Annotated in this window: 49 protein-coding genes, 1 other RNA gene and 1 pseudogene (1 of these 51 running past the window's edge); 31 read left to right on the top strand and 20 right to left on the bottom strand. The window is 57.1% G+C overall.

The annotated features are described in order from the left end of the window. Together ftsH and rlmE are read right to left on the bottom strand one after the other, a co-directional pair. Positions 1-576 carry the start of an ATP-dependent zinc metalloprotease FtsH gene (gene ftsH / locus FGE05_RS21895; protein ID WP_139648196.1) on the bottom strand. 1335 nt of this gene lie to the left of the window's left edge, so only the first 576 of its 1911 coding nucleotides appear in the window; it begins with the start codon at positions 574-576; its stop codon lies off the left edge, out of view. A gap of 191 nt (positions 577-767) precedes the next feature. Next, the gene (gene rlmE, locus FGE05_RS21890) at positions 768-1418 is read right to left on the bottom strand and encodes a 23S rRNA (uridine(2552)-2'-O)-methyltransferase RlmE (protein ID WP_041024996.1); all 651 of its coding nucleotides are present in this window, start codon (positions 1416-1418) and stop codon (positions 768-770) included. Between the two features lie 105 nt (positions 1419-1523). Here rlmE and FGE05_RS21885 point away from each other — a divergent pair, with 105 nt between their 5' ends. After that, complete coding sequence (locus FGE05_RS21885) at positions 1524-1832, top strand: YhbY family RNA-binding protein (protein WP_024779952.1); 309 nt, start codon at positions 1524-1526, stop codon at positions 1830-1832. Between the two features lie 10 nt (positions 1833-1842). On the opposite strand, the gene FGE05_RS21880 is transcribed toward FGE05_RS21885, so the two are convergent. The 8 genes from FGE05_RS21880 to grpE all read right to left on the bottom strand — a co-directional run bounded on the left by FGE05_RS21880 (position 1843) and on the right by grpE (position 12283). Further along, positions 1843-2247: a hypothetical protein gene (locus FGE05_RS21880; protein ID WP_041024998.1), complete on the bottom strand. Its 405-nt coding sequence runs from the start codon at positions 2245-2247 to the stop codon at positions 1843-1845. Positions 2248-2275: 28 nt separating this feature from the next. Next, the gene (greA, locus tag FGE05_RS21875; protein ID WP_030139783.1) at positions 2276-2752 is read right to left on the bottom strand and encodes a transcription elongation factor GreA; all 477 of its coding nucleotides are present in this window, start codon (positions 2750-2752) and stop codon (positions 2276-2278) included. Positions 2753-2754: 2 nt separating this feature from the next. Next, the gene (gene carB / locus FGE05_RS21870) at positions 2755-5976 is read right to left on the bottom strand and encodes a carbamoyl-phosphate synthase large subunit (protein ID WP_041024999.1); all 3222 of its coding nucleotides are present in this window, start codon (positions 5974-5976) and stop codon (positions 2755-2757) included. A gap of 105 nt (positions 5977-6081) precedes the next feature. Then, on the bottom strand, positions 6082-7218 hold the full coding sequence (gene carA, locus FGE05_RS21865; protein WP_053152119.1) for a glutamine-hydrolyzing carbamoyl-phosphate synthase small subunit: 1137 nt from the start codon (positions 7216-7218) through the stop codon (positions 6082-6084). A 256-nt stretch (positions 7219-7474) separates the two neighbouring features. After that, positions 7475-8281, bottom strand: a complete 807-nt coding sequence (dapB, locus tag FGE05_RS21860; RefSeq protein WP_139648195.1) for a 4-hydroxy-tetrahydrodipicolinate reductase — start codon at positions 8279-8281, stop codon at positions 7475-7477. Between the two features lie 9 nt (positions 8282-8290). Continuing rightward, a complete protein-coding gene (dnaJ, locus tag FGE05_RS21855) occupies positions 8291-9415 on the bottom strand; it encodes a molecular chaperone DnaJ (RefSeq protein ID WP_041025002.1) in 1125 nt (374 codons plus the stop codon). 282 nt (positions 9416-9697) lie between these two features. Next, positions 9698-11614 (bottom strand): molecular chaperone DnaK, encoded by a 1917-nt coding sequence (gene dnaK / locus FGE05_RS21850; protein ID WP_139648193.1) that lies wholly within the window; start codon positions 11612-11614, stop codon positions 9698-9700. 102 nt (positions 11615-11716) lie between these two features. Continuing rightward, entirely contained in the window at positions 11717-12283 is a 567-nt protein-coding gene (gene grpE / locus FGE05_RS21845; protein ID WP_024779959.1) for a nucleotide exchange factor GrpE, read from the bottom strand. Between the two features lie 241 nt (positions 12284-12524). Here grpE and recN point away from each other — a divergent pair, with 241 nt between their 5' ends. Then, on the top strand, positions 12525-14198 hold the full coding sequence (recN, locus tag FGE05_RS21840; RefSeq protein WP_139648191.1) for a DNA repair protein RecN: 1674 nt from the start codon (positions 12525-12527) through the stop codon (positions 14196-14198). Between the two features lie 67 nt (positions 14199-14265). On the opposite strand, the gene fur is transcribed toward recN, so the two are convergent. Continuing rightward, a complete protein-coding gene (gene fur / locus FGE05_RS21835) occupies positions 14266-14670 on the bottom strand; it encodes a ferric iron uptake transcriptional regulator (RefSeq protein ID WP_024779961.1) in 405 nt (134 codons plus the stop codon). A gap of 97 nt (positions 14671-14767) precedes the next feature. Between fur and FGE05_RS21830 the strand changes: the two genes are divergently transcribed. Further along, positions 14768-15292, top strand: a complete 525-nt coding sequence (locus tag FGE05_RS21830; protein WP_041025007.1) for an outer membrane protein assembly factor BamE — start codon at positions 14768-14770, stop codon at positions 15290-15292. Positions 15293-15351: 59 nt separating this feature from the next. Here the strand turns inward: FGE05_RS21830 and FGE05_RS21825 are convergent, their stop codons facing one another. From FGE05_RS21825 to FGE05_RS21815, 3 genes are read right to left on the bottom strand one after another with little or no spacing between them, the layout of a single operon-like run. Beyond that, positions 15352-15654, bottom strand: coding sequence for an RnfH family protein (locus FGE05_RS21825; protein WP_139648189.1), 303 nt, complete (start codon positions 15652-15654; stop codon positions 15352-15354). Beyond that, positions 15651-16094, bottom strand: coding sequence for a type II toxin-antitoxin system RatA family toxin (locus FGE05_RS21820; protein ID WP_139648187.1), 444 nt, complete (start codon positions 16092-16094; stop codon positions 15651-15653). Before FGE05_RS21820 ends, FGE05_RS21825 begins: the two co-directional genes overlap by 4 nt. A gap of 7 nt (positions 16095-16101) precedes the next feature. Further along, positions 16102-17505: a sodium-dependent transporter gene (locus FGE05_RS21815; RefSeq protein WP_139648184.1), complete on the bottom strand. Its 1404-nt coding sequence runs from the start codon at positions 17503-17505 to the stop codon at positions 16102-16104. Between the two features lie 118 nt (positions 17506-17623). Between FGE05_RS21815 and smpB the strand changes: the two genes are divergently transcribed. Beyond that, the gene (gene smpB, locus FGE05_RS21810) at positions 17624-18106 is read left to right on the top strand and encodes an SsrA-binding protein SmpB (RefSeq protein ID WP_024779966.1); all 483 of its coding nucleotides are present in this window, start codon (positions 17624-17626) and stop codon (positions 18104-18106) included. 127 nt (positions 18107-18233) lie between these two features. Here the strand turns inward: smpB and FGE05_RS21805 are convergent, their stop codons facing one another. Next, on the bottom strand, positions 18234-19001 hold the full coding sequence (locus FGE05_RS21805) for an FCD domain-containing protein (protein ID WP_139648183.1): 768 nt from the start codon (positions 18999-19001) through the stop codon (positions 18234-18236). A 263-nt stretch (positions 19002-19264) separates the two neighbouring features. Between FGE05_RS21805 and FGE05_RS21800 the strand changes: the two genes are divergently transcribed. The 17 genes from FGE05_RS21800 (at position 19265) to FGE05_RS21715 (ending at position 39891) form a co-directional block, all read left to right on the top strand. Further along, entirely contained in the window at positions 19265-20959 is a 1695-nt protein-coding gene (locus FGE05_RS21800) for a lactate permease LctP family transporter (RefSeq protein WP_139648181.1), read from the top strand. Between the two features lie 148 nt (positions 20960-21107). After that, the gene (locus tag FGE05_RS21795) at positions 21108-21932 is read left to right on the top strand and encodes a (Fe-S)-binding protein (RefSeq protein ID WP_139648179.1); all 825 of its coding nucleotides are present in this window, start codon (positions 21108-21110) and stop codon (positions 21930-21932) included. Next, entirely contained in the window at positions 21929-23386 is a 1458-nt protein-coding gene (locus FGE05_RS21790) for a LutB/LldF family L-lactate oxidation iron-sulfur protein (protein WP_139648177.1), read from the top strand. Before FGE05_RS21795 ends, FGE05_RS21790 begins: the two co-directional genes overlap by 4 nt. Next, entirely contained in the window at positions 23383-24054 is a 672-nt protein-coding gene (locus FGE05_RS21785; protein ID WP_139648175.1) for a lactate utilization protein C, read from the top strand. Before FGE05_RS21790 ends, FGE05_RS21785 begins: the two co-directional genes overlap by 4 nt. Beyond that, on the top strand, positions 24051-26918 hold the full coding sequence (locus FGE05_RS21780) for an FAD-binding and (Fe-S)-binding domain-containing protein (RefSeq protein ID WP_139648173.1): 2868 nt from the start codon (positions 24051-24053) through the stop codon (positions 26916-26918). The genes FGE05_RS21785 and FGE05_RS21780 overlap by 4 nt, the downstream gene beginning before the upstream one ends. A gap of 95 nt (positions 26919-27013) precedes the next feature. Further along, entirely contained in the window at positions 27014-27292 is a 279-nt protein-coding gene (locus FGE05_RS21775) for a hypothetical protein (RefSeq protein ID WP_139648171.1), read from the top strand. 95 nt (positions 27293-27387) lie between these two features. Next, positions 27388-27781: a transfer-messenger RNA gene (gene ssrA, locus FGE05_RS21770) on the top strand. A 187-nt stretch (positions 27782-27968) separates the two neighbouring features. Further along, positions 27969-29225, top strand: a complete 1257-nt coding sequence (locus tag FGE05_RS21765; protein WP_139648169.1) for an integrase domain-containing protein — start codon at positions 27969-27971, stop codon at positions 29223-29225. A 951-nt stretch (positions 29226-30176) separates the two neighbouring features. Next, entirely contained in the window at positions 30177-31157 is a 981-nt protein-coding gene (locus FGE05_RS21755) for an integrase domain-containing protein (protein ID WP_139648167.1), read from the top strand. Beyond that, on the top strand, positions 31154-31474 hold the full coding sequence (locus tag FGE05_RS30165; protein WP_139648166.1) for a hypothetical protein: 321 nt from the start codon (positions 31154-31156) through the stop codon (positions 31472-31474). Before FGE05_RS21755 ends, FGE05_RS30165 begins: the two co-directional genes overlap by 4 nt. A 299-nt stretch (positions 31475-31773) precedes the next feature. Continuing rightward, positions 31774-32904, top strand: coding sequence for a hypothetical protein (locus FGE05_RS21745; protein ID WP_139648164.1), 1131 nt, complete (start codon positions 31774-31776; stop codon positions 32902-32904). 30 nt (positions 32905-32934) lie between these two features. Continuing rightward, a complete protein-coding gene (locus FGE05_RS21740) occupies positions 32935-33894 on the top strand; it encodes a patatin-like phospholipase family protein (RefSeq protein WP_139648162.1) in 960 nt (319 codons plus the stop codon). Between the two features lie 88 nt (positions 33895-33982). Next, on the top strand, positions 33983-34360 hold the full coding sequence (locus FGE05_RS21735) for a mCpol domain-containing protein (protein WP_306669526.1): 378 nt from the start codon (positions 33983-33985) through the stop codon (positions 34358-34360). Between the two features lie 8 nt (positions 34361-34368). Further along, entirely contained in the window at positions 34369-34971 is a 603-nt protein-coding gene (locus tag FGE05_RS21730) for a hypothetical protein (RefSeq protein WP_139648158.1), read from the top strand. Between the two features lie 575 nt (positions 34972-35546). Further along, positions 35547-37412, top strand: coding sequence for a hypothetical protein (locus FGE05_RS21725; protein ID WP_139648157.1), 1866 nt, complete (start codon positions 35547-35549; stop codon positions 37410-37412). A 202-nt stretch (positions 37413-37614) separates the two neighbouring features. Beyond that, positions 37615-37998 (top strand): nucleotide pyrophosphohydrolase, encoded by a 384-nt coding sequence (locus tag FGE05_RS21720; protein ID WP_139648155.1) that lies wholly within the window; start codon positions 37615-37617, stop codon positions 37996-37998. Positions 37999-38022: 24 nt separating this feature from the next. Next, the gene (locus FGE05_RS21715; RefSeq protein ID WP_139648152.1) at positions 38023-39891 is read left to right on the top strand and encodes a DUF2075 domain-containing protein; all 1869 of its coding nucleotides are present in this window, start codon (positions 38023-38025) and stop codon (positions 39889-39891) included. Between the two features lie 206 nt (positions 39892-40097). On the opposite strand, the gene FGE05_RS21710 is transcribed toward FGE05_RS21715, so the two are convergent. The 4 genes from FGE05_RS21710 to FGE05_RS21695 are packed head-to-tail and all read right to left on the bottom strand — an operon-like array spanning position 40098 to position 45876. Further along, on the bottom strand, positions 40098-40682 hold the full coding sequence (locus FGE05_RS21710) for a hypothetical protein (RefSeq protein ID WP_139648151.1): 585 nt from the start codon (positions 40680-40682) through the stop codon (positions 40098-40100). Then, complete coding sequence (locus FGE05_RS21705) at positions 40675-42096, bottom strand: hypothetical protein (protein ID WP_139648148.1); 1422 nt, start codon at positions 42094-42096, stop codon at positions 40675-40677. The genes FGE05_RS21710 and FGE05_RS21705 overlap by 8 nt, the downstream gene beginning before the upstream one ends. An 8-nt stretch (positions 42097-42104) precedes the next feature. Then, positions 42105-45062: a hypothetical protein gene (locus tag FGE05_RS21700; protein WP_139648146.1), complete on the bottom strand. Its 2958-nt coding sequence runs from the start codon at positions 45060-45062 to the stop codon at positions 42105-42107. A 16-nt stretch (positions 45063-45078) separates the two neighbouring features. Then, positions 45079-45876 carry a hypothetical protein gene (locus FGE05_RS21695; protein WP_098467397.1) on the bottom strand — a complete coding sequence of 266 codons (798 nt, stop codon included), beginning with the start codon at positions 45874-45876 and terminating at the stop codon, positions 45079-45081. A 253-nt stretch (positions 45877-46129) separates the two neighbouring features. Between FGE05_RS21695 and FGE05_RS21690 the strand changes: the two genes are divergently transcribed. The 3 genes and pseudogenes from FGE05_RS21690 to FGE05_RS21675 form a co-directional block, all read left to right on the top strand. Next, complete coding sequence (locus FGE05_RS21690; protein WP_098467398.1) at positions 46130-47005, top strand: YafY family protein; 876 nt, start codon at positions 46130-46132, stop codon at positions 47003-47005. Positions 47006-47234: 229 nt separating this feature from the next. Beyond that, positions 47235-47708 carry a hypothetical protein gene (locus tag FGE05_RS21680; protein WP_098467399.1) on the top strand — a complete coding sequence of 158 codons (474 nt, stop codon included), beginning with the start codon at positions 47235-47237 and terminating at the stop codon, positions 47706-47708. 26 nt (positions 47709-47734) lie between these two features. Continuing rightward, positions 47735-47890 (top strand): annotated as a pseudogene (locus FGE05_RS21675) (IS5/IS1182 family transposase); the annotation flags it as partial. Between the two features lie 273 nt (positions 47891-48163). On the opposite strand, the gene FGE05_RS21670 reads toward FGE05_RS21675, so the two are convergent. Further along, positions 48164-49105: a LysR substrate-binding domain-containing protein gene (locus tag FGE05_RS21670; RefSeq protein ID WP_139648144.1), complete on the bottom strand. Its 942-nt coding sequence runs from the start codon at positions 49103-49105 to the stop codon at positions 48164-48166. A gap of 185 nt (positions 49106-49290) precedes the next feature. Here FGE05_RS21670 and FGE05_RS21665 point away from each other — a divergent pair, with 185 nt between their 5' ends. The 7 genes from FGE05_RS21665 (at position 49291) to FGE05_RS21635 (ending at position 57312) form a co-directional block, all read left to right on the top strand. Further along, entirely contained in the window at positions 49291-50811 is a 1521-nt protein-coding gene (locus FGE05_RS21665; protein ID WP_139648142.1) for an ABC transporter substrate-binding protein, read from the top strand. Between the two features lie 82 nt (positions 50812-50893). After that, the gene (locus FGE05_RS21660) at positions 50894-51811 is read left to right on the top strand and encodes an ABC transporter permease (protein ID WP_139648140.1); all 918 of its coding nucleotides are present in this window, start codon (positions 50894-50896) and stop codon (positions 51809-51811) included. Positions 51812-51820: 9 nt separating this feature from the next. Further along, positions 51821-52723 carry an ABC transporter permease gene (locus tag FGE05_RS21655; RefSeq protein WP_139648138.1) on the top strand — a complete coding sequence of 301 codons (903 nt, stop codon included), beginning with the start codon at positions 51821-51823 and terminating at the stop codon, positions 52721-52723. Between the two features lie 14 nt (positions 52724-52737). Then, positions 52738-53754 (top strand): ABC transporter ATP-binding protein, encoded by a 1017-nt coding sequence (locus FGE05_RS21650; RefSeq protein WP_139648136.1) that lies wholly within the window; start codon positions 52738-52740, stop codon positions 53752-53754. Next, positions 53751-54740 (top strand): ABC transporter ATP-binding protein, encoded by a 990-nt coding sequence (locus tag FGE05_RS21645; protein ID WP_139648134.1) that lies wholly within the window; start codon positions 53751-53753, stop codon positions 54738-54740. Before FGE05_RS21650 ends, FGE05_RS21645 begins: the two co-directional genes overlap by 4 nt. Continuing rightward, positions 54737-56161, top strand: a complete 1425-nt coding sequence (locus FGE05_RS21640; protein ID WP_139648133.1) for a M20 family metallopeptidase — start codon at positions 54737-54739, stop codon at positions 56159-56161. Before FGE05_RS21645 ends, FGE05_RS21640 begins: the two co-directional genes overlap by 4 nt. After that, entirely contained in the window at positions 56158-57312 is a 1155-nt protein-coding gene (locus FGE05_RS21635; protein WP_139648131.1) for a M20 family metallopeptidase, read from the top strand. Before FGE05_RS21640 ends, FGE05_RS21635 begins: the two co-directional genes overlap by 4 nt. Positions 57313-57671: the final 359 nt, after the last annotated feature.

Raw genomic sequence — 57671 nt, 5'->3', positions numbered from 1 at the left:
CATCAGCACGCCACGAGGGATACGACCGCCCAGGCGCTGGAACTTACCCGGATCGCGCAGGAATTCGACCAGCTCGCCCACTTCTTCCTTGGCTTCGTCACAACCTGCGACGTCGGCCAGGGTGGTTTTCACCTGATCTTCGGAAAGCAGCCTTGCCTTGCTCTTGCCGAAACTCATCGGGCCGCCTTTGCCGCCGGCACCGCCCTGCATCTGGCGCATGAAGAACATGAACACCGCGATGATCACCAGGATCGGGAAGCTGGCCACGAGCAGTTGGGTCCAGATGCTTTGTTGTTCAGGCTGCTTGCCTTCGACCACGACATGGTTGTCCACCAGGTCGCCGATCAGACCATTGTCCTGGATGGCCGGACGAATGGTCTTGAAGTTGTCGCCATCGGTACGCTTGCCGGTGATGACATAGCCATCGACGGCAACGCGCTCGACCTTGCCATCCTTGACCTGCTGAATGAAGTCGGAATAGTTGAGGGTCTGTGGCTCGTTAGGGCTGGAGAAGTTGTTCATCACGGTCACAAGGACAGCGGCGATGATCAACCACAGGATCAGATTCTTTGCCATATCGTTCAATTAACTACCCTCTGAAGCTGGCTCCGCTATCGGCGCGAGCTTCGCATGATATTCACCGGCCTAACTTACTACATTACCTACGACTCTGGCAGGCGCCGTCTGTAACCCTTTGTGAAACCTGGCCGCACCATTGTCATTACGCGGCGTTTGCAAGGCGAAACAAAAAAAACTATCGAGGTCTTTCAAAGACGCTCATCACTGCCCGATCCTTCCCCTCCGCGAAAGCCGCGCGCCAACAGATACTGCTCGCGGGAGCGGTCACGGGACGACAAAGGTTTGCGCATCTGCACCTTGTCGAACAGCTTGCGGATGCCCTTGTGGTATTCGTCGAAGCCTTCCCCCTGGAAGACCTTGATCAGGAAATCACCGCCTGGACGCAGAACCCGCCCAGCAAGATCCAGGGCCAGTTCGCTGAGAAACATTGCACGAGGCATGTCGACAGCCGCTAATCCACTCATATTGGGGGCCATATCGGAAATCACAAGGTCAACCTGTGTATTTCCGACGGCCTCCAGAATTTTTGCCAGGACGGCGTCTTCCGTGAAATCGCCCTGGATGAAGGTCACATCGGGGATGCTGTCCATTTCCAGGATGTCGGAAGCGATCAATCGCCCTTGACCACCGATCAGACGACTGGTCACCTGGGACCACCCGCCCGGCGCGGCACCGAGGTCGATCACGGTCATGCCCGGACGGATCAATCGATCCTTTTCCTGGATCTCCAGCAATTTATAGCTGGCACGAGAACGATAGCCGTCCTTCTGCGCCATCTTGACGTATGGATCGTTGAAATGCTCTTTGAGCCAGTTCAGGCTAGTCTTGGAACGGGCCACAGGCCACCTCTACATAAAACGGGTCGTGATTAAGTGGGCGGTCCCGGACTCGCTCGGGTAAACTGGCCGCCGCTTTTTTACAAGATCAGACGCAGGGGTCAGATTATGCCGCTCACTCAAGAGCAGAAGAAACAATACAAATCCATTGGCCACCACCTGAAACCGGTTCTGATTGTGGCGGACAACGGCTTGACTGAAGGTGTACTGGCCGAGCTGGAGCGCGCATTGAGCGATCACGAGCTGATCAAGATCAAGCTCAACATCCTCGACCGCGAAGCCCGTCTGGCTGCCATTGCAGAACTGTGCAAGACCGGCAAGGCGGACCTGGTACAGGTCATCGGTAAGATGGCATTGCTTTATCGCAAGAATTTCAGCGTCAACAAGCAACTGTCGAACGTACACCGCTTCAAGTAATGCCAAAGGGTCAAGGGTGCGCTTCGCGCACCCTGCCACTCCATCCAGGCACTGGCTGCAACACCAGCACCAACCCGGAAAGCCCCAGCACCACGTAGCTGAACACTCGCCATTGGCTCGCATCCGGCCAGCCGAGACTCACCGCCAGAAACATCCCACAGGCGTACAACGACATGAGCAGCAATTGCCCACGAATGTCGCGCCATAGGCTGGCACGGCCCTCGGCCTGAACCAGCACCAACGCCTGGAATATCACACAGACCGCTGAAAACGCCACCATCAGCGCCGTCAGCATGTCTACAATTTCATCGATCAGCAGCGGTGCCAGGCCGATTCGCCCCAGCACCGGCAGCAGGCCGATATGCAGCAGCCAAAGGCCACCGACCCAGAGCATCTGGGCAAGTTGCCAGAGCATGGCACCCGCACGCAGCGGGCGCCTTCGTTCAGATGTGGCGGACTTCGACAATCTCATACTCGATGACGCCACCGGGCGTTTTCACTGCCACCACATCGCCCTCTTCCTTGGCAATCAAGGCACGAGCAATCGGTGAACCGACGGAAATCTTGCCCAGCTTGATGTCTGCTTCATCCTCACCCACGATCTGGTAAGTGACGCTTTCATCCGTCTCGACGTTGGCGATTTCCACGGTGGTACCGAAGATCACCTTGCCGGTGTGGGGGATGGTGGTAACGTCAATGATCACTGCGTTCTGCATGCGACCTTCAATGTCACGCACCCGCGCCTCGACCATGCCCTGCTCTTCGCGAGCGGCATGGTATTCGGCGTTTTCCTTGAGATCGCCCAGTTCACGCGCTTCACCAATGGCCTGGCTCAAACGCGGGCGCTCGACCTTGGTCAGAAAAGCGTGCTCTTCTTCCAGGGCCTTCGCGCCCTGAACAGTCATCGGGTACTTGGTTATGCTCATGCCTTCAATCCTGCATGTAGATCCTGCAAGCGACGGACGGTCTTCTCGGGACCGAACTTGAGCGCTTCGCAGATCGCTTCGCCCGCAGCAATGGTGGTGGTGCAATAGATCTTGTGCTGCAGCGCATTGCGACGAATGGAGTAGGAGTCGGCGATCGACTGACGCCCTTCAGTGGTGTTGATGATCAGCGTGACTTCGTCATTCTTGATCATATCGACCACATGCGGACGCCCTTCGGTCACCTTGTTCACGCGGCGCACTTTCAGGCCCGCCGCCTCGATCAGCCTGGCGGTACCGGCAGTGGCGACCACTTCGAAGCCCAAGTTGATCAGATCACGGGCCACGCCTGCAACCAGTGGCTTGTCGTCATCACGCACGCTGATGAACGCCGTGCCGCCTGTCGGCAGGACTTCGCTGGCGCCCATCTGGGCCTTGGCGAATGCTTCGCCAAAGGTATCGCCAACACCCATCACTTCACCGGTGGATTTCATCTCCGGGCCGAGGATCGGGTCGACACCAGGGAACTTGGCGAACGGGAACACCGCCTCTTTCACGCTGTAGAAGTTCGGAATGATCTCCTTGGTGAAGTTCAGCTCCGCCAGGGTCTTACCGGCCATGACGCGGGCAGCGATCATTGCCAGGGAAACGCCGATGCACTTGGAGACGAACGGCACGGTCCGGGAAGCGCGCGGGTTCACTTCGATGACGTAGATGTCTTCGCCCTGAAGCGCCAGTTGCACGTTCATCAGGCCGACCACACCCAGTTCCAGGGCCATTTTCTTGACCTGCTCACGCATCTCGTCCTGGATGTGCGCCGGCAGCGAGTAAGGCGGCAGCGAGCACGCGGAGTCACCGGAGTGAACACCGGCCTGCTCGATGTGCTGCATGATCGCGCCGATCACCACGTCCTTGCCGTCGCAGACCGCATCCACGTCCATCTCGATGGCGCAGTTGAGGAAGTGATCCAGCAGCACCGGGCTGTCGTTGGACACCTGGACCGCTTCACGCAGGTAGCGCTTGAGTTCTTCTTCCTGGTAAACGATTTCCATCGCACGACCGCCCAGTACATAGGACGGGCGCACCACCAGCGGATAACCGATCTTGGCGGCGGCACGAATCGCTTCGTCTTCGCTGCGCACAGTGGCGTTTGGCGGCTGACGCAGGTTCAGGCGCTCGACCATCTGCTGGAAGCGCTCACGGTCTTCGGCGCGGTCGATGGCATCCGGGCTGGTACCGATGATCGGTACGCCAGCGGCTTCCAGGGCGCGAGCCAGTTTCAATGGGGTCTGGCCGCCGTACTGGACGATCACGCCTTTCGGCTTCTCGACACGGACGATTTCCAGCACGTCTTCCAGGGTCACTGGCTCGAAGTACAGACGGTCGGAGGTGTCGTAGTCGGTGGACACGGTTTCCGGGTTGCAGTTGACCATGATGGTCTCGTACCCGTCGTCGCGCAGGGCCAGTGCTGCGTGTACACAGCAATAGTCGAACTCGATGCCCTGGCCGATGCGGTTAGGACCGCCGCCCAGGATCATGATCTTGTCGCGCGTCGATGGCGCGGCTTCGCACTCTTCCTCGTACGTGGAGTACAGGTAGGCGGTGTCGGTGGCGAACTCGGCCGCGCAGGTGTCGACGCGCTTGTAGACCGGGAACACTTCCAGCTTGTGACGATGAGCGCGCAGGCTCTTCTCGGTCACACCCAGCAATTTGGCAAGGCGCTGGTCCGAGAAGCCCTTGCGCTTGAGGCGGAACATCATGTCGCGGTCGATGCTGGACATGCCCAGGGTCTTGACCTTCTCCTCTTCCTTGATCAGATCTTCGATCTGAACCAGGAACCAAGGATCGATCATGTTCATGCCGAAGATCTGCTCCACGGTCATGCCGGCACGGAAGGCATCAGCCACGTACCAGATACGCTCGGCGCCCGGCACGGTCAGCTCGCGCTTGAGCTCGCTCATGCTTTCCGGGTTGCTCAGGTCCAGCTTCGGATCGAGGCCGCAGACACCCACTTCCAGGCCGCGAAGGGCTTTCTGCAGGGATTCCTGGAAGGTCCGGCCGATGGCCATGACTTCACCGACCGACTTCATCTGGGTGGTCAGGCGGGCGTCGGCCTTGGCGAATTTTTCGAAGGCAAAGCGTGGCAGCTTGGTGACGACGTAGTCGATGGACGGTTCGAAGGACGCCGGAGTCTTGCCGCCGGTGATGTCGTTCGACAGCTCGTCCAGGGTATAACCCACGGCCAGCTTGGCGGCGACCTTGGCAATCGGGAAACCGGTGGCTTTCGAAGCCAGGGCCGACGAACGGGAAACCCGCGGGTTCATCTCGATGACCACCATGCGGCCAGTATCCGGGCAGATGCCGAACTGGACGTTGGAGCCGCCGGTTTCCACGCCGATCTCACGCAATACCGCCAGGGAGGCGTTACGCAGGATCTGGTATTCCTTGTCGGTCAGGGTCTGGGCCGGCGCGACGGTGATCGAGTCACCAGTGTGCACGCCCATCGGGTCGAAGTTTTCGATGGAGCAGACGATGATGCAGTTGTCCTTTTTGTCACGGACAACTTCCATTTCGTATTCTTTCCAGCCGATCAGGGATTCGTCGATCAGCAGTTCCTTGGTCGGCGACAGATCCAGACCACGGGCGCAGATTTCTTCGAACTCTTCGCGGTTGTAGGCGATGCCACCACCGGTACCGCCCATGGTGAAGGACGGACGAATGATGCACGGGAAGCCCAGCTTTTCGAGGACCGCATTGGCCTCTTCCATGCTGTGGGCGATACCCGAGCGCGGGCATTCCAGGCCGATGGCTTTCATCGCCTTGTCAAAGCGCGAACGATCTTCGGCCTTGTCGATGGTGTCGGCGTTGGCGCCGATCATTTCCACACCGAATTTTTCCAGGACGCCTTCGCGCTCCAGGTCCAGGGCGCAGTTCAGCGCCGTCTGGCCGCCCATGGTCGGCAACAGCGCATCAGGACGTTCTTTCTCGATGATCTTGGCAACGGTCTGCCACTTGATCGGCTCGATGTAGGTGGCGTCGGCCATGGCCGGGTCGGTCATGATGGTGGCAGGGTTGGAGTTCACCAGGATGACGCGATAACCCTCTTCGCGCAGGGCCTTGCAGGCCTGGGCGCCGGAGTAGTCGAACTCGCAGGCCTGGCCGATCACGATCGGGCCGGCGCCGAGAATCAGGATGCTTTTTATGTCTGTACGTTTTGGCATGGGTTTGTCACTCAAATCCGCAGGTCTGTCGGCTAGGCCGTCGAACAATCTTTGAAGCGCCCGCGGGGGCCGCCGTACTCGGGGCCGCCCTCGGGCTTCACGCGGTCAGCGTCGCTTGGCCATCTCATTGATGAAGCGATCGAACAGCGGCGCCACATCGTTCGGGCCCGGGCTCGCTTCAGGGTGGCCCTGGAAGCTGAACGCGCTCTTGTCGGTGCGCTCGATGCCTTGCAGCGTACCGTCGAACAGCGACTTATGGATCGCACGCACGTTAGCCGGCAGGGTCGCTTCATCCACAGCAAAGCCGTGGTTCTGGCTGGTAATCATCACCACACCGGTGTCCAGGTCCTGGACCGGGTGGTTGGCACCGTGGTGACCATGACCCATTTTCAGGGTCTTGGCCCCCGACGCCAGGGCCAGCAGTTGGTGACCGAGGCAGATGCCGAATACCGGGATCTCGGTTTCCAGCACATCCTTGATCGCCTGGATCGCGTAGTCGCAAGGCTCAGGATCACCCGGGCCGTTGGACAGGAACACGCCATCGGGATTGAGGGCCAGTACATCAGCCGCCGGGGTTTGCGCCGGCACCACGGTCACGCGGCAACCGCGCTCGACCAGCATGCGCAGGATGTTCAACTTGACGCCGTAGTCGTAGGCAACCACATGATACGGCAGCTCGGACGCTTCGATCGTCGGGTGGCTGTCGGTCTTCAGGTTCCAGACCGAGGAACGCCACTCGTACTGCTTCTTGGTGCTGACGACTTTCGCCAGGTCCATGCCCTTGAGACCCGGGAACCCCTGGGCGGCGGCGATGGCAGCTTCTTCGGAGATATTGTCGCCGGCCATGATGCAGCCGTTTTGCGCGCCCTTCTCCCGCAGGATACGGGTCAGGCGACGGGTGTCGATCCCAGCGATCGCCACGACGTTGTTGGCTTTCAGGTAATCGGACAGGGACATCGTATTACGCCAGTTGCTCGCAACCAGTGGCAGGTCACGGATGACCAGGCCGGCAGACCAGACGCGGTCGGACTCGGCATCCTCCGGCGTAGTGCCGGTATTGCCGATGTGCGGGTAAGTCAGGGTAACGATTTGCTGGGCGTAGGAAGGATCGGTAAGAATTTCCTGATAGCCGGTCATTGCGGTGTTAAACACCACCTCACCAACGGTCTGACCGTCGGCTCCAATGGCTTCGCCGCGAAAAATGCTGCCATCAGCAAGGGCGAGTATGGCTGGCTTAGTCAAGAAGACCTCCCGTAAATAAAGCCTGAAAGGGCGATCGCAGGTTGTAAAAAAGCGGAGTGACGTATGGACACGTCACCCCGCTTTTTTCACTGAATTATTCTGCGCGCTTTTAGTGGACACACTAAAGCTGTAGCTTACAGAAAAAGGCTTTTTTGGTCCACCGCTAATGAGCCTTAAAGGCAGGGGAATGCGACAGGGCGTCGCGACGCGGTGTAAAACGGGGCGCAGTATAACCTGAACCCCGCCTTCATGGGCATCAACGCAGGTCGAGTACGTCCTGCATATCGTACAAACCAGGCTCGCGGCCATCCAGCCACAGCGCGGCTCGGACGGCACCCTTGGCGAACGTCATCCGGCTGGAAGCCTTGTGGGTGATCTCCAGGCGCTCGCCCTCGGTGGCGAACAGCACCGTGTGATCCCCCACCACATCACCACCGCGTACCGTGGCAAAACCAATGGTTTCCCGCTCACGGGCGCCGGTATGCCCCTCGCGCCCGTACACGGCCACGGCCTGCAGGTCGCGCCCCAACGCATCGGCAATCACTTCACCCATGCGCAAGGCGGTTCCCGAAGGCGCGTCGATCTTGTGCCGGTGATGCGCCTCGATGATCTCGATATCAGCGTCATCCCCCAGGACCCGGGCAGTCAGGTCGAGCAACTTCAGCGACAGGTTTACACCGACGCTGAAGTTCGCCGCGAACACGATCGGAATATCCTTGCCTGCATCGGCCAGCAACTGCTTCTGGGCAGCGTCCAACCCAGTGGTACCGATGACCATGGCTTTGCCGTGCTTGCGGCAGATGGCAAGGTTTTTCAGCATCACTTCCGGCAATGTGAAATCGATCAGGACATCGAACTCGTCGAGCACTTTTTCCAGGCCACCGGACATCGGCACACCGATGCGCCCCAGCGACGCCAGCTCACCCGCGTCGGCACCGACCAACGTGCTGTCAGGCCGAACGATGGCAGCCGTCAGGCCGGAGAGCGGCGAGCGCTGCTGCACCGCCTCCACCAACGCCTTGCCCATGCGCCCAGCGGCGCCCATCACAGCTATACGTCGCATGCGACCTCCTTACAGATCGCCGAAGAAGCGCTTCACGCCTTCGAACCAACCGGTGGTTTTCGGAGAGTGGCTGTTGTCGTCCGCCAGCGAACTGCGGAACTCTTCCAGCAATTCGCGCTGGCGTCGGCTCAGGTTGACCGGCGTCTCGACCGCAACGCGGCACATCAGGTCGCCCGCACCGCCACCGCGCACAGGCGCAACGCCCTTGCCACGGATCCGGAACTGCTTGCCGGTCTGCGTGCCCTCGGGGATCTTCAGCTTCACACGACCGTCGAGCGTTGGAATCTCGAGTTCGCCACCCAGCGCGGCATCGACGAAACCGATCGGCACTTCGCAGAACAAGTGCTTGCCGTCACGCTGGAAGATCGAGTGTTCGCGTACATTGATGACTACGTACAGGTCGCCGGTCGGGCCGCCCTGGGCACCCGCCTCGCCTTCGCCGGACAGGCGAATGCGGTCACCGGTATCGACGCCAGCCGGCACTTTCACCGACAGGGTCTTGTATTCCTCGACGCGCCCTTCGCCATGACAGGAATCGCACGGATCGGAAATGATCTTGCCCTGGCCATGGCAACGCGGGCAGGTCTGCTGCACCGAGAAGAAGCCCTGCTGCATGCGAACCTGACCGATACCGCCGCAGGTCGGGCAAGTGACAGGCGAGGAGCCCTTCTTGGCACCCGAACCATCGCACGGCTTGCAATTGACCAGCGTCGGCACGCGGATATTGACGGTCGTACCACGCACCGCCTCTTCCAGGTTCAACTCCAGCGTGTAGCGCAAGTCGCTGCCACGCTGGGCGCCACCACGGGCACCGCCGCGACCGCCACCGAAGAAATCGCTGAACACGTCGCCGAAGATGTCGGAGAAGTTCTGGCCGCCAAAACCGGCACCGCCGCCGCCCATGCTCGGGTCGACACCGGCATGCCCGTATTGGTCGTAAGCCGCGCGCTTGCTGGAATCGGACAGTACTTCGTAAGCCTCGTTGGCTTCCTTGAACATTTCTTCCGACGCTTTATCGCCGGGATTACGGTCCGGGTGGTGCTTCATCGCCAGGCGACGATAGGCCTTTTTCAGATCCGCCTCGCTCGCCCCCCGCTCGACACCCAATACTTCGTAGAAATCACGCTTTGCCATTAGTCTTTGCACTCTTATAGGACGTCCGGCAAAGCTCTCCTGAGCCTCGCCCAACTCGTTGAGCCCCTACAGGCCCGGACCCAACCACGTCGATTCAGCGATCCTGGTCTCAGGCTTTACGAAAAGCAGGAGCTTTCCCGATCACGCCATCAGCACCCGAACGTTGTCGCATGCTGTAAAAATTCATGGGTTCCAGACACGCCAACGCGGGAGCAAGCTCCCGCGCGGCGACATCCTACCAGCCACCGCACAAACGCAGTCAACCGGCCGACCAACAAGCGATTACTTGTGGTCTTTCACTTCTTCGAACTCAGCGTCGACGACGTCGTCGGCTTTTTCGGCCGATTCGCCTTGCTGCGCGGCGCCTTCAGCTGGCTGAGCCTGTTCGGCATACATTTTCTGGGCCACTGGCGCGGAGACCTTGGACAGCTCTTCGATCTTCGCTTCGATGGCAGCCTTGTCGTCGCCTTTGACGGCGGCTTCCAGGGCAACCACGGCCGCTTCGATGGCAGTCTTCTCTTCAGCAGTCACTTTTTCGCCAGCATCAGCGATCATCTTGCGAGTCGAGTGCACCAGGGCATCGCCCTGGTTGCGGGCACTGGCCAGCTCTTCGAACTTGCGGTCTTCCTCGGCATTGACTTCAGCATCGCGAACCATCTGCTGAATTTCTTCCTCGGACAGGCCGGAGTTGGCCTTGATCACGATCGACTGGGTCTTGCCGGTGGCCTTGTCTTTCGCGCCGACGTGCAGGATGCCGTTGGCGTCGATGTCGAAGGTCACTTCGATTTGCGGAACGCCACGTGGCGCTGGCGGAATCTCGGCCAGGTCGAACTTGCCCAGGGACTTGTTCTGGGCAGCCTGCTTGCGCTCGCCTTGCAGGACGTGGATGGTCACGGCGCCCTGGTTGTCGTCGGCGGTCGAGAACACCTGGGATTTCTTGGTAGGAATCGTGGTGTTCTTCTCGATCAGCGCGGTCATCACGCCACCCATGGTTTCGATACCCAGGGTCAGCGGGCTGACGTCGAGCAGCAGAACGTCCTTCACATCACCGGCCAGAACGGCGCCCTGGATGGCAGCACCCATGGCAACGGCTTCGTCCGGGTTCACGTCTTTACGTGCTTCTTTGCCGAAGAAGTCGGTCACCAGCTTCTGCACCAGCGGCATACGGGTCTGACCGCCCACCAGGATCACGTCGTTGATCGAGCCAACGTCGATACCGGCGTCTTTCATCGCGATGCGGCAAGGTTCGATGGTGCGCTGAACCAGGTCTTCCACCAGCGCTTCGAGCTTGGCGCGGGAAATTTTTACGTTCAGGTGCTTAGGACCGGTGGCGTCTGCAGTGATGTACGGCAGGTTCACATCGGTCGACTGGCTCGAGGACAGTTCGATCTTGGCTTTTTCAGCGGCTTCTTTCAGGCGCTGCATGGCCAGCGGGTCACCCTTGAGGTTCATGCCGCTTTCTTTCTTGAACTCGTCGACGAGGTAGTCGATCAGGCGAATGTCGAAGTCTTCACCACCGAGGAACGTGTCACCGTTGGTAGCCAATACTTCGAACTGGTGCTCGCCATCGACTTCAGCGATTTCGATCACGGACACGTCGAAGGTACCGCCACCCAGGTCATAAACGATCACGGTGTGATCGCCCTTGGCCTTGTCCATGCCATAGGCCAGAGCTGCCGCGGTAGGTTCGTTGATGATGCGTTTTACGTCCAGGCCCGCGATGCGGCCGGCGTCTTTGGTCGCCTGGCGCTGGCTGTCGTTGAAATAGGCAGGAACGGTAATAACGGCTTCAGTCACCGCTTCGCCGAGGTAATCTTCGGCGGTTTTCTTCATTTTCTTCAGGATTTCAGCCGAGATCTGTGGCGGCGCCATTTTCTGGCCGTTCACTTCAACCCAGGCGTCGCCATTGTCAGCCTTGGCGATTTTGTAAGGCACCATCTTGATGTCTTTCTGAACGACTTCTTCGTCGAACTTACGACCGATCAGACGCTTCACCGCATACAGGGTGTTATGCGGATTGGTCACTGCCTGACGCTTGGCCGATTGGCCAACCAGAATTTCGCCATCGTTGGCGTACGCGATGATCGACGGCGTGGTACGCGCGCCTTCGGCGTTTTCAATGACTTTGGCCTTGCCGTTTTCCAGCACGGAGACGCACGAGTTGGTGGTCCCCAGGTCGATACCGATAATCTTGCCCATGTTAACTCTCCCGGAACTTGGATTTTGTTGCCGCGGCAGTGGTGGTTAACCGCGGTAGCACTTAAACGCTTGACTTCTTAGATGGGGCCGCTGCGCCCGATTTCAAGCCTGCTCGTCAATAGAAGGTGAAACCGGTGCTGGCGCCTTGCTGACCACGACCATGGCCGGGCGCAACAGACGGCCATTGAGCAGGTAACCTTTCTGGAAAACCTTCAAAACGCTGTTTGGCTCGACGTCGGCACTTTCCTGCATCGCCATGGCCTGGTGGTGCTCGGCGTTGAAGGGTTCACCGTGAGGATCGAGGGCTTCGAGCTGATAGCGCTTGAGGGTGTCCTGGAACATTTTCAGGGTCAGCTCGATGCCTTCGCGCATCGGACGAATGTTCTCGTCGTCCGGATTGGACAGCTCCAGGCCGCGCTCCAGGCTGTCGATGATCGGCAGCAGGTCGCCGGCGAAACGCTCCAGGGCGAATTTGTGAGCCTTTTCCACATCCTGCTCGGCGCGACGGCGGACGTTCTGCAGGTCGGCTGCTACGCGCAACGCCTGATCCTGCGCACCGGCCAGTTGCTCCTCGAGCACTTGTACACGGGCCGCCAGATCGCCACCCGAATCCTGGGAGGTCTGATTGGCCTCTTGGTTTTGCGTATCCTGCGTCTGTTCGTCAGCCATAGTTTTCTCCTCTCAACTTCGTCCGCGAGCTCTACTCGCGCTTCTGCCCCCGTATATGGGGCCGGGTTTTCCAGCTTCAAGGGGTGTTCGACGAATTGACCTTACAAAAAGCAATTGCATATCTATTACCTGCCGCACTAAGAAATTCGCCTCCCCAAGCAAATCGAGCTAAGCGAAGGCATTGTCAGCCTGAAACAAAACACTGTATAAATAACCAGACCTAACGCCTGGGAGCGGCCTTATGCTGGTGCACCTGTCCGTACACAACTACGCCATCGTCGAACACCTCGACCTCGAACTTGACCGAGGCATGAGCGTGATTACCGGTGAGACCGGTGCCGGCAAGTCGATCATGCTCGACGCCCTGGGTCTGACACTGGGTGATCGCGCCGACAGCGGCGTGGTACGCCCCGGAGCAGACAAGGCCGACATCCTGGCGACCTTCGACCTGGTCGATATCCCCGAAGCCAGCGCCTGGCTGGCCGAGCGCGACCTGGATACCGATGGCCTGTGCATCCTGCGCCGGGTCATCACCGCCGAAGGCCGCTCCCGAGGCTACATCAACGGCACTCCCTGCCCCCTGGGTGACCTCAAGGCTCTCGGGGAATTGCTGATCGACATCCACAGCCAGCACGAACACCAATCCCTGCTCAAGACCGACACCCATCGTCGCCTGCTCGATGAATATGCCGGGGCCACCGACCTGGCCCGCCAGGTTCAACTGGCAGCCCAACGCTGGCGCCAGACCCGGCAGGAGCTGGACCGACTCTCCAACTCCGGCGACGAACAGCGTGCCCGCCACCAACTGCTGAGCTACCAACTCGAAGAGCTGGAGAACCTGGCACTGGGAGAAAACGAGCTGGAAGAACTGGAGCAGGAGCACAAGAACCTGACCAATGCCGAAACCCTGCTGGGCATCTGCCGGCAAGTCGTCGAGCAATGCAGCGAAAGCGACTCGGGCAATGTGCTCAATGCGCTGACGGCGAGCCTGAACAGACTCTCCAGCGTGAACAACTCCGTCGGCGCCCTGAGCGAAGCAACCAACCTGCTGACCAGCGCACAGATCCAGGTCGAAGAAGCCGTGGGGGAACTCAACCGGTTCCTCGATCATTTCGACGCCGACCCGGCGCGCCTGCAATACCTGGAAGAGCGCCTGGACACTATCTATACGCTGGCCCGCAAACACCGCGTCCAGCCCACCGATGTCATCGAGCTGCAGCAACGCCTGCTGGAAGAGCTGGAAACCCTGAATGCCAATGACGAGTCCATCGAACGCCTGGGAGATGAACTGGCCTCCTATGCCCGTCATTACCAGGAGAAGGCCAAGGAGCTCAGCGAGCTGCGCCGTATAGCCGCCACCGGACTGGCCAGCGCCGTGGAGCAGGAAATCCAGCGCCTGGGCATGCCAGGGGGGCGCTTCACTATAGAACTGCGCCCCAACGCAGGGGACGAACTTCAGCCTAACGGGCTGGAGCAGGTGGAGCTGTTGGTCAGTGCCAACCCTGGGCAACCCCTCAAGGCGTTGGCGAAAGTTGCATCCGGCGGCGAGTTGTCGCGAATCAGCCTGGCCATCCAGGTCATCACTGCACAAACCTCACGCGTGCCGACGCTGGTATTCGACGAAGTGGACGTGGGTATTGGCGGGCCGACCGCAGAAATTGTCGGTCAGTTGCTGCGCAGACTGGGGGAACGTGGCCAGGTGCTGACGGTCACTCACTTGCCTCAGGTCGCCGCACAAGGGCATCAACATCTATTTGTCCACAAGGTGCGTGGCGAGGATGCCACCCGTACCGCAGTGTCCAAGCTCAGCAAGAGCGAGCGCGTTGAAGAAGTTGCAAGGATGCTCGGAGGGATCGATCTCACCAAGGAATCCCTGGCCCATGCGAAAAAAATGGTCGTTGCGGCGAAATCCTGAAGAAGCCGGGACGATCACCCAAATGAAAGAAGGCGACCCTGAGGTCGCCTTCTTTCATTTGGTACGCTTACTTCCTCTTGCGTACATGCAAGACGAGATGGTGATCGATCAGCTCGAAGCCATACTCTTCAGCAATTGCTTTCTGCAGCTTTTCGATTTCAGGACTGATGAACTCGATAACCTCACGGGTTTCCACATCCACCATGTGGTCGTGGTGTTCCCCATCCGCCAATTCGAAGACCGCATGACCGCCATCGAAATTATGGCGAGCCACGAGGCCGGCAGCCTCGAATTGGGTCAAAACACGGTAAACCGTGGCCAGACCGACGTCCTCGCCTGCTTCCATGAGGGCCTTGTAGACGTCTTCGGCACTCATGTGCCGCTGCTCGGCGGAGTCGAGCATTTGCAGAATCTTGACCCGTGGCAGTGTCACCTTGAGGCCGGCTTTGCGTAGTTCGCTATTTTCAACCATGGTCAGCTTTCTCGCGATGCTGCTTCGCAGCTACTCTTAATGCGGGTATGATCGGCGTTTACGTTGTCCCAGCCAAGATAGTGGAAGTCGCCCACCGATGCAAAACACCAAGCTCTTGCTAACCAGTTTCACCTTCGTGGGACTGCTCGCACTCGCCGGTTGTTCATTCCCCGGGGTTTACAAAATCGACATCCAGCAGGGCAATGTCGTGACGCAGGACATGATAGACCAGTTACGCCCGGGAATGACCCGCCGGCAAGTACGGTTTATCATGGGTAATCCCCTGCTGACCGACACGTTCCACGCCGATCGCTGGGATTATCTCTACAGCTTGCAGCCTGGCGGCGGTGAACGCCAGCAGGAACGCATCAGCGTTATCTTCAATGCCAACGATCAACTCGTCAGCCTGTCAGGCGATTTCATGCCTGGCGTGAGTCGCGACGAGGCCATCATGGGCAAGGACAGTGGCACGACGGTCACACCGGCCGAGAACGGCGAGAAGGCGAAACCGGAAAAACCGGTCAAGCCAGGTTCGTTGCTGGACCAGATCCAGAAGGATGTGGACAGCGTCGAGACAGTTCCCGTCCCGACGCCAGAACCACTGGACACCACGCCGCAATAAATTGCGACATGAAAAAAACCCGGCATGCCGGGTTTTTTATTGCCTGCAATCCAGGCCTGTTATGGATTCGGCTTACGTGCCTGGGCAGCCTTGGCCGCGCGCAGACGACGAATTTCCTTCGGGTCCGCCAGCAACGGCCGGTAAATTTCAAGCCGATCATCCGCCTGGACCACCTGGTGCTCCGGATCGGCAATCACCTTGCTGAAAATCCCCACCGGACAAGTGGCCAGGTCGAGCTCCGGGAACTCATCGGCAATGCCCGAGGCCGCCAGTGCAGCGCGAACCGTGGTGCCTTGCGGCACCGTAAATTTTCGCAAGACCTGCCGCTGGACAGCGGCATAGACCACTTCTATCTCAATCAACGCTTGAGCTCTGCATGTTGCTTGGCGCGCTGACAGAACGCGTCGACCAGGGTATTGGCCGCCTGATTGAACAACGGCCCCAGCGTGGCCCGAACCAGCGGGCCTGCGTAGTCGAACGACAGATCCAGACTGATCTTGCAGGCCTTCTCACCCAGCGGCTTGAACACCCAAACACCGTGGAGCTGATTGAAAGGCCCCTCTTCCAGGTTCATTTCGATGGATTGACCCGGCACCAGGGTATTGCGCGTCACGAAATGCTGGCTCAACCCGCCCTTGGCGACGCTCAGGCTGGCACGCATATGGGTCTCGGAGCTCTCGAGCACCTCGGCGGACGAGCACCAGGGCAGGAACTGCGGATAACTCGCCACATCGTTGACCAGGTCGTACAGCACCTGCGCCGGATAGGGCAGCAAGGCCGAGCGTTGAATATGTGTCGTCATGTAAGCGTCACTTCCACAGCTGGGCGGCAAACACCACGAGGATGCCGATCGGCGCCACGTAGCGCATCAGGAACAGACTCAAGGCGAACAATACAGGGCTGCGCAGCGACAACTCATCGCGTACGGCTTCACGCCCCATGATCCACCCTGCAAATACCACGAAACACAAACCACCCAGTGGCAGCATGATCCGTGATGTAAAGAAATCAATCACGCCGAAGAAATCCAGTCCTCCGGTTGCTCCCCATTGGTAGAGGCGGAACAGACCGTCTTCGTTCACGAAAAACTTCGCCTGCTTCCATATATTGAAGGAAAACACCGTCCCCAGCCCCACGAACCAGCAGGTGAAGGCCAGCCAGAACGTCACCCAGGCGCGACGGATCCGGGTCCGCTCAACCAGGTAAGCCACCATGGGCTCCAACAGGGAAATCGCCGAGCTCCAGGCCGCGATGGCGACCAGGACGAAAAATATCACGCCCATCACCTGACCGAACGCCATGTTGCCAAAGGCAAAGGGCAAGCTGACAAACATCAAGCCTGGGCCCTCACTGGGGTTCAGGCCGGCGGCGAACACAATTGGAAACAACGCCATACCTGCCATCAGAGACACGAAGGTATCCAGCAGCGCGACACCGACGACAGTCCTGGTGAGAGAGGCGTTCTTCGGCATGTAGGCGCCATAGATCATGATCGAGCCGACCCCGACGCTCAGGGAGAAGAACGCATGCCCCATGGCTGGCAGCAGGCCGTCCAGGACTTTCTCCGGCTTGAAGTCGAACATGAAGTGCAGGCCTTCCATGAAATGCCCGGTGGTCATGCTGTAGCCCAGCAGCACCAGGATCATCACGAACAGCAGCGGCATCATGATTCGCAGGCTGCGCTCGAGCCCCGCGACCACGCCCTTGGCGATCACCACGGCGGAAAGCAACATGAAGACGGTGTGCCAGAGCGTCAATCTCCAGGGATCCGAGATGACACCGCCGAAGTAGGCGCCCACCTGATCGGGTGCCACGCCTTGAAAGTCGCCGCGCCCCATGTCGATGATGTAATCCAGCGACCAACCGCCGACCACGCTGTAGAACGACAGGATCAGCAGCGCCGTGATCATCCCGGCGAAGGCTCCCCACGACCACTTGGGCGAGTGCCCCGCTTCCACGGCCAGCACCTTCAAGGCATTGGCCGGGCTTTGCCGGGCGCGGCGACCGATCAAGGTCTCGGCCAGCATCACCGGCGCGCCGATGAGTGCTATGCATGCCAGGAACATCAATACGAAGGCACCGCCACCGTAGACGCCGACCATGTAGGGGAATTTCCATATACTACCCAGTCCCACGGCCGAGCCGGTCGCAGCGAGTATGAAGACCCAGCGGCTAGCCCAACTGCCGTGGACAGAAACCTTGTCTGTCGACATCGTGATCACGCCCAAGCGTTCAAAAAAGAGGCCGCATTGTCCGGGATTCATTCAACGTGCTCAAGCATGCTGCTTCACCGTAGCCGACACGCACGCAACTGCCTATAATGCCGCCCCTATGGCTAAACAGAAGAAACACCCCACAGGGACCATCGCGCAAAATAAAAAGGCGCGACACGATTACTTCATCGAACAGCGTTTCGAGGCTGGCATGGTCCTGGCCGGCTGGGAAGTAAAGAGCCTGCGTGCAGGCAAGGCGCAACTGGTCGACAGCTACGTGCTGCTCAAGGATGGCGAAGCCTGGCTGCTGGGCAGCCATATCACGCCACTGACCACCGCCAGTACCCACGTGATTGCCGACCCGGTGCGCTCGCGCAAGCTGCTGCTCAACAAGCGCGAGCTGGAAAAACTCTTCGCTGCCGTACAGCAGAAGGGCTACGCCTGTGTCTGCACCTCGCTGTACTGGAGCAAGCACTTGATCAAGTGCGAAATTGCGCTGGGCAAGGGCAAGAAGGAATACGACAAGCGCGATACCGAGCGTGAGCGCGATGCCGGTCGCGAACTGCAGCGTGCTGTGCGCAACAAGGGCAAGGAAGAGTAAGCCCGCGCACAATCCAATGTGGGAGCGAGCCTGCTCGCGATAGCGGTGGATCAGTCGACATCGAAGTCGACCGACCCACCGCTATCGCGAGCAGGCTCGCTCCCACAGGTTGCCGAAACCTGGCTGGCTACATCCCCTTGCGCCGCTCCGCCCGCGCCACCCGCTGCACTTCCTGACGCACCTCTTCCAACACTTCCTGCACATACAAGATATGTCGGCTGGACACTTCCCGCGCCTGCTCGGCGTGTCCGTCCATGATTGCCTGGTACAGCTCCCGATGCTGGCTGATCAGCATGTCGCGGGTTTCGCTGCGCTGCTTGTACATGCCACCGATGTTGGTCACCACATTGCGCTTGAGCAGGTCGAACAGCCCACGGATGGTATGCAGCAGGACCGCGTTATGACTGGCCTCGGCAATCGCCAGGTGGAACCGGGCATCCGCCGCGCCCTCTTCCGCCCGGCTCACTTCATCGTGGCGGGCATAGCAATCCTGCAACTCATCGAACGCCGCCGTCAGCCGCTCGCGATCCACTTCCGTGGCCCGCAGCGCCGCGTAATAGGCACAGGATGCTTCCAGCGTGTGGCGGAACTCCAACAAGTCACGCTGCGCTTCGGGATTGCTTTCCAATAGCTGCAACAGCGGATCGCTGAACGTCGAGCCCAACGATTCCACTACATAGTTACCACCGCCCTGACGACTGACCAACAAGCCTTTGGCCGTCAGCTTCTGGATCGCCTCGCGCAGCGAGGGACGTGAAACGCCGAACTGTTCGGCCAGGGTCCGTTCGGCCGGCAGCCGCTCACCAGACTTCAGCGTGCCCTCAAGGATCATTCCTTCAAGCCGCTCGACAATATCGTCAGACAAACGGCGCTGACGAATCTGATCAAACCCCATAACTCGACTCTCCACGATCCCGACCGCTCGCCGGGCTCTCTATTCTGGCCCATCCGGGCCCTGCCTACATCCACCAGAAGCCATTTAGGCAAACAGATCAGATGGGATCTGCCGCACTTATTCGACGAAAGTTTCAGGGCGGCAAATTGACACATGACAACCAAGGCTTTTACCCTAGCCGACAGCGCTTGTAAATTGGTATTACCAATTAACCAAAACCGCTGACCAGTGCCTGACCAACAACAATTAGGGGCTCACCCACCATGCAAACCTGGCAACAGCTTTACAGCCCGCTCGGCAGTCTCGGCTTGTCCGCACTTGCGGCCGTTATCCCCATCGTATTTTTCTTCCTGGCCCTGGCGGTGTTTCGCCTCAAGGGGCATGTGGCGGGAAGCATCACCCTGGCCCTGGCGATTGCCGTGGCGATCTTTGCCTTCAACATGCCGGCCGACATGGCCTTCGCCGCCGCCGGCTACGGTTTTGCCTATGGCCTGTGGCCCATCGCCTGGATCATCGTCGCCGCCGTCTTCCTCTACAAATTGACGGTCAAGAGCGGCCAGTTCGAGGTCATCCGCAGCTCGGTGCTGTCGATCACCGATGACCAGCGCCTGCAAGTGCTGTTGATTGGGTTTTGTTTCGGCGCCTTTCTGGAAGGCGCCGCCGGCTTCGGTGCACCGGTGGCGATTACTGCCGCGCTGCTGGTGGGCCTGGGCTTCAACCCGCTGTATGCCGCCGGCCTGTGCCTGATCGCCAACACCGCGCCCGTGGCGTTCGGCGCGCTGGGCATTCCGATTATCGTGGCCGGCCAAGTCACCGGGATCGACGCCGTCAAGATCGGCGCCATGACCGGACGCCAGCTGCCATTACTGTCGCTGTTCGTGCCGTTCTGGCTGGTGTTCATGATGGATGGCCTGCGCGGCGTGCGGGAGACCTGGCCGGCGGCATTGGTGGCGGGCCTGAGCTTCGCCGTCACTCAGTACTTCACCTCCAACTTCATCGGTCCGGAACTGCCGGACATCACCTCGGCCCTCGCCAGCCTGATCTCGCTGACGCTGTTCCTGAAAGTCTGGCAGCCCAAACGCAGCGCAGGCGCGCAGATTGCCGGCGCCACTTCCGGCACAACGGTGACCGCCAGCGTCGGCGGTTTCGGCCAACCGCGCAGCACCGTGGCTTCGCCCTACAGCCCGGGAGAAATCATCAAGGCCTGGTCGCCGTTCCTGATCCTTACCGTACTGGTCACGATCTGGACCTTGAAACCCTTCAAGGCGATGTTCGCCGCCGGCGGCTCGATGTACGCCTGGGTATTCAACTTCGCCATTCCGCACTTGGATCAGATGGTGATCAAGGTCGCCCCCATCGTGGTCAACCCCACCGCCATTCCGGCCGTGTTCAAGCTTGATCCGATTTCTGCCACCGGCACGGCGATTTTCTTCTCAGCGCTGATCTCGATGTTGGTGCTGAAGATCAACCCTAAAACTGGTCTTACCACTTTCAAGGAAACCCTTTTCGAACTGCGCTGGCCCATCCTGTCGATCGGCATGGTGCTGGCCTTCGCCTTCGTCACCAACTACTCGGGCATGTCGTCGACCATGGCCCTGGTGCTGGCCGGCACGGGCGCGGCATTTCCGTTCTTCTCGCCCTTCCTGGGTTGGCTGGGGGTGTTCCTGACCGGCTCCGATACCTCCTCCAACGCCCTGTTCAGCTCGCTGCAAGCCACCACCGCACACCAGATCGGTGTCAACGACACGCTGCTGGTGGCGGCCAATACCAGTGGCGGCGTGACCGGCAAGATGATTTCGCCGCAATCGATCGCGGTGGCCTGCGCAGCCACCGGGCTGGTGGGCAAAGAGTCGGACCTGTTCCGTTTTACCCTGAAACACAGCCTATTCTTTGCAACGATCGTCGGCTTGATCACGTTGGCCCAGGCCTACTGGTTCACCGGCATGCTGGTGCACTGAGTCCTACAAGCTGCATGGAAAAAACCGACGCCGGAACCCTTCGGCGTCCGCTATCGATAACCGGGTCTGCAAGGCTACTGAAAGATTTGATCTCTATATTCAGCAGCCTCAGCGGACGGATAACCGGGACCACCCGGAGACACGCCTGATGAGCGAGCTTTTTTACAACGCCGTGCCGAACGCGACCCGTGTCGCCCCGCCACTGCCCGAGCCTCGGCAATACCCCAGCGAAAAACCGCAACGGGTCTACCTGTTCGGCACCTGCGTGGTGGACCTGTTCTATCCCGAAGCCGGAATGGACGCGATTCATCTTCTGGAGCGCGAAGGGATCCGGGTGGAGTATCCGCAAGGGCAAACCTGTTGCGGGCAACCGGCGTACACCTCGGGCTATACCGAGCAGGCCCGGACGGTGGCGCAGGCGCAACTGGCGTTGTTCGCCGAAGACTATCCGGTGGTGGTGCCCTCGGGTTCCTGCGCCGGCATGATGCGCGAGCATTACGCCGACCTGTTCAAGGACGAGCCCGAAACGCTCAAGCAGATCCAGGCCCTGGCTGCCCGGACCTACGAACTGGCCGAGTTCCTGCTGTTCGTCTGCAAGGTGCAGCTCGAGGACAGCGGCACACCGGTGAAGATTGCGCTGCACACGTCCTGCTCGGCACGGCGTGAAATGAATACCCACCTGCACGGCCGCGCGCTGTTGGCGCAGCTACGCAATGTGGAGCGGGTCGAACACAGCCACGAAAGCGAATGCTGCGGCTTTGGTGGGACATTCAGCGTTCGCATGCCGGATATTTCCGGCGCGATGGTGGCCGACAAGACCCGGGCGTTGAAGGAATCCGGCGCGCACAAGGTCATCAGTGCCGACTGCGGCTGCCTGATGAATATCAACGGCGCACTGGAAAAACAGCAGGCGGCGTTGCGCGGCCAGCACCTGGCGAGCTTCCTCTGGCAGCGTACCGGAGGTGTCGCATGAGCACGCCGACGCTGATTCCGACCGTTGAACTGCAGGACGATTTTCGTGCCCGGGCCCACAAGGCCCTGGGCGACACGCAATTGCGAAACAACTTTCGCACTGCGATGGATTCACTGATGACCAAGCGGGCAACGTCCTTCAGCGATGCCCACGAAAGAGAACACCTGCGGGTGCTGGGCAATGCCGTCCGCGCCCGTGCGTTATCGAAGCTGCCCGACCTTCTCGAGCGGCTTGAAAGCAACCTGACCCGCAACGGTGTGACTGTGCACTGGGCGGAAACGGTGGACGAGGCCAACGGCATCGTCCTCTCGATCATCCGCGCTCACGAGGCGCGGCAAGTGATCAAGGGCAAATCGATGGTCAGCGAAGAGATGGAGATGAACCATTTCCTCGAGGCTCGGGACATTGAATGTCTCGAATCCGACATGGGGGAATACATCGTCCAGCTCGACCACGAGAAGCCTTCACACATCATTATGCCGGCGATCCACAAGAATGCCGGTCAGGTCGCGTCCTTGTTCCACGACAAACTCGGCGTGGAGTACACCAAGGACGTCGACCAACTCATTCAGATCGGTCGTAAGGTCTTGCGGCAGAAATTCTTCGAGGCCGACATCGGCGTGTCGGGCGTCAATTTCGCCGTCGCCGAAACCGGCACCCTGCTGCTGGTGGAAAACGAAGGTAACGGGCGGATGTCCACCACCGTGCCACCGGTGCATATCGCCGTGACCGGCATCGAAAAAGTGGTGGAGAACCTGCGCGATGTGGTGCCGCTGCTCTCGCTGCTGACCCGCTCGGCCCTCGGCCAGCCGATCACCACCTACGTCAACATGATCTCCGGCCCGCGCAAGGCCGACGAACTGGACGGCCCCCAGGAAGTGCACCTGGTGCTGCTGGACAACGGTCGCAGCCAGGCCTTTGCCGACAGCGAATTGCGCCAGACCCTGAACTGCATCCGCTGCGGCGCCTGTATGAATCATTGCCCGGTCTACACCCGAATTGGCGGTCACGCCTACGGCGAGGTTTACCCGGGACCTATCGGAAAAATCATCACACCGCACATGGTCGGCCTCGCCAAGGTCCCGGACCACCCGAGCGCTTCCTCGCTGTGTGGTGCCTGCGGTGAAGTGTGCCCGGTGAAGATCCCGATCCCCGCCCTGCTGCGGCGCCTGCGGGAAGAAAACGTCAAGGCACCGGACAGTCCGAATCAAGTGATGCGTGGCCAGGGCAGCAAGTATTCGCCCAAGGAACGCTTCATCTGGAATGCCTGGGCCTGGCTCAACAGTTCGCCACGGCTGTATCGGCTGTTCGGCTTTCTGGCCACGCGCCTGCGTGCCCTGACGCCGAGCAACGTCGGCCCCTGGACCCAGAACCACAGCGCCCCGAAACCCGCCGCCCGCTCGTTGCATGACCTGGCCCGCGACCACCTGAAAGCCCAGGGAGACCGCCGATGAGCGCTCGGGACAATATCCTCGCCAAGCTGCGTAAAAGCCTGACCGGCACCACCCCGGTTGCCGACCAATTCGACGTCGATCTGGTCACGCAAACCTACCGCTACGCGCCCGAAGAACGCATCCCGCAGTTGCGCAAGCTGATGGAAGCGGTGCACACCGAAATCCACCTGACGTCGGGCGAAGGCTGGACGACGCTGCTGGCGCAGTTGCTGCGCGACCGGCAGCTGCCGAGCCTGCTGATCGCCCCAACCACCACTCATGGGAAAAAAATCACACAGTTCTGGGCGAATAATCCGGACCTACCGCCTCTCAAGGCCTACGACCGGCCGGTCGAGGAATGGAAAGCCGAACTGTTCAACGACACCCCCGCCAGCCTGACCGGAACCTTGGGTGCAATCGCCGCGACCGGCAGCCTGATCCTGTGGCCGACGCGAGAAGAACCGCGGCTGATGAGCCTCGTACCGCCAGTACATTTCGCCCTGCTCAAGGCCAGCGAGATCCGCGATAACTTCTATGAAGTGCAGCAGGAATTCGAATGGGCCCAAGGCATGCCCACCAACGCCCTGCTGGTGTCAGGTCCCTCGAAAACCGCCGACATCGAACAAGTCCTCGCCTATGGCGCCCACGGTCCCAAGGATCTGGTGGTATTGATTCTGGAGGACCAATGAGCCTTCCCGCCCCTTTCCTGAATGACGTACAGCAACTGATCCCACATAAGCGCCGTTTCGACGATCCCCTGTCGACTCTGGCCTTCGGCACCGACGCCAGTTTCTATCGGCTGATTCCGAAACTGGTGGTACGGGTCGAAAGCGAAGACGAAGTGGTCGCCCTGCTGAAACTGGCCCAGCGCGACCACGTTCCCGTCACCTTCCGCGCGGCCGGCACCAGCCTGTCGGGGCAAGCCATCAGCGACTCGGTGCTGATTGTGCTGGGAGATAACTGGAACGGCCGCGAGATTCGCCAACAGGGCACACAGATCCGTTTGCAACCGGGCGTGATCGGTGCCCAGGCCAATGCCTGGCTGGCACCGTTCGGACGCAAGATCGGCCCTGATCCGGCGTCGATCAACGCCTGCAAGATCGGCGGCATCGTCGCCAACAACGCCAGCGGCATGTGCTGCGGCACGGCGCAGAACACCTATCACACCCTGGCCGGCATCCGCCTGGTACTGGCCGATGGCACCCGCCTCGACACCGAAGACGATGCCAGCGTGGCCGCGTTCCGAGCCAGTCACGGCGAACTGCTTGAGCGGCTGGCGTCTCTCGGACGCGAGACCCGCGCCAATACCGAACTGGCCGCCAGAATTCGCCACAAATACCGTCTGAAAAATACCACCGGCCTGTCACTCAACGCCCTGGTGGATTTCGACGAGCCTGTGGATATCTTGAGCCACTTGCTGGTGGGGTCCGAAGGCACCCTCGGTTTCATCAGCGCGGTGACCTACAACACAGTAATCGACCATCCGAACAAGGCCTCGGCGCTGATCGTGTTCCCGGACGTGGAAACCTGCTGCAACGCCGTCACCGTGCTGAAAAGCCAGCCGGTATCGGCCGTAGAGCTGCTGGACCGGCGCAGCCTGCGCTCGGTTCAGGACAAGCCAGGCATGCCGGATTTCGTTCAACACCTGTCGATAAATGCCTGCGCCCTGCTGATCGAATCCCGCGCCGCGTCTTCGTCTTTGCTGCAAGAACAACTGGCGCAGATCATGGCCTCCCTGGCCGGCTTCCCGGTGGAAAAGCAGATCGACTTCACCGAGGACCCGAAGGAAAACGCCCGACTCTGGGCCATCCGCAAGGACACCTTTCCGGCGGTGGGCGCAGTGCGCAAAACCGGGACCACGGTCATCATCGAAGACGTGACCTTCCCGGTAGAACAGCTGGCGACGGGTGTGAACCGCCTGATCGAGCTGTTCGACAAACATCACTACGACGAAGCAATCCTTTTCGGACACGCACTGGAAGGCAATCTGCACTTTGTCTTCACCCAAGGCTTCAACAACCCTGAAGAAATCGCACGCTACCAGGCGTTCATGGATGACGTGGCGCAGTTGGTCGCGGTGGAATTCGGCGGCTCGCTGAAGGCCGAGCACGGCACCGGACGCAACATGGCGCCCTTCGTCGAACTGGAATGGGGCAGTGACGCCTACCAATTGATGTGGCAACTCAAACGCCTGCTCGATCCCAATGGCATCCTCAATCCGGATGTGGTGCTCAGCGAAGACCCACAGATCCACCTCAAGCACCTCAAACCCCTGCCCGCCGCCGACGAGATCGTCGACAAATGCATCGAATGCGGTTTCTGCGAACCGGTGTGCCCGTCCAAGGACCTGACCTTGAGCCCGCGCCAGCGCATCGTGATCTGGCGCGACATCCAGGCGAAAAAGCGCGCGGGCGTCGACACGTCCGAGCTGGAAACGGCCTATCAATATCAAGGCATCGACACCTGCGCCGCCACCGGGCTGTGCGCCCAACGCTGCCCGGTAGGCATCAATACCGGCGACCTGGTGAAAAAGCTCCGCGGCCGTACCGCAACGCGTACGAAAACCGCCGACTGGCTCGCGAGCAACTTCGCCCTGGCCCTGCAAGGAGCGCGCTTTACCCTGCACGTTGCCAACGGCGCGCGCATGCTGCTGGGGGCACCGCGACTGGCACGCTGGTCAACCGGGCTGCACCGTTTGTCCAAGGGCCAGGTGCCGCAATGGACCCCCGCCATGCCACAGCCGGAAAACCCCATCCGCTTCAGCCCGACCGTGTCGGATCAACGCCCGAGAGTGGTGTACCTGGCGGCCTGCGTGTCGCGGGTCATGGGCCCTGCGGCGGGAGATAAAGAGCAGGTTTCGCTGTACGAAAAAACCCGACAGCTGCTGGAAAAAGCCGGTTACCAGGTCGTCTTTCCCGACAACGTCGACAGCCTTTGCTGCGGCCAACCTTTCGCCTCAAAAGGTTATGCCGAACAAGCCGAGCACAAACGCCAGGAACTGATCGGTGCCCTACTGCATGCCAGTCGCGGCGGCCTCGACCCCATCTACTGCGACACCAGCCCGTGTACGTTGCGGCTAGTTCAGGATCTCGGCGAAGCGCGCCTGGACCTGTACGACCCCGTGCGTTTCATTCGCACGCATCTGATGGAGCGCCTGGCATTCAGCCCTCAGGATGAGCCGATTGCAGTGCATGTCACGTGCAGCACCCAGCACCTCGGCGAAAGTCAGGCGCTGATCGATCTGGTGCGCAAGTGCAGCAAGCACGTGGTCATTCCCGAAGGCATTCATTGCTGCGGTTTCGCCGGCGACAAGGGCTTTACCATGCCTGAACTCAACGCCCACTCGCTGCGCACCCTCAAGGACGCGGTTCAATACTGCACCGAGGGTATCTCCACCAGCCGCACCTGTGAGATTGGTCTGACACAACATGGCGCAATCGACTACCACGGTCTGGTGTACCTGGTAGACCGCGTCACCCAGGCCAAACCCGCCAGCGGTGGAGGGCTTTCTACAGGGCCCGACGAAAAATCGAATTCCTGCGCTTCGCTGTAGTCACTTGAATAGGCCCGGCTCTGTCGGGCCCTACGACAACGACTCGGCCTGTCCGTGACCGGCAGCACCGAGACCACACGTTCAAGGAGATACACATGAAGCACACCGCATTTGCTGGCTTGTTCATTTCCGCTGCACTGTTGGCCTCTCCGGTGTTTGCAGCGGATAACGACCTGTGCACCACCAAGCTTCAGGAGCTGCAGGATAAAGTCACCACGTTGCCGGCAACCTCTGAAAGCACCGCCGTAGACATCAAGCAGCAGCTAGCGAACGCCAAAACGGCCCAGACTGCCGGTGATGAAAAGAAATGCGTCACCGAAGCCACCCAAGCGCTGTCTGACGTGGATAAACTTCGTAACGAACCGAAGCAGTAATCACAGCCAGGCCAACCTCCGGGTTGGCCTCAGCCACGTATTGGCGTACACTGCACATGCCTGTCGCTCCAACAGCTTCACCGAGTGACAGGTTCGGGGCCGTTTAGGATTCGACGCCGGTTGCGAAACTTTAGGTGCATGCCGAGTTGGTAACAGAACTCGTAAATCCACTGTTGCAACTTCCTATAGTTGCCAATGACGAAACCTACGGGGAATACGCTCTCGCTGCGTAAGCAGCCTTAGCCCTTCCCTTCTGGTACCTTCGGGTCCAGCAATCATCAGGGGATGTCTGTAAACCCAAAGTGATTGTCATATAGAACAGAATCGCCGTGCAGTACGTTGTGGACGAAGCGGCTAAAACTTACACAACTCGCCCAAAGCACCCTGCCCGTCGGGTCGCTGAGGGTTAACTTAATAGACACGGCTACGCATGTAGTACCGACAGCGGAGTACTGGCGGACGGGGGTTCAAATCCCCCCGGCTCCACCAAATGATCAAAAAAAGACGTCCACGGACGTCTTTTTTTGTGCCTGCGATCCAGTAAATACGCGGCTTCCAGCGCTTTTGCGGTCTTTTGAGAGTTTTTGAGTTCCAGCCATTCGGGTATTCCAGACGGTATTCCAGCTCACCTGGTGCTAATCTTTGGAATACCGAATCAGTGCCTGAGGACAATCTCATGCCTGCTCAAAACCTCCGCCTCTCCGATCGACAGCTCAAGGGAGTCAAACCCGCGTCCAAGGATTACGTCCTCACTGACGGTGACGGTTTGCAGCTCCGAGTACGCAGCAACGGCTCGTTGCTGTGGAATTTCAACTACCGCGAACCGGTGACCAAGAAGCGCATCAACATCGGCTTCGGGACCTACCCCGAACTGTCACTGGCGAACGCACGAAAGAAGGCAGTCGAAGCGCGCGAGCTGCTCGCCCAAGGCATCGATCCGAAGGTGCAGCGCAATACGTTGAATGAAGCCAAGCGCGCAGAAACGGAATACACCTTCGAGAACGTGGCCACCGCCTGGTTCGAGCTCAAGAAAGACTCGGTCACCCCGGCCTACGCCGAGGACATCTGGCGGTCGCTCACACTGCACGTGTTCCCCGACTTGAGGACGACACCACTCGTAAAAATCACCGCGCCGATGGTGATCGCATTGCTTCGTCCAATTGAAGCGAAAGGCAGCCTGGAGACGGTGAAGCGGCTTAGCCAACGGCTTAACGAGATCATGACCTACGGCGTGAACTCCGGCCTGATCTTCGCCAACCCGCTCAGCGGCATCAGGGCAGTATTCAAGAAGCCCAAGAAAGAGAACATGGCTGCGCTGCCACCCGAAGAACTCCCCGAGCTCATGCTGGAGATCGCGAACGCCAGTATCAAACGCACGACCCGCTGCCTGATCGAATGGCAGTTGCACACGATGACTCGCCCCGCCGAGGCGGCAACTACTCGCTGGGCAGACATCGACTTTGAAAGGCGTGTTTGGACCATCCCAGCAGAGCGAATGAAGAAGCGCCGCCCGCACAGCATCCCGTTGAGTGATCACGCTGTCGCACTGTTGGAGTCATTGAAGACCCACAGCGGCCATCGCGAATACGTGTTCCCGGCAGACAGAAATCCGCGCACCCACGCCAATAGCCAAACGGCCAACATGGCGTTGAAGCGCATGGGCTTCCAAGATCGCTTGGTCAGCCACGGCATGCGCTCGATGGCTAGTACCATCTTGAATGAACATGGGTGGGACCCGGAGCTCATCGAAGTGGCACTGGCGCACGTCGACAAGGATGAGGTGCGAAGCGCCTACAACCGAGCCGACTACATCGAACGCAGGCGACCGATGATGGCCTGGTGGAGTGATTACATCCAGAAAGCCGCCACCGGCAGCCTGCTTGCCTCAGCATACGGCCAAGTCAGAGACAAGAACGTGGTGCCGATTCGCTAGCGCTGTGCAGCTGCAAGAATTGCAGCAACAACTGAACGTTCAAGATTCGGGGCAAGCAGCCTCGCTTATCCGCTTCTCAGCGCGGGTCCATCCAAACAGGGCTGCAAAGCCGCCCTGTTTGGATGGACCTTACTTTGAAGAGCTAAAAGCGACCACGTTGTCCAGGATTTACCACGGAACTCCACCGGTGGATAACCGTTCTTCAAGCCCACATTGGCGCTGAATTTCAAACCTTGACCGGGTTTATCCACAGGCGTAGAACTGGCCGTGCAAACGCTGTCGATGACAGCAACCCAGGTGGCCCGAACCTTGAAGGTCACGCCGCTCTCGCGGTGGTTCTCCCCCCAAATGGCGACTCGCATCCGGCAGCTCGCCCGGTCACCTCCCCGGTGATGGATGCCTACTTCAGATCATGGCCCTCGTGCGCCAGATAACACCTCCTACTTCGCTGCCCTGCAGCAACCTATCCGCTTGGCCGAATCTTGCGCCAACCTGCGCCCGTCTCTTTCTCCTGGAAAGAGACGGGCGCTTCTACCACTGCTGCAGCCCTCATCGCTCTTGGCTTTGCGGCAACTCCTATCGTGACAATCGGCGTGACAAACGCCGGTGTCACCAGCAACAGCGCTGTAGATGATGGTGCCGCAGACCAGGGAACGGACTGCACCTGACTGACAGTCAGGTATGCCCCGGTCATCGCATCGCTGCGTTCACCCAGCTCAGGATCTTCAGGCGCTGGTCTCGTCAGCCAGTGCAGCCCCCACCCGCCCACCGGTATCGGTGCTCAGGAGGCCAGATCATGAGATGCCCTTGCTCCCGGTCGTAAGGAGCCGACAGTCCCGCGTTAGAGGACATCCCCACAGGCCGCAGGGGCCTTGATCCCTGATAACACTCAGCATTCTAGGCGGGATGACGTGGGGCGAGGATCGGAGAGCGAACGATGAGGTGAGCGGCATGGCATTGGTGGGTAAACGCGATGGCCGCAATTTCGGCTACGGCAGGCAACTGAGCTACGCGGGACCGCAGGCGCTGAAAGACATGTTCGGCGATGGCCATTACGGCACGGTCAAAGCGCACTGTGACCGGTGGCTGGCATTCGTGAAGTGGTGCCGCTCCGAACAGGGACCCGGTATCAATGATGCGCGGCAGATTGATCGGAAGGTGTTGGCCGACTATGCGGGGTATCTGCGCGACATGGTTGGACGCGGCGAGCTCGCCGTCAGCACCGCACAAAACCGGCTATCCAGTGTTAACAGGACCATGGCGGCGCTTCGCGGTGATCAGTACGTGAAATTGCCTAGTCCGAGCAAGGCGTTGGGCATGCAGCGCACCGGAGTTCGACAATCGGTACCGCAGGGCCAAGACCGCGAACAGGTTAAACAGACCGTCGATGCGCTTTGCAGCCGTCATCAGTTACGAGCCGCTGCGATCGTTCTGTTGGCGCGAGCCACCGGCATGCGCTTGCGTGAGGCCATCTTGGCTGACCTGCCACGGCTAAGCCGTGAGGCTAACGACCAAGGCAGGATTAACATTCAGGATGGCACCAAAGGCGGCCGTGCTGGCGCATCGGCTCCCCGTTGGATTACGGTGGATGACCAGGTTCGTGGTGCACTTGGGTTTGCACGGCAGGTGTCGCCTGCGGGTAGCCGCAACCTGATTGCGCGCCACGAAAGTTACCTGATTTTTCTGCAAAAAATTATACGTCCTGCGCGGGACATCCTGCATGCACACAACCTCAAAGGCTTCCATGAGCTACGAGCGGCGTATGCGTGTGAGCGCTATGAGCAAATCACCCAACACCGCGCGCCTATCAACCGCGGCCAATGTTGCCAAGTAAATAGGCACCTTGATCGTGACGCCCGGAGGCAAATCAGCTATGAGCTGGGGCACGGTAGAACTGATGTGATCGCTGCCTACGTTGGAGGGCGGAAATGAGTAGGCCCTTTGATATGGAGCTGTTCTTGGCTGCGGTGCTAACGGGATCGCACGCAACGCGGCAACGCCATTTGCGCCAGGCAAAGCTCATCCAAGCTGAAATTGCACAACGCTGGCAGCGAGAGACGCCCTGGACTTGGCAGCGGAAGCATTTGGCTTGGTTTCTAGAGCATCGTCTAGCTAGACGTAGTGAGGCGGCGCGGTACTACTATTTGCTGACTATTCGCCTGCTTTCTCGTCGATTAGAAAAACCATGGGTATTCACCGTCACGTTGAAATCTGGATCGACAATCATCATTGGAAGCAACCGACTCTAGCTGCCGTTGGCAGATGCTAGGAAGCCGGCCTGGAGCACTGGACTCGCCCAATGACGTTCATCGGCATGATGGCGTATTGCCCAGATGCATGCATCGTGCGATTCTGAGACATGGATTGATCGGAAGCGCTTAGACGGCGCCGGCTTGCAAGGAATGAATTACGAACTGCCAAAATCTCATGGAAGGCGAGTGAATCTTAGCCTACTTCGGCATCTACATTCTTTTCTTGTGAAACTAGGACGTCTGAAACGGTCGCTCAAGTAGTTCATATAAAAAGCTGCTAATCGCTGGGGGAATAAATGGATTTTAATCGTAGGCTCAATTCACTAAGGCAGCGCCGTGCTTTCACTGACATAGCGAGTACTGGAGTTGCTCTTGACTCAGTAAATTGGTCGCTTTCAAAGTCGCTCAATGAATCCTTTGAAAGTTATGATGCTCTGAAGGAGTCGAGTGGCATCAAATACGTGGTAGGCGCTATGGCCCCTGTCTCTAAGCGGGGGACCGAAATTTCAAAGTCTGAGGGGCAAAGAGTTGCAAATAGTCTAATCAAGTCTCTGGAGGCACAGAATGAGAACGTTACTAGTGTATTGCAAGGGTCGGTTGCGTTAAATATACATATTAAAGGAGCTTCTGACGTAGATATGCTTATCATTGAGCGCGATACTCTATTTGTAGAACGCCCTCATGTAAGCTCCAGTGCTTACGTTGCAGCTAGTGACTCTCGACCTCTTTTGCAGATAGTAAAAGATATTCGTAACAAGTCTGAGTCAATTCTTTCTGAGAACTTCCCGGCTGTAAATGTCATTGGTAATGACAAGTCCATAGCCATGGACGGGGGAAGCCTTCGCGTTCCAGTAGATATTGTTCCTGCTGTCTGGTTTGACAGTATTGATTATCAGCGTACTAGAGATCAAAGTGACCGAGGAATAAAAATTTACAGCAAGTCTGATGATGCGTTTATTACAAACTTTCCATTTAAGCACATTGAAGAGGTCAATCTTAAGGATTCTCGATATTCAGGGAACGTCAAGTGCGTAATCAGACTGCTGAAAACTCTCGTTTCGGACATGGATGAAACCGATAAAAAAGTCGCAAAAGGTTTGTCTAGCTATGACCTGACGGCATTAGCATACCATATGGGGGACAACCTTGATGTCCCGGTTTATCAGCGTGTTGCATTGGTTCTTAGAATTGAAGCGTTCTTCACATTTCTGATCGGTGCTCCTGAGTATCGCAACTCGCTTAGCGTGCCGAATGGCACCCGGAAGATCTTCGATGCTCCAGAACGATTACCAGCTTTGATCTTGATAAGAGACGAAGTTAGAGAGCTTTCATTTTCTATCGCCAAGGAGATTGAGCCTTGGAATAGCAATATTGATACTGGAATCCTTGAGCGCCGTATCGTCGCCGATACAGTGTTTGATCAGTGAACTAAGCACTACTGGGCCGGGATTTTCTCTATGGTTAAAGATGAGTCGCAGAATAATTCAGTGCCCCCCTTCAGGATTCTCTCGCTAGACGGAGGAGGTGCAAAAGGTTTTTATACGCTTGGGGTACTTAAGGAAATCGAATCCCTAACGGGAGAGAAGCTTCATCAGACATTTGATTTGGTGTTTGGTACAAGCACAGGATCGATTATTGCGTCATTGATTGCCATAGGGTATGAGGTTGACGACATTTTGAAGTTGTATCGCGAGCATGTTCCTAAGGTAATGAAGCATAACTCGCGGTCTGGACGAACTGCGTCACTTTCAAAATTGGCTGAAGAGGTATTTGGGCAGACCACATTTGATGACGTCAAAACCGGACTTGGGGTTGTTGCTTCTCGCTGGGTTCAGGAGCGGCCTATGATTTTTAAAAGCGATCCAAAGCAGGCTCACGGGAGGCAGGGAAGTTTTGTTCCTGGTTTTGGTGTTCCGATGAAAGATGCAATTAGGGCATCTTGTTCGGCCTTTCCATTTTTTGAACCTACGACCGTCTGCACAAGCCTCGGTGAAAAAGTTGAATTGATCGATGGTGGGTTTTGCGCTAACAATCCCACATTGTATGCTATCGCAGATGCGGTTAAAAGTCTGAATAAACCAAAAGCTGATATTCGAGTTGTAAGTATTGGCGTCGGCTTTTATCCGAAGCCTAGGGGATCTATTATTGAAAGGCTAATAAGTCGCCTGATTAGTGTCCGCTTGCTTCAGAAAACGCTGGAGATTAATACGCAGTCTATGGATCAGCTAAGGAGCATACTTTTTGATGATATTGAGACAATAAGAATTAGCGATTCATTCACTGAACCGCATATGGCCACTGACTTATTGGAGCATAATTTAGATAAGCTGGATATACTCTTTCAGCGTGGTCGAGACTCTTTTGGGCAGCGTGAGAAAACGCTTAGATCTTATTTGCTGAACTCTCAAGGGTGCTGATCAGGCTTGGCGGCTTCCGGAGAATTATAATTTCCATAGCTTCACTAATAAACGTGAGAGCTAAGGCATGATCGATAACTGAACCTCATTGCGAGCTATAATCTTGAAATACATATCTATTGATGGTGATGATATTGGGGTCAGAATAACATCCTGCTACCTGAGTAATGATGAGGGTAGGTTAAGGTTGATTAGCAAGCAGCTTGAGGAGTCCACCTTGAAAATTGCAAGCCTATTAGAGTCGGAAGGATTTCATGTGATTTTCAGGGCTGCAGATGGCGTAGTTGCAAAAACAAACGCTCATTGCAATTTTGAAGAGATGTTTCTTCGTTTAAATTCATGTTCTACAAGCGATATCACCTTTTCAGCAGGTGTTGGATCTAGTTTGATGGAGGCCTACATTGCTTTGATGAAATCAAAAAGCAATGGAAAGAATCAGCTATCAAAGCTTGATGGATTTAAATAGGGCGTTATATGTTCAGGGTTGTCAGATTTGATTTGCTTTTGAGGTCGGTTGTTTTGATTTCAATTTTAATTTCAGTCGTGGCGTATGTTTTTGCGCAAAGGCTTACCGGTACTAATATAAGTATATTTAAACTTGCATCAATTGCCACTGCGGCATCTACAGTTGTGATGTTTGTTTTGTTGTCGCCCTTTATCTCTCGAAAAATTTGGTTTATAGCAAGATTTTTTAAGAAAGGACTTTATCCTGATTTGAATGGGGTATGGGTGGGGCAAATTACTACAGAGGACCAGAAGACCTTTGAGGTTAGGGCAGTTATAAGGCAAGCTCTTTTGGTTACTGAAATAGATATGCATGGCGAGACAGTGAAGTCAGTGACGCTTGAAACAACACCTACGATAGAGCTTAACAAAAAGAAACTTTACTACGTCTATCGCTCTACACCCAGGAATCCATCTTGGGGGGATTATGTTGGCTCGACAATTTTTGATGTTATTGAAGGCGGCTCAGCGCTTATTCTTTCGGGCAGATATTATACTGATCGGAAGTCAGTCGGTAGGATATCCATTAAGCGTGTGTCCACAAGTATTGATGCTGATGTTTCTTATTATTGATTCTGAAGATTTGTTTGTTTTTATGGTTGGGGCGGTTGAGTCAGAATGAATAGTGCTATTTCGTCAAGAAAGTATTTGGAAGTTGCGTGATGACTGCCTTTTCGATGCTTGCTTTGCTCTGGTAGTGATAACTTGGTGTGAGGTTATCGCATAGGCTGGAGATGTCTACAGGGGCGGGGTAGTCCAACCAAAGGCAGAACCTTGATCCCACTCCTGTTGACCTGGGCAACATCACGAGACAAAACCAATAGAACAAGGGATTCACGGATGCAGTCCGCGCTCATCGAGAGTGGTGTTGTAAGAACGATTGAGGCTATTAGTAGATCGTCGCCCTCGGACATCGATGGCGAGTTGTGGCCGATAGCTGTCTTCCACGAATGGCAGCAATGGGTTGGCGGACGTTCGTGGATGACTGGTTCTAGTCAGAAGCCTCCGACAGCCATCTGAACCCCTTCCGTCCTGGCACTAACGACTGCCACTCCCTATAGATCCCTACAGGGGCCGCTCAATGGCTAGTGGCCACCACCGCGATTTCGGATAAGCTGACTCCACCTTGAATCGTGGAGGATTTAAACGTGGGTGAACAGGATCATAAGGAAAACCAACCCGTGATGGACGTGGCGACCGTAGATGACTTTGAGCACGTCAGTCATTCGTCAATCCTTACCATGACGAACACCCTCCACTTCCATACATTGCAGGAAGTATTCCAAAGGGCGGCTCAAGCTGCCAAAGAGTTGGGAGATGCCGCTGCCGGACGTGCATACAGCGTGCTTGCTGTGATTTGTAGTTACCACTTCAATCCCAACAGGACTGACGCGTTTAGCCCTCAAATGATCATGGATGGTCGGAGGTCACTAATACCGAGTGATTACATAGGTGAGCAGCAAGACGCCTTAACGCAAGTCACTGACCATATAGACCATCCATTGCTTCGTGCGCGAATCGCAGACAGTTGCTGGTACACGAATAGAAAGCTTCACAGAATGGCGGAGATTGCGTCTACCTCGTACCTCGATGCCGTGAATCTATTCTTTACTGGAGGCCTACTGTATCAATACGAGTCAGATTTCGAAGTCCCTTCAAAGGTTGTTGATCTTATTGAGCGAGCATTTGCGATATACGCTTCAACCGGGAAGAGAAAGGCTATTCCGGATTATGCAAAAGGGACGTTCGCAAAAGCCTATGAGATTACAAAAGACAAACTAAATTTGATTTCTTTCCATAGACTTTCCTCCCTAGGTCAGAACTTCGGTTTGCTTGAATGGGGAGACATAGCCAAGGACGCAGAGTCAATGGCTACTGCTACCAAGGACAAACAATACGCAGAAGCAGTGAAAAAAGTCTGGCTCCATGCCGCTTATGCATACTCCAAAGTAGGCGACAAAGAAGCCTCGGCCCGGTGCAAGTTAGACGCTGTTGACCAGACACTAAGAATGAGGGATGCAATCGGTTCAAATATGGCTAAAGCGTCATGGACAAGAGACGCGATTGGTGAGCTCAGATCTATTGGTGGAATGAATGAGCGAATCAATGAGCTAAAGCTAGAGTTACAGCAATTTGAAGAAGACTCGCTATCTGAATTGGGTGAGTTCAGCATCCCCGTAGACCTAACTGACGCACGACAGGCAACGATTGATGATTTCGAGAGTCTGGAAGTTCACGAAATGCTGTACCGACTTGCATTCGCCTCGAGGCCACCAGAGAAAATTGCGCTACATAAAAACTGCCTCCAAAAGAAAAGTAAATACTTCCTATCTTCAAGCATGGGGAAAAGTTATTCCGACCAGCAAGGAAAGATGATTGCTCAATCACCATCAGCTGGTTTCGGAGACAAGCCTTCTGAAGAGTGGTTCGATCATGAAGCCCTCACAGAAGTTGGGTTCCACTATCATGTTGAAACCGAAGCCTTCATTAAGCCTGCATGCATCACCATGACTCAGTACGAGTGCATCGACGAGAGACATTTGGAGCCACTCGTTTACCACAGTGCTTTCGTACCACCAGGGCACGAGGCAATTTTTGCACTGGGTTTCGCTCGAATGATTCAAGGAGACATGGTTTCTGCTGTTCACGCACTCATTCCTCAATTGGAAAACTCTCTCCGATACGTGCTTACTAACCGGGGCGCCAGAACAGCAAAGCTCAATGTCGACCTTACGCAGGAAGACCAGTCTCTCAGTCAAATGTACTCGAACCGCAAAGATGAGTTAGAGCAGGCATTTGGCAAGGACATAACTTACATGTTCCATCTACTTTTCAACCTAAAGGGCGGGCCTATGCTGAGGCACGAAATGGCTCACGGCAAACTCACTGCTAGCAACTGCTACGGCGCCCCTTGCATCTACGCATGCTGGCTAATGTTTCACATCACTTGTAGCCCTCTCGTGAAATTTTGGGCAACTCACATTCAGCCGGCAATCCAAGAAGTAGTTCACTAAAAAAACGACAGACCCCAGCTGTGAATTCGCAGTCACCCTCTGCGGATTCACACTCATCGATAGCGAACACTGGCAAGCAATCCGGCCGGCAATCAACAGGTGAGAAAAAATACAAAAAAATCTGCGAACACAGCAAAAACTCTTACAATCCAAGGCCAGATTTCCTACACATTTTCCCCACCGATGCCCAAGAGATAACCCCGTGAGTGACTCAGACAGCTCATCCGCGCCACTGGTTGACGTAGTGAAGCTTGCCGCATCCCTCCAGCGGTTCGCAGATGATCGCGACTGGCAGCAGTTCCACTCTCCCAAAAATCTCATCCTGGCTCTCACTGGCGAGGTAGGAGAGCTGTGCGAGATTTTCCAATGGATGAGCGATGCCGATTCGATCTCCGCCGCAACAGATCCCGAAATCGGCCAAGCCGTAAAGGATGAACTGGCGGACGTACTGATGTACCTGGTTCGCCTGAGCAGCGTGCTCGGCATCGACCTCAACGAGGCTGTGACACGGAAACTCGCCTCGAACGGCCAGAAGTACCCCGTAGATAAAGCCAAAAGCAACAGCAAAAAGTACGACCGACTCTGACCAACACGCATCTAAGGACAACCCGTGATCGTTTACGCTGCGACCAAACAGCAATTTCTTAAAGACAACGATAACGATGACATCGAGGAGGTGATCCTCAGGCATTACAAGGAAGCTACCGGCAAGAACGTTGGCACCTCGGAAATCAGGTCGTGGCAAGGGTCCCTAACATATATGGCCAAGGTCCTTAGAGATGAGGGCCTGCCGAGCGATGCAGGCCTGGCCATTGAATTGCACATTCCGCAGTCGTCGAAGCGAATCGACTTTCTACTCACCGGTCGCGACGAAAACCAGGCAAAAAAGGCCGTACTTATCGAGCTGAAGCAATGGAGTAAGGCCAACGCCACAACCAAGGATGCCATCGTCAAAACGGCATTGGGTGGCGGCCTCATTGAGACCATTCACCCGTCCTATCAGGTGTGGTCATATGCAGCGCTGTTGGAAGGCTTCAACGAGGCGGTGTATGACAAAAGCATCGAAATCCGTCCGTGTGCCTACCTCCATAACTACGTCAGCGACGGCATCATAGATTCGGCTCACTACGAGCCCCACATCAGCAAGGCTCCCCTGTTTCTGAAAGGCCCGGAAGAGCTCAGTAAACTCAGAAGCTTTCTGAAAAAGCATATAAGTCATGGCGACAACAAAGAGGTCCTTTACGAGCTGTCCGAAGGAAAAATTCGCCCGTCCAAGGCGCTAGCCGAAGCACTCGGGGGGTTGATGAAAGGCAAACCCGAGTTCGTGTTGATTGACGATCAGAAAGCAATTTTTGAGTCGGCGCTGGCGGCGGCAAGCGAGGCCTCGGACCAAGCACCCAAGGTGATGATCATCGAAGGTGGACCGGGCACCGGGAAAACTGTTCTCGCTATCAATCTGCTGGTGAAGCTCACCGAATTGAAGCTGATGAGCAAATACGTCTCCAAGAATGCTGCCCCACGCAAGGTCTACGAAAGCAAACTGGTTGGCACCATCAAGCGCAGCCATTTCTCGAATTTCTTTTCAGGCTCTGGGGCATTCATTGACACTGAGCCCAACACATTCGACGCGCTTATCGTGGACGAAGCTCACCGGCTGAATGAGAAAAGCGGGCTTTACGGAAACCTTGGGGAGAACCAAATCAAAGAGCTGATTGACTCAGCGAAATGCTCAATTTTCTTCATTGATGAAGACCAGCGTGTAACCTTGAGCGATATCGGCAGCAAGCAGGCGATACGCGCCTTTGCAAAAGCCAAGGGTGCTGTGGTTGAAGAACACGTGCTGTCTTCGCAGTTTCGCTGCAGTGGTTCTGACGGTTACCTGGCATGGCTGGATGACACACTAGGCATTCGCTCGACGGCAAATCCGACGCTTGAGACTCAAGAGTACGAGTTTAAGGTGTTCGACTCACCTCAGGCGATGCATGAAGCAATCAACGAGAAAAACCACGGAAACAAAGCTCGTGTGGTCGCGGGCTATTGCTGGCCTTGGCTGAGCAAGAAAGACTCCACCGCTGCTGATATCGTCATTGGTGACTACAAACGCCAATGGAACCTGGATCAGGATGGCAGCCTATGGATCATCGCTGAGAACTCCATTGAGCAGGTTGGCTGTATTCATACCTGCCAAGGTTTGGAAGTCGACTACATCGGGGTGATCATCGGGCCAGACCTAATCGTACGTGACGGTAAGGTAGTGACATCCCCGGCCGAGCGCGACAAGCACGATAAATCGATTCGCGGCTGGAAAAAAATGATGAAAGAGCAACCTACCCTGGCGAAAAAAGAAACAGACCTGATCATCAAAAATACATACCGAACTCTGATGACACGTGGGATGAAGGGTTGCTACCTGTACTGCACCGACAAAGAGACTGCGCAGTACTTCGAGAGTCGGCTTAGCCAACACAGCAATCATTGACGGTATCGTTTGCTAGAAGCCCCTGTTCATGTGAGTGGGGACATCGTACGCACAGGGGCGACAATCGTAAGCGTCCACCCAACTCGCCTTACGTAAGTCAGGTCGACACCCACTGATGCGGCAGCAATGTAGGCATGGCCATATACCCAAGGATTGAGTTGCGCCCAATTTCCCTGGCATACGTACCTCTCTGGGGTCAGCTCACCCTAAACGTCGAGATCGCCTTCACCAAGGAGATCATCAAAAAAAGCGGCGCCTGATTCAGATAAGACTAAATTCCCCCTTCCGTTACGGTAAGCAATGGCTCGTGTTTCGAGCTTCTTGATGTGCTCCATTAACATACCGCTTTTCATCCCACACGCTATCAAAACCTCAACCTTATCCTCCGCCTTGCCGATTTCTTCGATATGGATGTTTGACAGACCCGCCGAGTCTTTCAGCAGCACATCCATTGTGAATCCCAACTCCAATGCTCCCCGAAACAGCACCAGCAGCAGGCCTTGGATGTTGCGTGCTAGATCATCTCTGGCATCAATACCATCACTGGTGCGGATGTAGGCAAAGCCATCACGCATGACCAGCTCGTACCCAATCAGATCGTAGAGACTGCGGTAATGATCGAAATTATTCAGTACCTCCTCGAAGTACGGATTTGACTTCAAGCCACCATCAATAAAGACGGTGCGGTTGATCATCTTTCCGTACATGAGCTGACCATAGAGCTCTACAGACAGCTTTCGATTAATCACTTTGGCCTGTGCAATCGGCAGCGAAGGTTCGTGGTCAAACATGTTCAGTCTCCACTTGTAGCTTGTAGTACCTCAGGCTCTCGCAGTCAGTTGCGAGGTTACCGATATGGTAGTGCGGGATGAGGCGAATTCCTTCTCGCTTGCGCAGCCAGCCCACCGACATTAAAAGATCAGTCAACTCGTACCCTTTAAGTCGGCCTTTCAGGTGTTCATGCATGGCGACATGGGCGTCATCGGTAAGCCGTGGCTCCCACTCCTCGACCAGATTACCGATGGCCAACAAGCGAGCATCGCGCCGACGCTTGAGCTCGCCCGACTCGTTGGCCTGCCCGCTGAGCTGGTGAATCTTCCCGGTGCTGATCTTGATGTTGGGCAGCGTTGCGCGCAGATGCTCTGCCAGCGCCAAGCGCTGATTAGCGTCTGGCCACTCAACTTTTGCTTCGAACACTCGCATTTTCAGCCCGGAGTAGGTGTTCAGATGGGCGAAGACAGGGTGCGTGCTGGGCAAAATATTGTCCTTCAAACTCCCATCATGCAGCTCACGCACGCTGCCATAGAGACGATTCCAAGCCTGTTCGATCTTGTCATAGGCACGACGGTGCGCCTCACTCTGCTGGACATAGCGCATCAACGAACCGCTGATGATCGAAATGTCATGCCGGTATGAGCGAATCGACTCGACGGAGTAATAAACCGAGCTGGCCAGCTTGTCGTGACCATAGTGAGCCAGTTGATCGCCGATGCAGGTCAGTGCTGTAAGAGCAGGCTTAGTCCCCTTCAGGTCAGTGTGCTCCCCCAGAAACTGCAAAGCAGGCAGGATATTGCGTAGATAGATGTTGTTGATCTCCCCCAAGGCTTCCTGAGCCTTAGCCACCTCATCAATTACGTCATAGCGCATCCGATCGACGATCTCACCGAGTCGCTGGAGCCGGCCCTGTAGCGCATCCACACACTCCTTCATCTTGGCGGTTGCAGCGCGTATCTCCTTGCGCAGCACGCTCACCTGCTCCTGAAAACCGATATCTTCATTGCTCAGGGAGGGCAGAGTGACAAACACTTCGTATAGTCGATTGAACGAGGCCCGGATCAACTCATAATCAGCACTGTTCAAATGACGCAGACGCGCTCCGTCGAAGTGACGGAACATCTCGATCACGAAGGGGGCAAAAACCATCACGCCACGAGCGCTGTCTACCTGAATGACTAGCCCAACACGCTCAAGGTTTTCAACACAAAGAGCACTTTCTAGTTTGCGCCGCTCGGCCGTCACCTCACGTAAAACCCGCGTATTAGGTAACGGTACTACAGAGTCCAGCAGGGCGCGTAACTTCTGCTGGTACATAACAATGCGTACTTCCTCGCCTTCACCAACTTTATCCATGTGGTCAATCAGATCAAGGAAAACCGCCTTGTTCTGGATCATGTTGATCAGTGCAACGTCTGTTTTGACGACCATCAGATCCTCTACTCTTCCATTTCGGCAGCAAGATCCGGCTCGACAGCCTCAAGGCACTCCAGGGCGATCAATGACTCACTTACTCCGGTATAAAGAATCGTCCGGTTCGGGCTGTAGGACTGGTCAGTTGCGTTGAAGTAGTCGAGATTCATGTAGTTGCCCAGCACTTTGCTGATACCGGAGGTCAGGCCAGGCGTGGCCCCGAACACACAGAAGCCATCCGCGTCGGCGATGTCGCGGGCAGAGCGCAGATTCTTATCATCAAGATTGGATAGCTCATCGATGAACAGCGGCAAGCTGACCTTGGTGTCGGCTTGCAGCAACTCTTTGAGCAGGAAAGCCAGCAGGCGGCAGTTAATCATCACTGAAGTGCCGGTTGATTGCGCTTCTACAGTGAACTCGTCACTGCCGTGAAGCTTGACGCGGTAATCGACGCTGACAATCAGGCGAGCCATGTTTAGGGTGGCATCGCGACGTTGATCGGACTCGACGAACTGAGTGCAGAAACTCCCCAGACGGTCGTAGAGGACTTGTGGTGGTAGCTCACCACCGGTCAGATTCACCGAATCTACGGTCTTCAGCAACTCATCAAACTGGGGATGGAGCTTGCAGTCGATAGCCACAGCCGTGAGGTTGGATACTTTGATTGACGACAGGTGATTCTCGATCTCCTTGATAAAGGTGCTGATCAGGGTGCGCGCGTGCCTGATCGACTGAATCTGGATCATCGTGTCGTCGTTATGCTGAACCACTTGGTTGAAATGGTTGCTCTCCTCCATATCGAGACGACCGTAAAGAACCCGGTACTTCTCATGCAAATTGGTTAGCGTTTCTAGGCTGATGGCGCTGCGATGGGCATGCTCGGCATCATCGTCAAGAGCCACCACATCCAACAGATCGGATACCAGCAACTTGATCTGGTTAAAACTACGGGTGGTGGCTTGGCTGCGACTTTCGATGGTATCCATCAAATCCTGAGTGACCACGATCTCCTGCCGCTCTGCACGCTGGTAACCGGTATTCAAGTACTCCAGACGGGAATGCAGGATGTCGTTGACTGTCCTACCCCAGCGGAGCATGGATTGTTCACGCTCCTTGGCGGCCTCTAATGCCGTCCTGGCCTGATCAACCAGACGGTTGGCCTCGTCGAGCTGCTGGTTGAGCTCAAGACAACGAGCCTCAAGAATTGCGTACTGCTCGGTGGCCTCGCCGTGCTCCTGCCCAAGCCGCACGAACTCCTGTTCAATGAACTCATGGCGTTTCAGAAGAGCAATGTTGCGTTCATCCTTCTCGATTTGAGCCTGCTTAGCAGCAATAGTAGCTTCGATCTGCTCGACTGACATTTTCGTCTTATTGGCAAGATCATTGGCGCGGCGCTTTTGCTGGGTAAGGCGCTTTCCAACAGATGCCAATTCGTCCTTACGGCTCTGTAGCAGCTTTCCAGCATCGTAGTGTTTAACCGGGACTGGAGTCGGACTGCTCAGAAATGTGAGCGAGCCATCCAGCTCATTAAACAGCGCGGTGAAATCACTGATCGTCTCAATATTGCCCTCGAGCAATGGCGGGCACTCGCCGGTGAAGACCTCCTGGTTCAGCGAATAGAGGATGTCCGCTGTGCGGCTGGGGATCTGATCCAGATCCAGGAGTGATGGCCTCGCACCTTCAATAAGGATTTCAAGGTCTTTGACCTTCTGGCTGCCTTTGTTGATCTCGCGCGTTAACTGCTCGAACTCACGGCGAAACTCGCCATCGTCCTTCAGAGCCTTAATGTCGGCTCGATCCTCCTCGACCTGCGCCGCCAGTGCCGCAGCAATCTCTTCCGGGGTCATAGACGCGTAGCCATGCATTGCCGTTGAGAGGTCGATGGAATCCTTCTTGATCCGGTCGTAGTTCTTCCTAATCTCGCCGATTGCGCCTTTTAGCTCCTTGAGCTGGGTATTTTTGCTAATCGCCTGCTCACGCTGATGGTCAGCACCTTCTTTGACCGCACTGTAGTTCGCAGAGCACTGCATGCGAACGTCGAGGTAGGCAGAGCCCTGCTCGTTGATGCTCTGCTCAACGTCACACAATAAGTTCATCAGATCCGAACTTTGAGCATAAAAATCTGCGAAGCCTTGATTGAAACGGTCCCAGTACGGCTGTCCGTTACGAATCATCTGGAGCCGATTTTTTACCGAGCTCAGGGTTTCATAGCGCGACAGAATTTCGATGAGGTTGACGTTCAGCTCAGCCTCAGTACGATCCTTTCTGCCTTCAATAATCGTGGCGATGGTGTCCGGCAGAGTACGTTTGTCTTTGGCTGCAATGTCAAAGGCCAGGTGGATCAGGCGCTTCCAGGCATCAATCTCGCGAGCCTGCTGCCCCCCACTCTTGAGCGGCAGCAGACAAAAGCGTCCGGCATCAGGGCGTGTCGGCTGGTGCTTGTAAATTCGCTCCTTGATATTAGCTACATCCTTGATCACAACAGCGCCTAGCCTTTTCAGGGGCAGTTCAATCTGTGATCTCGACAACTCTTCAATTGGTGCGCCCATCCCTCCATTGAGGCTAGATTCATGATTCCAGAACAGGTGCTCGATTTCTGAATATTGCACTGGCACAGCGGTACGCTCATAGCTGTATTGCTTGGTTCCCACGTTAAGGATGATACAAAACGGACCATGCGGGTTTTCCGCTTCAAGAACCATGAAGGAGTTTCGCTCGGGAAAATAAAATCCAAAAGTCGCATCTCGACCGTAATAGCCTTTTGTGCTTTTGAATCCAAACTTCCTCTCACAATCGTGGAGGTTTTCTTCGGGCAAAAGAAAGAACTTCAATGCATTGAGCATTGAAGTCTTACCCTTATTATTATCGCCGAGCAAGGCTGTGTGTTGGTCGATACGAACCTTCGTATAGCAGTATGCCCCGCTATTTATCAAAACGATCTGCTTCATTTTAAAGGTTTCGTGAAACATAGATTCAATGCTCATGGCCGCTCCCCAAATACTACTGACCCAAGTAGGTTTCTTGCTCAAGTACTTTGCTAGTCTCACGCATAAACTGGATCAATTGATCTGTTTCAGGTGATAACCCCTGATATTTAATTACCTCTTGGCGTTGCTGATCAGTCAACGCGTACTTTGACTGAGCCAGGCGCTCTCTCACGTCAGGCGGCACAAGGAATACGGGGGGCTTGTCGTGCAGCAAGGTGGTCAAGGAAGCGAACATCCGTAGCCCCCCAATGTCCACATCAAACAAGCAATACAGCCTATCGAACTGACCTAACATTTTTGCATTCAGCCTGTTAGTCACCTGGTTGCCCGAACCGGAAATCAACTCAATATCACTAGCAGTAACAGCCAAAATTTCAGCAATGAATGGCAGCGTTTCATCGACTCGAAGGAAGTTCTCCAGATTCTCGACAATAACTCCCACCTTGCCCAACACGCGCGGCAGCACCCAAGACCCAGCCTCAGTCACCGCAACAGCCGGATGCCGGTGCTGAAAAGAGCGAAACATCAGTAGCGACTCGGAGACACCAATTCGATGACTGTTGCCGTCTATAGCAGCACCGACTCGCCCCCCAACATCAGAAGGCCTGAACCTCATCAAGAGCTCATCGAATGCAGCCGAAAGAAGCACTTCGACGTGATAACTATTTTTTTTAAGCTTCTTGGAAAAAAATATTCGACTGATATCTGCACGTGCCACGCCAGCAGCCAAAAGCTTGGCAATCAGTGCATCAAAATTGATGGGCTGCCTAGATTGAATCTTGTCAAGGTAGCGATAAATGACAGATGACATTGGACTTCCTTGTAGAGCTGTAAACATTCAAGAAATTACGGCCGGGCTCAATGAAAAACGCCCTCCTTCGTGAGGATGCATCCGCTAGGCCTCCCGCTCCATTCTGATCAAGCGCCCGTACTGCTGCGATCAAGCGGCCACTCCGCACTATGCAAGCCTTTGATTGAGTTCGGCAATCACGATATGTAATCTTTAGCGACTCATCTAGAGTGTTTACCTGTACAGGTAAAGTTTTCGAACAGATGGAGGGACCATGAAACGCAAGCAGTCGATCGAGTCCATACGTTGGGATCTAGCACTGCGCTATCGTCTGATCGAGACAGTGGTCTGGTGGGAAGGCCGCCTGACCACCAATCACCTGATGCAGAGCTTCGGCATCAGCCGTCAACAAGCGTCGAAGGATATCAACACCTACATCAACGAACATGCGCCGAAGAACCTCGAATATGACAAGCATTTGAAGGGATACGTCCCAAGCCGCCGCTTCCAACCGCTGTTCATCGACGACAGCGCCAGTGCCTATCTGCACCTTCTCAACCAGAACCATGAGCGCGCCCCACACATCGAGGGTCTGGCACTTGCTTATGCACACACAGAGGTATTAGCAGTGCCGGATCGCTCGGTACGGCCGGAAGTGCTGCGTCCGCTGCTAAAAGCCTGCCGGGATGGTCTGCGCCTGGAGTGCGAGTATGTGTCCTTCACCAGCCCCGGTGGCGAAACTCGCCTGATCGCCCCGCACACCTTGGTTTACACCGGAATGCGCTGGCACGTGCGGGCCTATTGCGAGAAGAATCGGGATTATCGCGACTTCGTTCTGAGCCGATTCCGCGGCATACCGGATCTGATGGATGATCCTACAGACCACGGCCGCGAGAGTGATCCGGGCTGGACCACCTTGCTGCAGGTGATCATCGAACCCGACTCGCGTCTGAAACCGGAACAACGCGCCATCATCGAGGCCGACTACGGCATGCGGGATGGCCGACTGCCAATCGAAACCCGTGGCTCACTAGTGCAATACGTGCTGCAGCGCTATCAGATCGACCCAACCAAAGTGCATGCCAAGGCGACAGCGCAGCAGATTGTCGTCGCCAACCTGGATGAGCTGCAGCCTTGGCTGTACCACTGAGCAAAGGTAAATACGTGGTCACGCCGCCGATTCTCTACACCCTGCACATCTAACTGGAGCAGATGCAACTCAATCCGTCGATCTGGAGGCGCATCCGCGTCAGCGGCGATTGTACCCCGGGGGAGTTGCTCTGTTAGATCCTCTCACATGTCGGCCTGATCCAGATTGGAAAACCCGCGCCCCTTGCAAGCGAGATCCCGATGCAGCTGCAATCTACCGAGATAGTCTCATGACCGAGTTAACCATTGTCGATATTTACTGGACCGAACGGACCAAGCTCCAATATGACGCCCAAAAGCAGACGTACATCCCTCCTGGGAACGGCGATATGGATGGAAACGGGTTCTATTGCGTCTATGGGCGCCATCCCGTTTACGGCCCTGACGTGCTTCTGTACATCGGCGAAACGAAGGAGACGGAGAGTGGCCGGTCCTTTCGAGATCGGCTAGGTGAACACCTAAAAGGGCGATTTTGGTACCACGCCAACCTGTCCGTCGCACTTGGCACCCCAGACTGCAACCAGAAACTCATGCCACAAGAAATCCGTTTCGTAGAGTCGATCTTAGTCGCTGCTCACAAACCAGCTCTGAACCGCGTGCATATCGACTGCGCAATGGAAGGTTCTGAGCGCTTTCTGGTCAGGAATTGGGACTTTCCTGACGCACTTCAGCATGAGTGTTCGGGCTACTACTGGCGGCAGTAACAGCATAGCCAGACTGTTTGATCTGGCCCAAGTATCGACAGCGCAACATCATCAAGCGCATGTTTGGCTGGGAGAAGGAGAACCGCCGGATCGTGACACGCTTGGACGAGCTCGCGAAAAGCTATGCAGCTAGGGTATCGCTGGCTTGTTCCATGCGGTTTTTGCGACACCTCTTCTCGTACGGAGCCTATGAGCCCCTGACCTGCGAGCCCAAGGGCAACAATCAACAGCGCGACCATCTGCTTGATAGATTCGGCTCCGATTCGTTTTAGGGGGCGGAGCTGAAAAAGCACCGTCCATCGGAATCCAGTCCACACAGCGTTCCAACTGGTATTCCAAGCAAGTTGACCAAACATTTGTTTACCAGCCAAAACAACTAGATACCGCCTTATTTCAAATTACCCCGGCTCATAGAATCCGATTTGAACGCTAGTAACACCCTCAACGCAGCCCCCTCAAGTAGCCTCGCCTTTTTCCCCCCCCCCCCCCACCCCCCTCCCCAACTCACCAATCAAAAAATCCCTAAACGCAGAAACCGCCGTAGGCAAATTCCGCCCAGCCATGCTCTGCAGTTCAATACGCCGTGCCTGCATGCCCTCATCAAGGATCGGCAAGCATCGCAACTGTTTGTCCGCTACTTGTTTCTGCAAGGTCATCTCGCTGGCCAGGCTGATCACGCCTTCTTCGCGGACGAAGCTATAGAGCGCGGCAACGTAGTTAGTGGTCAGGACCGGGTCGAATAACAACCCCTGTACACCGCAACAGATGTCGAACAGTTGCCGTATCGTGGTATCGGCCTTTGGTAACGCTATGGGCCAGGGTTGCAGCTCGGCGAGGCTGACCGCTTCGCGTCCGGCCAGGGGATGTGAATTGGAGACCACGGCAAAAATGGCCCCGCTGAGGAAATGCTCGACTTTGACTTCCTTTTGCGGCGACAGGCTGAAGGTCATCGCCAGGTCGGCTTCCCCGGAGCGAACCTTCTCGGTCGCCTCGGCAGGCGCGCAGACCTCCAGCGTGAAATGAATGCCCTGATACTCACGCCTGAACGCGCTGATGCTCCTGGGCATGTATTCCAGTGCAAAACCTTCCGAGCAGGCGACATGCACGTGTCCTCGTTGCAAGCCGTGCAGCTCGGTAATTTCCAGCACCACCTGCTCGGCCTCAAGTTGCGACTTGCGTGCATAGGCCGCCAATCGCACCCCCGCTTCGCTGAGCACCATGCCTCGGGCACGACGTTCGAACAGGCTGGCGTCCAGGGCCAGTTCAAGCTTGGAGATCTGTCGGCTTACCGCTGACGCCGCAACATTCAGCCGCATTGAGGCTTCGCTGATGGATCCGCATCGCGCCACTTCAAGAAAGTAGCGCAGTGCCGTGGACTGCACGCCATGCAGTTGCATAGGAGCCCCCAAGGGTTGCCTTTTCGGCAAAGGAAGTATCGAAATATTGAACTTGCGGCATTGATACCCTTTCCCTACATTCGTGTCCAGACCAAGAAAACATTGCCTGACCGCTTCATCCTCCTTTGCGCGTTTGCGATTCGCTGCCCTTTGATTCAACCACTCTCGCCAACGGAGACGACGGCATGGGCATCAAAGGTTTCGCCTGCAGTTTTGCGCTGATGGGCCTCATCAGCAGTTTTCCGGCTCATGCCGGTAAAGCCAACGACACCCTGGTTTACGCTTCCGACAGCGAGCCTGAAAACATCAGCCCCTATCACAACGATTTGCGCGAAGGGGTGATTCTCGGCCGGCTGATATGGGACAACCTGATCTACCGCGATCCCAAAAGCGGCGACTACAAACCCATGTTGGCCACCAGCTGGAAACAGGTCGACGACACCACCATCGACTTTGAGCTGCGCAAAGGCGTCAAATTTCACAACGGCGACGCCTTCACCGCCGACGACGTGGTGTTCACCCTCAATTACGTGGTGTCGCCCGAAGCGAAAGTCGTTACCGTGCAAAACGTCGACTGGATCAGCAGCGCTGAAAAAACCGGTGACTACAGCGTTCGCCTTCATTTGAAAAAAGCGTTTCCTGCGGCACTGGAATACCTGTCCAACGCCGTACCGATGTACCCCAAAACGTATTTCGAAAAAGTCGGCCTGGCTGAATTCAGTCGTAAGCCGATTGGCACCGGTCCCTATAAAGCGGTGTCAGTCGTGGCGGGCGAAGGCGTGACCATGGCGCTCAATAAGGACTACTTCAAGGACAGCCCACAGGGCCAACCGCACATCGCGCATCTCACGTTTCGGGTTATCCCGGACGCAGAAACCCGTCTGGCCGAGCTGATGACCGGCGGTGTCGACTGGACCTGGCGCGTTGCCCCGGACCAGGCAGTCAACCTCAAGAGCATGCCGAACCTGACCGTGATCAGCGGCGAAACCATGCGCATCGGTTTCCTGATCCTCGATGCTCGTGGCACCTCGACTGAAAACTCACCGATGAAAAACCTTAAGGTGCGTCAGGCCATCAACCACGCCATCAACCGCGAGGCACTGGCCTCGCAGCTGGTGGGCGGCGAAGCCAAACCCTTGCAGGTCGCCTGCTATCCGGGTCAATTCGGTTGCGACACCACGGCGGCCACGGTCTACAACTATGACCCGGCCAAGGCCAAGGCGCTGCTCGCTGAAGCCGGTTATCCGAATGGCTTCGAGACAGAAATCTTCGCTTACCGCGACCGTGATTACGTAGAAGCGATCATCGGCAACCTGCGCGCCGTGGGCATCAACGCCAAGCTGCGCTACCTGAAATACGCAGCCCTGCGCGATCAGCAACGTGGCGGCAAGATACCGATGTCGTTCCAGGCCTGGGGTTCGTTCTCGATTCTCGACACCTCGGCGTCCGCCGGGACCTGGTTCAAAGGCAACCCGGACGACAACATCAAGGATCCGCAAGTCCAGGGCTGGTTGCAGACCGCCGACAACGCCCTCGACCCGCAAGTGCGCAAGGACAACTACCGCAAGGCGTTGCAGCGCATCAGCGAGCAAGCCTATTGGGCGCCGCTGTTCAATTACTCGATGAACTACGCCTATACCTCCGAGCTGGCGTTCACGCCCTACCCGGATGAGCTACCGCGTTTCGTTCTATCCAGCTGGAAGTAATCGACAGGTGCCGTGACGCGCAGTCTTAGCCGCGCTACGGCAAGCCCCCACCTATCAGCCTATGGATACGAGGAAACTTGCCATGCTTGGATTCCTTCTGCGCCGTCTAGGTATCGCATTCTGCGTTGCAATTACCGTGTCGGTGATCAGTTTTTCTCTTTTGCATCTGTCCGGCGACCTGGCCACTGCCATTGGCGGGCCGGAGGCCAGCAGCGAACAAATCGAGCAGATCCGCGTGCAGTACGGTTTGGACAAACCACTGCCGACCCAGTACTTCAACTGGCTGGGCGATTTGCTGCAGTTGGATCTGGGCAACTCTTTTTTCTTTCAGGAATCGGTCTACAACCTGATCGTCAACCGCCTGCCCATCACCCTCGGCCTGGGGGCGATGGCGTTGGGCATTGCCCTGCTGGTGGCGATTCCGCTTGGGGTGCTGGCCGCAGTCAAACGTGACACCTGGATTGACCGCCTGGCGTTGAGCATTGCCGTACTGGGTCAGGCGATGCCAAGTTTCTGGTTTGCGCTGATGTTGATCGTGGTGTTCGCGGTGACGCTCAAGTGGCTGCCGGTGTCCGGCAACTCGACCCTGCTGCACTTCGTCATGCCGGCCATTGCCTTGGGCTACTACGCGACGCCGGCAATCATGCGCCTGACCCGCGCAGGCATGCTGGATGTGCTCAGTTCCGATTACATCCGCACCGCCCGCGCCAAGGGGCTGCGCCCTGCCCGCGTGTTGTTCAAGCACGCACTGCGCAACGCCTTGATTCCGGTCGTCGCGCTGGCGGCGGTGGAGTTCGGCTTCATGCTCGGCGGTTCGGTGGTGATCGAAACCGTGTTCTCCCTGCAAGGCATCGGACAGCTCGCCTGGGACGCCATCGCCCGGGACGACTTTCCGGTGGTACAGGCCGTGGTCCTGCTGATCGCGGTGATCTACATCATCCTCACCTTGCTGGCCGATGTGCTCAACGCACTGCTCGACCCGCGCATTCGCGTGCGCTAGGAGGCTTCCATGAGCACCCCCACTACCCTCGCGATCAATGACTACCTGCCACCACCGAGCAGCCTGAGCCGAGTCCTTGGCAAGAGCTTTCGTCATCGTGGTTTCGCCATCGGCGCGGTGTTGTTGCTGATCATCTTCGCCGGCGCACTGTTCGCCCCGTGGCTGGCACCTTACGACCCTTATGGGCAAGACGTGATGCTGCGCATGAAACCGCCGGTATGGATGGCCCAGGGCACCTGGGAACACGTCCTCGGCACCGACAAGCTGGGCCGCGATTACCTGTCGCGACTGCTCTATGGCGCACGTATTTCGCTGTTCATCGGTATTTCCGCAGCGCTGATTTCCGGTTTCATCGGCACAGTGATGGGCCTGCTGGCCGGTTACTACGGCGGCAAGGTCGATGCGCTCATCAGTTACTTGATCACAACCCGGTTGGCGATGCCGGTAGTGATGGTCGCGCTGGCCTCAGCCTCGCTGATGGGCGGCTCACTGAAAGTGGTCATCGTGCTGCTCGGCTGCCTGTTATGGGATCGCTTCGCGGTGGTGGTCAGGGCCTCGGTGCAGCAGATTCGCGATGCCGAATACATCGCTTCGGCACAAGCCCTGGGTTGCTCGACGTTGCGCATCCTGGCCAGTGAAATCCTGCCCAACCTGATCGGCGCATTGATCGTGGTCGCCACCCTGGAAATGGCCCACGCGATCCTGCTGGAGTCGGCGCTGTCATTCCTCGGGGTTGGCGTGCAACCGCCGACGCCATCCTGGGGCTTGATGATCGCCGAAGGCAAACCCTACATGTTCTTTTCCCCGTGGGTCATCGCCATTCCCGGCGTCGCCCTGATGGTTCTGGTACTGGGCATCAACCTGGTCGGCGACGGCCTGCGTGATTTGATCCTGCCCGACGGCCGTAATTGAAAGGAGTACCGGACATGGCACTACTCCATGTTGAAAACCTGCGCGTGGACATTCCCATGGGCAACAGTCCGACGCCGGATGACATGCTGCATGCCGTGCGCGGTCTGGACTTTGAAGTCGAGCGCGGTGAAATGTTGTGCATCGTCGGCGAATCCGGCTGCGGTAAATCCCTGACCTCGTTGGCGCTGATGGACCTGTTGCCACGCAAGGCTAAACGCACCGCATCCCGGCTGACCCTGGACGGCATCGACATACTCGGCCAGAGCGAGCGGCGCATGTGCGACCTGCGCGGCAACCGTCTGGCCATGATCTTCCAGGAACCAATGACCTCGTTGAACCCGGCCTACAGCATTGGCGATCAGCTCAGCGAAGTGCTGACTCAGCATCGCAAAGTGTCACGCAAGGATGCCCTGGTTCGCGCCGCGCAAATGCTGGAGAAAGTCGGTATCAGCAATGCTGCCGAGCGCTTGCGTCAGTATCCGCATCAACTGTCTGGCGGGTTGCGTCAGAGGGTGATCATTGCCATGGCGTTGATGTGCGAACCGGACCTGATCATCGCCGATGAGCCAACCACGGCACTGGACGTGACCATTCAAGCGCAGATATTGCGCTTGATCCGCGACATTCAGAAAGAACTCGGCCTGGCGGTGATCTTCATCACCCACGACCTTGGGCTGGTGGCACGGATCGCCGATCGGGTCGCCGTGATGTACGCCGGGGAAATCGTCGAAACCGCCCCGGCCTTGCAACTGTTCGAGAACCCGCAGCATCCATACACCCGCGGTCTGCTGGCCAGTATTCCAATCCCTGGCCGGACCAAGCCGGGTGAAGCGCTGGGCTCGATTCCAGGCCTGGTGCCAAGCCTGGTGGGCGAACAGCACGGTTGTGCGTTCCGCAATCGCTGCGGCCAGGCGATACCTGCCTGCGCACAACACATCCCCGAAGTCGAGCAGGACGGACACATGGCGCGCTGCCTTTTCGCCGCACCCGCCCCGGCACCGATCCGCCTTCAGGAGAGTGTGAGGTCATGAAAAAAGACATCGCTTTGGAGCTGTGTGACATCCGTCGCGAGTTCCGGATCAACAAGGGCTTTTTCAAACCCGCCGCCACCTTGAAGGCTGTCGACGGCGTGTCCCTGCGTCTGATGCGTGGCGAGACCCTCGGTCTGGTAGGCGAGTCCGGTTGTGGAAAAAGTACCCTGGCCAAGATGCTGCTCGGTCTGTTGCCGCCTACCAGCGGCGATGTGCTGGTCAATGGCAAACATCTGGCGGCGACAGATCGCAAGGAAATGTCCCGGCACATCCAGCCGATATTCCAGGACCCGTATTCCTCGCTGAACCCTCGCAAGACACTGCGCGAAATCGTTACCCTGCCGCTGGTCGTGCATGGCATCGGCACCGCCGCCGAGCGGCGCAAGCGGACCGAAGAGATGCTTGAGGTGGTCGGCCTGCCCAAGCGAGTCATCGACAGCTATCCGAGCCAACTGTCCGGCGGCCAGCGGCAACGGGTGGCCATTGCCCGGGCGTTGATCATGCGCCCTGACGTGTTGATCTGCGACGAACCCACCTCCGCGCTGGACGTTTCGGTGCAGGCGCAGATTCTCAACCTGTTGCAAGACCTCAAGCGCGAGCTCGGCCTGACCTATCTATTGATCAGCCATAACCTGGCGGTCATCGAACACCTCGCCGACCGGGTCGCGGTGATGTACCTGGGGCGCATCGTCGAAGAACGCACCCGCGAATCGCTGTTCGCTCACCCCGACCACCCTTATACCCGCGCCTTGCTGGATTCGGTGCTCACGCCCGATCCGCGCCTGGGCATTCCCGATATCGGCCTGCATGGGACTTTTCCCAATCCGATGTCACCGCCGTCCGGCTGCGCGTTCCATCCCCGCTGCCCGAGCTGCTTCGCACCGTGCAAGACGGCCTACCCGGCCAATGATTCGATTATCGGGGGCAACGTGCGTTGCCACCTTCACGACCATCCTGCCCAAACATCGGAGCTTGCCCACTCATGAGTCGTTCATTGGCAATCAGCAACACCACGGAGCAATTCGACAACGGCGCATTTTTCAGCCTGCTCGAACGTAGCGTCGCCTTGCACACCGAAAGCCAGGCAATGGACAGCCGGCCTGAGTTGTACCGCTACCTCAGTGACTTCATCACCCCACATGTCGAGGCGATGGGCTTCAGCGTCAAGATCTACGACAACCCGGTGCCAGAGCGCGGTCCCTTCCTGATCGCCACCCGCATTGAGCATCCGGAGCTGCCGACCGTTCTCAGTTACGGCCACGGTGATGTGGTGCGTGGCTATGAAGCGCAATGGCGTGAAGGCCTGTCGCCGTGGCAAGTCACTGTCGAAGGCGATCGCTGGTACGGGCGTGGCACGGCCGATAACAAAGGCCAGCACCTGATCAACCTGACCGCGCTGGAGCAAACACTCAAGGCTCGCGTCGGCAAACTGGGTTTCAACGTCAAACTGCTGCTGGAAATGGGCGAAGAAGAAGGCTCGCCGGGCTTGAATGCATTCTGTGCAGCGCACAGTGAAGAACTCGCGGCGGATATTTTCATCGCCTCGGACGGCCCGCGCCTGGCAGCATCACGACCGACGATTTTTCTCGGCTCACGCGGGGTGTTCAACTTCGAGCTGGCGGTCCATTTACGCGAAGGTGCGCATCACTCGGGCAACTGGGGCGGGCTGCTGGCCAACCCCGGCATCATTCTGGCCAATGCCATCGCGAGCATGGTCGATGAACACGGTCGGGTGAAAGTTGCGGGGCTGATGCCCGAGACACTGCCGGAGCCGGTTCGGCAGGCACTGGCCGATATTGACGTTGGTGGCGGACCGGGCGATCCGGAAATCGACGCCAACTGGGGTCATCCGGAGCTCTCGCTGAGCGAAAAGGTGTTCGGCTGGAACACCCTCGACGTCATCGCCTTCAAGACCGGCAACCCGGACGCCCCCGTGCATGCGATCCCTGGCAAGGCCAACGCCCACTGCCATATCCGCTTCGTGGTGAACAGCGACTACACGACCTTTATTCCGGCGGTGCGCACCCACCTGGATGCCCATGGTTTCAGCAATGTAGAGGTCAGGCAAAGCCGTATCGATGTGATGCATGCCACTCGGCTGGACCCGCAAAGCCCATGGGTCGATTGGGCGCTCAGCTCCTTGGCACAGACCACCGGCAAAAAACCTGCGCTGCTGCCAAACCTCGGTGGCTCGCTGCCCAACGATGTGTTCGCGGACGTGCTCGGCCTGCCAACATTGTGGGTACCGCACTCGTACCCGGCATGCTCACAACATGCGCCGAACGAACACCTGCTGGCACCAGTGGTCAAGGAAAGCCTGCAGATCATGGCCGGGCTGTTCTGGGACCTGGGCAACGACGCGGCACGCCTGACTCAGGAACATCTGGCACGGGAGCAGGCGCAATGAGCGCCTCTCCACAACAGGCGCTGGACTGGCTAGCTGATCAGCGCCAAGCCATGGAAGCGCTGCTACAGCGTATCGTCGACACCGACTCCAACAGCTATGACAAAACGGGCGTCGACGCGGTGGGCGCACTGCTCGCGGCTGAGCTGGAAGCCGACGGCATCCTGCTCAAGCGCATGCCGGTCGATGGTTTTGGCGACGTGATACTCGCCGAGGTGCCAGGCGAATCTGGCAAACCGGTGCTGTTACTGGGCCATCGAGACACGGTATTCCCCAAAGGCACCACCACGACGCGCGGCTACAGCCGCGACGCCAACCTCGCCTATGGCCCCGGCGTCGCCGACATGAAAGGCGGCCTGGTGCTCAATTGCTTCGCCCTCATGGCACTCAAGCGCGCCGGTCAGTTGCCCTATCCGGTGCAGGTTCTGTACACCGGTGACGAAGAAATCGGCTCCGGCAGCGCCAGGCCCCATATTGAACGCGCAGCCCGTGCCGCTCGCGCCGTGCTCAATACCGAACCCGGCCGGGCGAGCGGTAACGTGGTCAGCGCACGCAAAGGCGGTGCCACGCTGATCATCGAAGTCAGCGGCCGCGCGGCGCACGCTGGGGTCAACCACGCCGACGGAGCCAGCGCCATAGAGGCCCTGGCACGCAAGATCGTCAAGCTCCATGCCTTGACCGACTACTCGGCAGGTATCACCACCAACGTTGGCCTGATATCCGGTGGCACGTCCAGCAACACCGTTGCGCCTAGCGCCTCCGCTCGGCTGGACGTACGCTTCATCGAACTCAAGCACTGGGATCAGATCCTGACCGCCATCCTGGCCATCGTCGCAGAGGAAGAACTGATCGGTACCAGCGCTATCCTCAAGGAAGCGACGACCTTTCTACCGATGGAAGCCCATCACAGCGAGCGGCTGCTGAACATCTACCAACAAAAGGCGCTGGCGCTGGGTTTCAGCGTCGAAGGCGAGTTCACCGGCGGTTGCGCCGACTCGGGATTCACCGCCAGCCTGGGCATTCCAACCCTGTGTGGCCTCGGGCCGGTGGGTGGCAAGGTCCACACCGATCGCGAATACCTGGAACTGGACACGCTGGTGCCTCGCGCCCAAGCCTTGGTGGCGACTATTCTGGCGGTCGGCGAGAGCTGTTGAGATAACGGGGCGTCGAGATCAAAGTCCAAAGCAAGAACAAGAGCAGGACGCACGTCCAGCCTCTACGTAGCTGAACCACCGCTATCGCGAGCAGGCTCGCTCCCACATGGACTCACGGGTGTTCACAGCATCTGCACACGACACAAAAAACTGTGGGAGCGAGCCTGCTCGCGATGAGGCCAGCAAGCCCAACATCCATGTGACTCAACCACCGCTATCGCGAGCAGGCTCGCGCCCACATGAACTCGCGGGTGTTCACAGCATCTGCACACGACACAAAAAACTGTGGGAGCGAGCCTGCTCGCGATGAGGCCAGCAAGCCCAACATCCATGTGACTCAACCACCGCTATCGCGAGCA

This window comes from Pseudomonas sp. ICMP22404, assembly GCF_006227205.1.
Classification (GTDB): Bacteria; Pseudomonadota; Gammaproteobacteria; order Pseudomonadales; family Pseudomonadaceae; genus Aquipseudomonas.
The sequence above is the reverse complement of the archived record's forward strand: the minus strand, read 5'-3'. Positions and strand labels throughout refer to the sequence as shown.

What these genes read in the sequence shown, in the direction of transcription:
- FGE05_RS21885 (WP_024779952.1), top strand. Translation starts at nt 1,524, where the DNA reads ATGCCGCTCACTCAAGAGCAGAAGAAACAATACAAATCCATTGGCCAC.
- FGE05_RS21880 (WP_041024998.1), bottom strand. Translation starts at nt 2,247, where the DNA reads ATGCTCTGGCAACTTGCCCAGATGCTCTGGGTCGGTGGCCTTTGGCTG.
- carB (WP_041024999.1), bottom strand. Translation starts at nt 5,976, where the DNA reads ATGCCAAAACGTACAGACATAAAAAGCATCCTGATTCTCGGCGCCGGC.
- dapB (WP_139648195.1), bottom strand. Translation starts at nt 8,281, where the DNA reads ATGCGACGTATAGCTGTGATGGGCGCCGCTGGGCGCATGGGCAAGGCG.
- dnaJ (WP_041025002.1), bottom strand. Translation starts at nt 9,415, where the DNA reads ATGGCAAAGCGTGATTTCTACGAAGTATTGGGTGTCGAGCGGGGGGCG.
- dnaK (WP_139648193.1), bottom strand. Translation starts at nt 11,614, where the DNA reads ATGGGCAAGATTATCGGTATCGACCTGGGGACCACCAACTCGTGCGTC.
- grpE (WP_024779959.1), bottom strand. Translation starts at nt 12,283, where the DNA reads ATGGCTGACGAACAGACGCAGGATACGCAAAACCAAGAGGCCAATCAG.
- recN (WP_139648191.1), top strand. Translation starts at nt 12,525, where the DNA reads ATGCTGGTGCACCTGTCCGTACACAACTACGCCATCGTCGAACACCTC.
- fur (WP_024779961.1), bottom strand. Translation starts at nt 14,670, where the DNA reads ATGGTTGAAAATAGCGAACTACGCAAAGCCGGCCTCAAGGTGACACTG.
- FGE05_RS21830 (WP_041025007.1), top strand. Translation starts at nt 14,768, where the DNA reads ATGCAAAACACCAAGCTCTTGCTAACCAGTTTCACCTTCGTGGGACTG.
- FGE05_RS21820 (WP_139648187.1), bottom strand. Translation starts at nt 16,094, where the DNA reads ATGACGACACATATTCAACGCTCGGCCTTGCTGCCCTATCCGGCGCAG.
- FGE05_RS21815 (WP_139648184.1), bottom strand. Translation starts at nt 17,505, where the DNA reads ATGTCGACAGACAAGGTTTCTGTCCACGGCAGTTGGGCTAGCCGCTGG.
- smpB (WP_024779966.1), top strand. Translation starts at nt 17,624, where the DNA reads ATGGCTAAACAGAAGAAACACCCCACAGGGACCATCGCGCAAAATAAA.
- FGE05_RS21805 (WP_139648183.1), bottom strand. Translation starts at nt 19,001, where the DNA reads ATGGGGTTTGATCAGATTCGTCAGCGCCGTTTGTCTGACGATATTGTC.
- FGE05_RS21800 (WP_139648181.1), top strand. Translation starts at nt 19,265, where the DNA reads ATGCAAACCTGGCAACAGCTTTACAGCCCGCTCGGCAGTCTCGGCTTG.
- FGE05_RS21795 (WP_139648179.1), top strand. Translation starts at nt 21,108, where the DNA reads ATGAGCGAGCTTTTTTACAACGCCGTGCCGAACGCGACCCGTGTCGCC.
- FGE05_RS21790 (WP_139648177.1), top strand. Translation starts at nt 21,929, where the DNA reads ATGAGCACGCCGACGCTGATTCCGACCGTTGAACTGCAGGACGATTTT.
- FGE05_RS21785 (WP_139648175.1), top strand. Translation starts at nt 23,383, where the DNA reads ATGAGCGCTCGGGACAATATCCTCGCCAAGCTGCGTAAAAGCCTGACC.
- FGE05_RS21780 (WP_139648173.1), top strand. Translation starts at nt 24,051, where the DNA reads ATGAGCCTTCCCGCCCCTTTCCTGAATGACGTACAGCAACTGATCCCA.
- FGE05_RS21775 (WP_139648171.1), top strand. Translation starts at nt 27,014, where the DNA reads ATGAAGCACACCGCATTTGCTGGCTTGTTCATTTCCGCTGCACTGTTG.
- FGE05_RS21765 (WP_139648169.1), top strand. Translation starts at nt 27,969, where the DNA reads ATGCCTGCTCAAAACCTCCGCCTCTCCGATCGACAGCTCAAGGGAGTC.
- FGE05_RS21755 (WP_139648167.1), top strand. Translation starts at nt 30,177, where the DNA reads ATGGCATTGGTGGGTAAACGCGATGGCCGCAATTTCGGCTACGGCAGG.
- FGE05_RS30165 (WP_139648166.1), top strand. Translation starts at nt 31,154, where the DNA reads ATGAGTAGGCCCTTTGATATGGAGCTGTTCTTGGCTGCGGTGCTAACG.
- FGE05_RS21745 (WP_139648164.1), top strand. Translation starts at nt 31,774, where the DNA reads ATGGATTTTAATCGTAGGCTCAATTCACTAAGGCAGCGCCGTGCTTTC.
- FGE05_RS21740 (WP_139648162.1), top strand. Translation starts at nt 32,935, where the DNA reads ATGGTTAAAGATGAGTCGCAGAATAATTCAGTGCCCCCCTTCAGGATT.
- FGE05_RS21730 (WP_139648158.1), top strand. Translation starts at nt 34,369, where the DNA reads ATGTTCAGGGTTGTCAGATTTGATTTGCTTTTGAGGTCGGTTGTTTTG.
- FGE05_RS21710 (WP_139648151.1), bottom strand. Translation starts at nt 40,682, where the DNA reads ATGTTTGACCACGAACCTTCGCTGCCGATTGCACAGGCCAAAGTGATT.
- FGE05_RS21705 (WP_139648148.1), bottom strand. Translation starts at nt 42,096, where the DNA reads ATGGTCGTCAAAACAGACGTTGCACTGATCAACATGATCCAGAACAAG.
- FGE05_RS21700 (WP_139648146.1), bottom strand. Translation starts at nt 45,062, where the DNA reads ATGAGCATTGAATCTATGTTTCACGAAACCTTTAAAATGAAGCAGATC.
- FGE05_RS21695 (WP_098467397.1), bottom strand. Translation starts at nt 45,876, where the DNA reads ATGTCATCTGTCATTTATCGCTACCTTGACAAGATTCAATCTAGGCAG.
- FGE05_RS21690 (WP_098467398.1), top strand. Translation starts at nt 46,130, where the DNA reads ATGAAACGCAAGCAGTCGATCGAGTCCATACGTTGGGATCTAGCACTG.
- FGE05_RS21680 (WP_098467399.1), top strand. Translation starts at nt 47,235, where the DNA reads ATGACCGAGTTAACCATTGTCGATATTTACTGGACCGAACGGACCAAG.
- FGE05_RS21670 (WP_139648144.1), bottom strand. Translation starts at nt 49,105, where the DNA reads ATGCAACTGCATGGCGTGCAGTCCACGGCACTGCGCTACTTTCTTGAA.
- FGE05_RS21665 (WP_139648142.1), top strand. Translation starts at nt 49,291, where the DNA reads ATGGGCATCAAAGGTTTCGCCTGCAGTTTTGCGCTGATGGGCCTCATC.
- FGE05_RS21660 (WP_139648140.1), top strand. Translation starts at nt 50,894, where the DNA reads ATGCTTGGATTCCTTCTGCGCCGTCTAGGTATCGCATTCTGCGTTGCA.
- FGE05_RS21655 (WP_139648138.1), top strand. Translation starts at nt 51,821, where the DNA reads ATGAGCACCCCCACTACCCTCGCGATCAATGACTACCTGCCACCACCG.
- FGE05_RS21650 (WP_139648136.1), top strand. Translation starts at nt 52,738, where the DNA reads ATGGCACTACTCCATGTTGAAAACCTGCGCGTGGACATTCCCATGGGC.
- FGE05_RS21645 (WP_139648134.1), top strand. Translation starts at nt 53,751, where the DNA reads ATGAAAAAAGACATCGCTTTGGAGCTGTGTGACATCCGTCGCGAGTTC.
- FGE05_RS21640 (WP_139648133.1), top strand. Translation starts at nt 54,737, where the DNA reads ATGAGTCGTTCATTGGCAATCAGCAACACCACGGAGCAATTCGACAAC.
- FGE05_RS21635 (WP_139648131.1), top strand. Translation starts at nt 56,158, where the DNA reads ATGAGCGCCTCTCCACAACAGGCGCTGGACTGGCTAGCTGATCAGCGC.